We start from the raw sequence: 57,671 nt of genomic DNA on the forward strand, positions 1-57,671 counted from the left end.
TTGCCGCCGACACCTCGAGGTCCGCGGCAATCTCCTCCTGCGTCTTGCCTGCAGCGGTGAGCTCATCGGCACGGCGCAATTTGCGCACGATGTCTTCAGCAGAGTTGCGCTTTCGTCCAGCCATGTTTCTCCGTCGTCCTATCCGCCCAGTTCACGGGCAACAAGACTCTAAAACAAAATGGCCCCGTTCACCGGGGACACGCCACTCCTACCTCGTCGTATCCATAGGACAACGAAAGGATGCACGATGAAAATTGCAGTGGCAGGTGGAACGGGAACTGTCGGAACCCATGTCGTGAGGGTGGCTCGGATGCGGGGACACGAAATCGTCGTACTGTCGCGGGCAACCGGCGTCGACCTCCGCGACGGCAATGGCCTGTCCATCGCGCTCGAGGGTGTGGACGTCGTTGTAGACGTCTCATCCACGCAGACGATGTCGGCGAGAGGGTCCGTTTCATTTTTTCGATCTGTTACCGAGAACCTTCTCGCCACCGAGAAGTCAGTGGGCGTGGCGCACCACGTCACGTTGTCGATCGTCGGGATCGACGCCGCTCCCAAGGCGTACTACGCGGGTAAGGCCGCCCAGGAGAAGGCAGTGAGCGAAGGCTCTGTTCCCTGGACCATTCTGCGGTCCACGCAATTTCATGAATTCGCTTCGCAGATCTATGGCCAGCTCAAGGTTGGCCCGTTCGTGATCGTGCCGACGATGCGCTCGCAACCAGTCGCCGCGCGCGAGGTCGCTGAACGACTCGTCGACCTTGCCGAAGGAACACCGGAAGGACGGACACGAGATCTCGGTGGTCCGCGCGAGGAACGGATGGCCGACATGGTCCGCGGCTACGCGTCGGCGATCCACTCCCGCGTACGCATTGTCGAGTTGCCTGTGCCAGGCGCCTACGGAAGAGCACTGCGCAACGGATCGCTGCTGACCGAGGCGGATGCCGATCGTGGCGACCAGACATTCGCAGACTGGCTCGTCTGAACTCCCCCGCTGGATAACTCTTCGGGTGAAATCCGCGGAACTCCACTATTTCGGCCCGATCCAGGTCCATGATGTCGATCAAGACCATCATCGCTGCTGGTACCGAGAAAGCTGGTTTCGCTATGACGCAACCTGCAGAACGCCATACTGCGAAAGTCATCGGGGTAACTGTCGCCGCCGCCGTAGGCGGCTTCCTCTTCGGCTTCGACAGCTCCGTCGTCAACGGAGCAGTGGATTCGATCCAGGAGAACTTCGGATTGAGTTCGTTCGTGACGGGCTTTGCCGTCGCGATCGCACTGTTGGGATGCGCTGTCGGCGCATGGTTCGCGGGCCGGCTGGCGGACAGTTGGGGTCGCAAACGGGTCATGATGCTCGGATCCGCTCTGTTCACCATCTCATCGATCGGGTCGGGGTTCGCGTTCAGCATCCCCGATCTGATGCTCTGGCGCGTCCTCGGTGGCCTCGGAATCGGCATTGCATCGGTGATTGCCCCCGCATACATCTCTGAAATCGCTCCTGCTCGATATCGCGGTGGGCTGGCGTCGCTGCAGCAACTAGCGATCACCATCGGCATATTCGCTGCGCTCCTGTCGGATGCGGTGTTGCAGAACGCTGCTGGTGGGCCGTCCAACGACTTGTGGTTCGGTATGGAGGCATGGCGATGGATGTTCCTCGTCGGCGTTGTGCCCGCACTGGTCTACGGTTTCTTGGCCACGTTGATCCCGGAATCACCCCGCTACCTGGTAGGCAAGCACCTCGACGAAGAGGCTGCACGCATCCTCGGGGAGATCTCCGGCGAGGTGAATCCGGCCGAACGCGTCAAAGAAATCCGGCTGACGTTGAAAAAGGATGCGAAATCTTCGTTCTCGGATATTCGTGGGCCGAAGTTCGGATTGCAACCGATTGTGTGGGTCGGCATCACGATGGCCATACTGCAGCAATTCGTCGGTATCAATGCGATCTTCTACTACTCGACGACGCTGTGGAAGTCGGTGGGCTTCAGCGAGAATCAATCGTTCGTCACGTCCGTGATCACATCGATCATCAACGTGTCGATGACCTTCGTGGCCATCATATTCGTCGACCGGTTCGGACGAAAAAATCTGCTGCAGATCGGTTCGATCGGCATGTTCGTCGGTCTCGTGCTCGCTGCCGTGTCGTTCACACAGGCGGTGGGATCGGGAGACGACCTGACTCTTCCGAGTCCGTGGGGCCCAGTAGCGTTGGTCGGCGCGAACCTCTTCGTGATCTTTTTCGCCGCGACCTGGGGCCCGATCATGTGGGTCATGCTCGGCGAGATGTTCCCCAACAATATGCGGGCAGTCGCGCTCGGCGTGAGCACAGCTGCGAACTGGGTAGCAAACTTTGCCATCACCCTCGCATTCCCACCACTGACCGAGACGATCGGGCTCGGTTTCATCTATGCGTTCTTCGCGTTCTTCGCACTCGTCTCGTTCTTCTTCGTCAAGTTCAAGATCCGTGAGACGAAGGGCATGGAGCTCGAGGACATGATTCTCTAGCAGCATGACTCTCTAGCCGTCAGGAGGAAGTCCCATGCCGATGTTCGTCGTCGAGTATTCCTACACTCCCGAAACATCGTCCGGCCGAGACGATCACCGCACCGACCATCGTGCGTGGATCCAAGAAATGGTCCGCCGACACACCATTCGGTCTTCGGGGCCCTTGGCCGACCACAGTGGTGCCATGTTCATCGTCCAGTCCGTCGATGCGGACACCGTCGCCAGAATGTTCGCTCGCGACCCGTTTGCACGGGCCGGCCTCGTCGAGTCGGTTCGCATCGCCGAGTGGCATCCGACAGCGGGCGATGCGGCCCTACGTGAGGGGTCTGGCTGAGCATCCAATGCAAGCTACCGATCAGGTCTACAGCGCTTCGGCCCATCCGGCGATTCGCTTCGCGAGATCCCCCGACGTCAAACCGAGTTCACGATGGATCTGCTCGCGAGACGCATGATCCAAGAATCGCTGGGGCACGCCGACGTCCCGGCAGACCGTGTCGACGCCGACAGCGCGGATGGCAGCCGACACCGTCGATCCCACACCGCCATGAACGCCCGAGTCCTCCAGCGTCACGACGAGCTTGTAATCCTCCGCCATCTTCAGCAGCGGCTCCGGCACTGGCAGCACCCAACGCGGATCCACCACTGCCACCGCGAGGCCCTGCTCGGTCAAGATTTCTGCAGTCTCCAGAGCCAGTCCTGCGAAGACACCCACAGCAACAATCAGTACGTCGTGACCGCCGACGGTAGGCTCTGCCAGCACGTCGACAACTCCGTCGAGGCGTCGAATCGCAGGAATATCTTCCGTAACCGAGCCCTTGGGGAACCTCAATGCAGTGGGTCCGTCGTCGATTGCGAGCGCTTCGGCGAGCTCCTCGCGCAGAGATGCGCAGTCCCGCGGTGCGGCAACACGCATGCCGGGCACGATGCCCAGAAGCGACATGTCCCACATCCCATTGTGGCTCGCACCGTCGGCGCCGGTGACTCCCGCTCGGTCCAGCACTACCGTGACGGGAAGTTTGAGCAGCGCGACGTCCATCAGCAGTTGATCGAACGCACGGTTGAGAAACGTCGAATATATAGCGACGACCGGATGCAGACCCCCGAGTGCAAGACCTGCGGCAGACGTCATCGCGTGTTGCTCGGCGATCCCCACGTCGAACATCCGGTCCGGGTATTTTTCGCCGAACGCCGCAAGGCCGGTCGGTCCGGCCATCGCGGCGGTGATGGCGACGACATCCTCCCGCTCGGCAGCAAGATCGATGAGCTCCTGCGAGAAGACCGACGTCCAGTCCGGTGCCGCGATCGAGCGAGAGCGACCGGTCAGTGGATCGATCACACCGGTGGCGTGCATCTGGTCGGCAACATTGTTCTCGGCGTGCGCGTACCCCATACCCTTCCGAGTGACTGCGTGGACGATAACCGGGCCGCCGTATGCCTTGGCTCGGCGCAACGCGGATTCCAGGGCCAGCTCGTCATGGCCGTCGACCGGGCCTAGGTATTTGATACCGAGATCGGTGAACAGAACCTGAGGACTGAGGGCGTCTTTCACGCCCGCCTTCATTCCGTGCAACATCGCATACGCCGTCTTGCCGACCAGCGGAATATTCCGAACCATGCGTCGTCCGTTGTCGAGGATCCGCTCGTACCCCGGCTGCAACCGCAGTGCCGCAAGGTGCTCGGCGAGTCCGCCGATGGTCGGCGCATACGAACGACCGTTGTCGTTGACCACGATGACGACCGAGCGGTCTTTGCCTGCCGCGATATTGTTGAGCGCTTCCCAACACATCCCGCCGGTCAATGCTCCATCTCCAACGACGGCGACGACGTGGCGGTCCTTCTGATCGGTCAGTTCGAAGGCCTTGGCCAAGCCGTCCGCGTAGGACAACGACGCAGACGCGTGCGAGGACTCGACCCAGTCGTGCTCGCTCTCGGCCCGCGACGGGTAGCCCGACAGCCCGCCCTGCTTGCGTAGCGAATCGAACGAACTGGTGCGACCGGTGATCATCTTGTGCACGTATGCCTGATGGCCCGTGTCCCAGATGATGGGGTCGTGGGGAGACGAGAAGGTTCGGTGAACCGCAAGAGTCAGCTCGACGACACCGAGGTTGGGCCCCAAATGTCCGCCTGTAGCGGATACGGTCTCCACCAGGAAATCACGGATTTCTCCGGCTAGTTCTGTCACCTCGGACGGGGCCAGACGGCGCAGATCCTCAGGCGTCTGAACTCGAGCTAGGACACCCAACGAGATCGCTCCCTCCGGCCGGAAAATTTCGGTCTACCCTGCACATTTGTCATCGACACGAACACTCGATCAGCACAGTCTACGTAGACTGCCGTACTGCCCTCACGAACTTCGTGTCGGCTGGTCCATCAGCGCTACTCCTGACGACACTACTGCTGCGGTGCCGCGGTTCCCAACAACCGCGACGCGTCTCTGATCACACGAGAAACCTACGGCTGTTCACAGGAGAAAGCCGAGGTCGGCGCATAGGGTGACCTCCATGCCAACCGTCGTGGACAACATTCTCCGGCACGTGTTCGATATCTGTCGGGACAACACTGCAGGTGCCGTCGCCGACTACATACCGGAACTCGCGGCAGTGGCACCCGACGGATTCGGCATTGCTCTCGCGACGAGCGATGGATATGTCTACGAGGTCGGCGACACCTCGATACCTTTCACCATCCAGTCGATTTCGAAACCGTTCACCTATGGACTTGCCCTTGCGGACCGCGGCGAGGATGTCGTGGCGAGCAAGATCGACATCGAGCCCTCAGGTGAACCGTTCAACGAGATCAGCCTCGATCCGATCACCGAACGTCCCAGGAACCCGATGATCAACGCAGGCGCGATCACCTCTGCGTCGTTGGTTGCCGGGCGCACGATCGAAGAACGATTCGAGCGGATCCGCCAGTCCTACTCCCGGTACGCAGGGCGAGAACTGACGTTCAACCGAGCTGTCTACGAATCTGAGGCGCGAACGGGAAACCGCAACCGTGCGATCGGCTACATGCTACGAAGTTTCGACATCATCGAGAACGATCCGGACGCTGCCGTCGATCTGTACTTCCGTCAGTGTTCGATCGACGTCACCGCCGCCGATCTTGCCGTCATGGCTGCGACGATGGCCAACAACGGTGTCAACCCGCGCACGCGTGAGCGTGCGTTGTCCCCAGCACTGATCGAGCGGGTGCTGAGCGTGATGACGACGTGCGGGATGTACGACAGCGCGGGTGACTGGGTTGCACGAGTGGGCATGCCCGCCAAGAGCGGCGTCGGAGGAGGAATTGTGGCGGTGCTACCCGGACAGATGGGTATCGCGGTGTACTCGCCGCGCCTCGACAGTCACGGGAACAGTGTTCGAGGGGTCGACGCATGCCGCGAACTGTCCAGGAAGCTGGAATTGCATTTTCTGCACGTGACCCGGGCGTCACGATCTGCCATCCGCGGTCGATACACGGTTGCCGAAACACCGTCGCGAAAGCGACGCAGCGAGATCGAACAGGACGCGTTGGCACGGTTCGGCACTCGCGGTCGCATCTACGAGCTGCATGGCGATTTGCTGTTCTCCGGTGCGGAAACGGTGGTGCGCGAAATCGGAAACCTCGATGCGAATCTGGACGCGTTGATACTCGATGTTCGCGGCGTCGACGAGGTCAGTGCGATCGCCCGCAGCATGATCGATGAGCTGCGCACTCAGCTCGCCACAAACGGATGCCGTGCTTCCCTTGTTGATCCGCGAGGCGTGCTGGGGATGGTGTCGTCCAGCGTCGATCCCAGCGATCCGTCGGGGCGCGCGTTCGGCGATCTGGGCTCGGCGATCGGATGGGCCGAAGAGCTGATTCTCGACCGCTACTGCGTCGGGCCGAGGCAGCCTCCGAAAATCACCACTCGGGAGCATCCAGTGTTGAGCGGTCTCACCGACGAGCAGTTCGAGGAAATCGAACGGTTGATCGAGAGCAGACACTTCGCCCGGGGTGAGGTGATAGTGCGCAGCGGCGACGCCGCAATGGGCCTGTTTCTCGTGCTCGCCGGCGAAGTCAGCTCCACATACCAAGCTGCCGACGGGTCCCGTCATCGGATTTCGACGCTGTCCCCCGGTATGAGTTTCGGCGAGATGCCACTGCTCGCACAGACGAAGTTTCTCTTGGATTTCTGTGCGGACACCCCGCTCACCGTTGCCGTGATGACAACAACGGACTTCGAATCTTTGACCGAGACGGCCCCGCCGGTGAAGCTCGAATTGCTGAAGAACCTTGCGGCAGGCGCCTACCTGCAGATGAATACCGCAATCAAGTCGCTGGGACAGTTCGACGTCGGACGATGATTCGTCCGACGTCGAACTGCCTGAGCACCGTGCGCACGTCTAGGCCGCGAGAGTCACCATCGTGAGCACCTCGGTCGGCTGCGGTGATCCGCCTGTGGGTTCGAGCGAGAATGCGAAATTCGTCGCAGCACCCATACCGCCGATGACGGTTCCGTCGCCGCCTGCAAGCTGCTCGGCAGTGACCAGACCGACCGAACGTGGCGTCCCGTCGACGAACCACATCTGATAGTCCTTGCCCGCTGCGGGTGTTGCGACTCCGTCCAGCTTCACCAACGCCGAATCGGAGCCTCGGGAATACGAAACAGTGGCTGTTCCGCCGCCGGGAAAGTCTGCAGTGACTTCCTCGATGTCCGGCGCAGCAGCGATTTGTTCGGCTTGTGTAGGTGTCGGATCGTTGCCGATCACCTGCGTCGCAACCACCCCGCCGCCGACCAATACCACTACGGCTGCCGCGGCGGCCATCATCGCGGATCGCCATCGGTTGCTCTTGCGGTCGCGGTGTAGCGACATGCTGGAGACGTTCGACGCGGTCGAGGGCATCGGGGTCGAGGGCATCGGGGTCGCCTGCGCGACACCCGGTAGTTCCTGCAGAACTCGAGCTTTCATCTCGGCCGGTGCATCCACTGCATCGAATACCGACATCAGGGCCAGCGTCTCCTGGATCTCGCTGACGAGGATGTTGAACTGAACACGAGCCGTGTCGTCGACCGAGGCAAGATGTTGTTCGATCTCAGCTGTCTCAACCGAATCGACCGCATGGAGGGCATATACCTCCGCGACGTCCAGCAATCGCTGTCGTGATGCTTCACTCATGAAGGTGTCACCCCCAGACATGTCTTCAACTTGATCAGTCCGTCCCGTATGCGTGATTTGATGGTCGGAACGGCAACGCCTAGCCGTTCCGCCACTTCGCGGTATGTCCAACCGCTGTAATAAGCCATTCGTACCGATTCGCGTTGCGTATCGGTCAGTGTGTCCAAACACGCAATTACGGCATCCGACTCGAGTCGCTGCGTCACAGCTTCGAGTACCTCGTCGTGCTCGGGCGAATGACTGATCGCTCCGTAGGCAGCTTCACGATCTGTACCCGACTGCTCGGACCGAACCCGATCGACCGCTCGCCGATGGGCAAGCGTCATGATCCAGGCGAGAGGACTCCCCTGGTTCGGATCGTAGTTCGGAGCTGAGCGCCAGATCTGCAGGAAGACCTCCTGAGTGGTCTCCTCGCTGTAACCAGGGTCTCGGAGTACTCGTAGAACCATGCCGTAGACGCGGGCGCTCGTAGCGTCGTACAACTCGGCAAATGCGCGCTGATCGCCACCGGCGACCGCGGCCATCAGCCGACGAAGCCGCTCGGCCTCGTCCGCACGCAGATTTCGCAACTGTGCGCTGGGTACCGCGCACGCAGCGCCATCCGCGTCATCGGCTACCGACGGGTCGACTTCTGAATCTGGTGTGCCCTGATATGGCGAACCCGAGTTCTGGGGTGTGCTCACCGGGTCAAGGTCCCAACAGATTCGACTCTGATCACGTTCATTGATCAAGAGAGTAGTGCTCATGTAGCTCTCACACCGAAACCTCCGCGTTTTCCCGCCGCACAACATATTCGGTACACGCCCTGGAAAGGATGGCTGCGAGGCAAAATGAATTGCGTCTCGGGCGGAAATCGGACAATTTTAGGGAATTGGACACGTGCTGTCGATCGAGACGTTTGCCTGATCAAACGGCTCGGCGCCTCATCCGGCAATAGCAGCGCGGGCGCGGTGCCGCCGCACGGCATCCCGGTTGGAGCAGACGGTTCCGCAGTAGCGTTGACGGCCGGTGCGCGACACGTCGGCGAATACGGTGTCGCAGTCCTCGGCTGCGCAACGGCCGAGCCGTGACATGCCTCGGCCGGACAGATGCAGAGCGGTACCGACGCTCACCAGAGCACGCACCACCGATCCGAGTTCGATGTTGGGGTCACGGTAGTGCATGTGCCAACCATCGTCGGCGTGGTTGGTCAACCGCGGGTACGCCGACGCCCGAGCGAGCAGCCCGTTCAGGATCTGGGCCCGTCCTTCGTCGGTTTCGGCGTCGACGATGGCGACCCACTCGTCGAGAAACGCACGGGCATCCACCAGGTCCGCGTCCGTGGGAACACTATCGACGACCAGCCCCGCGTCGACGCACCGTCGGCCGAGTTCCTCGGCGGTGCGCGGCGGCGAGTTGAACAGATCCACGCCCAGCTGAACCGCATACGTTCCGTAAGGGTTGATGTGCATAAGACCATTACATCAGAGTAATGACCATGAGCACACACGAACACTCACACGGTTGGAACACGACCAGCCGACACAGCACGAGCGAAGGGACCATCAGCTACCAACACTGTGCGTGCGGATCTCAGCGCATCACCACCAATGCCACTCCCCACACCAGCGCCGTGGCTCATCGGACAACAATTGCTCATGTGGACTACCGCCGATGACAAGTGCCCGCGCTATCGGAGAACGCTGAGACTGCAGGTACGGCCGTGTCGAGCACGTGGCAGCCAGCTATTTCACGAACACGCCGATGCACTCCACATGATGACTCAGGGGAAAAGCATCGAACGCGCGAACGGATTCCAGTTCGAATCCCGCCTCGCGATAGAGGCTTGCGTCGCGCGCAAACGATGCTGGATCGCAACCGATGTGGACGATTCGACGCGGCTCGCGCGCGACCACAGCCGTCACGACGTCTTTCCCGGCACCCGAACGCGGTGGGTCGAGTATCACGACATCGGGCGACGGCAAGGACTCGATCACCCGCTCGACGCGGCCCGGTACGAACCGCACCTGCCCAACTCCGGTCAGCGCCGAAACGCCGTCCGACGACGCCCGCCGGGAGAACTCGACACTCACTACCTGGCCACGGGCACCGACGCCTCCTGCAAGTCCTGCGGCGAACACGCCGACACCGCCGTAGAGGTCCCATGCCACCGAGCCTGCCTCGACCCCTGAGCATTCCGTAACAACGTCGCTGTACACCTGCGCGGCCCCACGGTGCGCCTGCCAGAAGCCGGTGGCATCGAGTTCCCACTCGGTGCCGGATACGATTTCGTGCGCCCGCCCGCTTCCCATGACCGCTTTTTCGGTTCGCGGCTGTGCCGATGCTGCTCGCCGGGCGGAGGCACCCCGTCGCCCGGGCGAACGACGACCGGTTCGAGACACCGCGGCCGGGGCGATTTCGACTACGTGCCGCTCTCCTGAGCCGTCGACGGCAATCACCAGTTCTGCACCCGGCCGCCATCGCGCTTCGGCGATACCGTCGTAGACACCGGTCACGGCCTGCGGACACGCGGGTTCGGGGATGATGGTCGTGCTGCGATACCGGTGAAATCCCGCGCGTCCGGAATTGTCCACCGCCAGACGAATACGGCTTCGCCAGCCGGTGCCATCGCCGGAGAATGGTAGTTCCTCCACGACGACGTCACGCTCGATCCGTGCAATTCTGCGAAGTTGCTCGGCCACGACGTCGGCTTTCATGGCGCGGCCGGCCGCTACGGTTGCGTGGGAGTAGTCGCAACATCCCGACCCCCCGGGCCCGGACACCGGGCATACTGGCTCAACTCGGTCCGGTGACGCGGACACGATTTCGACGGCGTCGGCGCGGCAAAACGAACCGCCTCGATCTTCGGTGATTCGGGCGCGCACCACTTCCCCTGGCAATCCATGCCGCACGAAGACGACTCGTCCGTCGTGACGTGCCACACAAAATCCTCCGTGACCGGGCGCCCCGAGGGTGAGTTCGAAGGTTTTTCCGAACCAGCTCTCGGTCATCTCACCTACCCGACGGCGGTTCGTAGCCGCGTCGCGATGCACCGGGGGCATTCTCGCGGGTCTCGCGCTTCGCCTTCTCCGAAGAATGCAATTGCCACGGCACGCTGGTCACCATCACTCCGGGCTGAAAGAGCAATCGACTCTTGAGGCGCAGTGCACTCTGATTGTGCAGAATTTGCTCCCACCAGTGCCCTACGACGTATTCCGGGATGAAGACAGTCACCACGTCACGTGGCGAATCGCGCCGAACGCGTTTGACGTAGTCCAGGACAGGCTTGGTGATTTCGCGGTAGGGCGACTCGACGACCTTGAGAGGCACCGAAACGTCGCTGTGTTCCCATTCTCGGACGAGCGATCGGGTGTCCGCCTCGTCGACGTTGACCGTGATCGCCTCCAACGTGTCGGGCCGGCTGGCGCGCGCGTAGGCGAGCGCTCTCATCGTGGGCATGTGCAGCTTGGACACCAACACGATCGAATGTGTACGGCTCGGCAGAACTCCGTCCCATTCCTCGTTCTCGAGCTCGCGGGCGACCGTGTCGTAGTGCTTGCGGATCATGCGCATCAGAATGAAGATGGCGATCATCGCGACGATAGCGATCCAGGCTCCTGCCGCGAACTTGGTAATCAACACGATCACGAGCACGGTGGCGGTCATCGCCAGACCGACGCTGTTGACAATGCGCGAGCGGAACATTTGTCGACGTAAGTCCGGATCTTTCTCCTCGCGCAGCAATCGCGTCCAGTGTCGAAGCATGCCGGTCTGACTCAACGTGAACGAGACGAACACCCCGACGATGTAGAGCTGGATCAGCTTGGTCACCTCAGCGCCGAACACCACGACGAATGCTATTGCTGCGCCGGACAGGAACAGGATCCCGTTGCTGAACGCGAGCCGATCTCCGCGTGTGTGCAACTGGCGGGGCAGGTAACGATCCTGAGCCAGCACCGAGCCGAGCACCGGAAACCCGTTGAACGCAGTGTTCGCAGCGAGAACGAGGATAAGGGCAGTAACGATAGTGATGAAGAAGAACCCGATCGGGAACCCGGAGAACACCGTCTCGGCCAGCTGCGCGATCAGCGTTTTCTGCTGGTATCCAGCCGGCGCGCCGATCAGCTGTTCGGTCGGATCCATTGCGTACTTGATCCCTAGTTTCTGGGCCAAGATGATGATCCCCATCAGCAACGTGATGCCGATAGAGCCGAGCAGCAGCAGCGTGGTCGCGGCATTGCGTGACTTCGGCTTCTGGAATGCGGGCACACCATTGCTGATCGCTTCGACTCCGGTCAACGCGGCGCAGCCGGAGGAGAACGCCCGCGCGACCAGGAAGGCAAACGCAATGCCATACAGGTGCGAGTCCTCGGCTTTGAGTTCGAATCCAGCAGATTCGGCGTGCAGATCCTCCCCGAATGCATAGACCCGGAGCAAGCCCCACACCAACATCAGGACCATCCCGACCATGAAGGCGTAGGTGGGAATGGCGAATGCAGTGCCCGATTCTCGGATTCCGCGCAGGTTGACCGAGGTGATCAGCACAATTGCGACCACGGCGAAGAGCACCTTGTGATTCGCGACGATCGGCACGGCCGATCCGATGTTCGACGCTGCCGCCGAGATCGACACCGCAACGGTGAGTACGTAATCCACCAATAGGGCGCTGCCGACTGTCAGGCCTGCGGTCGGACCGAGATTCACAGTCGCGACTTCGTAGTCACCGCCGCCCGATGGGTAGGCGTGAACGTTTTGGCGGTAGCTCGCAACGACCACTGCCATCACGATGCAGACCGCCAACCCGATCCATGGCGTGAACGCAAGCGCCGAAATGCCTGCCACGGACAAGACGAGAAAAATCTCCTCCGGCGCGTAGGCAACCGAGGACATGGCATCCGATGCGAAGACGGGTAGTGCAATGCGCTTCGGTAGGAGTGTGTTCCCGAGCTTGTCGCTGCGGAACGGCCTACCGAGCACGAGCCGCTTGGCGGCGGTCGAAAGCTTGGACACAACGAAAGAGTAGGCCGTCCAATTCGAGACGGAACACCGGAGCGTGGAAACGCGCCGAACGAGTAACCGATGGCGGGCGATTTGCCCGACTTCTCGCCCGGACAGCGGATGCGAGTCGATTACTGTTCTCCGGCCCGATACCTTGGTGCAGGAACGTGCCGACCCGTTCCCTTGCACGCGATGAGACTCGAATGGAGCTGGACCTGTGTACGTAGTGGTGATGGGGTGTGGCCGAGTAGGCGCATCGCTGGCGGGTGCTTTGCAAAGGATCGGGCACGAAGTCGCAGTGATCGATCGTGACGAAAGCGCGTTTCTGAGGTTGGACCCGAAGTTCGACGGTCATCGAGTTGTCGGCATGGGTTTCGACCGCGATGTTCTGGTGAAGGCCGGAATCGAAAAAGCCGAAGCCTTCGCCGCGGTGTCCTCCGGAGACAATTCGAACATCATCGCTGCGCGCGTCGCACGCGAAACGTTCGGAGTCGAAAAAGTAGTCGCCCGCATCTACGACGCCAAACGCGCCGCTGTATACGAGCGACTCGGTATCCCCACGGTGGCGACCGTTCCATGGGCTACTGATCGCTTTCTTCACAATCTCCTGCGCGACGACCCCACGACGAAGTGGCGCGACCCATCCGGCAGTGTGGCGGTGGTGTTGCTCGACATCCACGGAGGGTGGATCGGCAAAAGGGTGTCGCTACTGGAGGAGTCGACCCATGCGCGCGTAGCGTTCGTCATCCGTTTTGGTACCGGTTTGCTCCCCGACAAGAAGACCGTCATCCAATCCGACGACGAAATTTATGTCGCAGCCGTGTCAGGCACGGTCGCCGAAGCCATCGCACTTGCCTCCAACCCACCACCGTCCGATGAATGAACAGCATCCGATGAATGAACTGAAAACCGGTATCGAAACGAACGGGAAATCATGAGAGTCGCAATCGCCGGCGCCGGTGCAGTCGGTAGATCCATTGCCCGCGAACTGATTCGCAGTGATCACTCGGTGATGCTGATCGAGCGAAAAGTGGACCACGTCGATCGGGATGCAATCCCCGAAGCCGACTGGATTCTCGCCGATGCGTGCGAGCTCACGCTTCTGGAGGCTTCCCACCTCGAGACCTACGACGTGGTGATCGCAGCGACCGGCGACGACAAGGCCAACCTGGTGCTGAGCTTGCTCGCGAAGACCGAATTCGGCGTCGACCGTGTGGTGGCACGCGTCAATGATCCGCGAAACGAATGGCTGTTCGACTCTTCATGGGGAGTGGACGTCGCGGTGTCGACACCGCGCATGCTCGCCTCCCTCGTCGAGGAAGCAGTGTCGGTCGGAGATCTTGTCCACCTCATGACGTTCCGAAAGGGACAGGCCAACCTGGTCGAGATCACACTCCCCGAGAACACTCCCCTCGCAGGCAAACCCGTCAAGAAGTTGTCGCTACCCAGAGATGCGGCGCTCGTGACGATTCTGCGCGGAGGGCGCGTCATCGTCCCTCAGCAAGACGACCCGCTGGAGGGCGGCGACGAGCTACTGTTCGTGGCATCCGTGGAGGTCGAAGGTGAACTCCGCGCTGCAGTAGGCCTGTCGTGACGTTCACCGGTGTCGGTCTTGCGAGCACGTTGATCCGGTCTGCATCGGGAGAGGCTCGAGGTCGACGTGTCCGACCGAATGTCGTTACGTGGTGAGCTTTCTCATAGAGCATCCCGAGTATCAGGATCTCGTGGCGTAACAGCACCGGCGTGGTCTTTCGAGGCTTCCTCGATGGCACTGTCGGCTCGGCGAACTGCCCAAAATGTCACCAACAGCGCGACGCCGGTGAGCGGCCAGCCCATACCGATACGAGCCGCTGCCAGCCATCCCGTCTGATCGGCGTCGTAGAGCTGTGATTGCACGACATAGCGTGCGCCGAACACTACTGCCCACGCTAGGGTCGCGATGTCGTAGGACCTCACGGCCCTGGGGACGGTTCGCCACGACGTGCCCTTGCTGTTGAGATAACCCCACGCGACACCGACCAGAGGCCACCGCGCGATCATCGAGATCACGAAGACCCCGGCGTATGCGAGTGAGGTGTAGATCCCGAACAGAAAATAGCCCTTGGCATCTCCGGTCCGGTACGCGATGAACGCACAGATTCCGACACCGAAGAATCCAGATATGGCCGGCTGAATAGGCGCCCGCTGTACAAGGCGCCACACCATCACCGCCAGCGCAACGCCCAGTGCTGACCAAATTGCTGCGGACAAGTTGAAGAAACTGTTTACAGGCACGAACGCTATTACCGGCAGCGTCGACGCCACGACACCACTCAGACCACCCATCTGCTCGAGAATGGTGGGCGCCACCTTCTCGGCCGATCGGTCTCCTGACGCATTGCGCTCTGCTGCACTGCTGTCTGTGGCATTGCGCTCTGCTGCACTGCTGTCTGTGGCACTGCTATCTGTGGCACTGCCGTCGCTATCGGTCACCTATCGAGGGTGCCACACCGAAGCGAATGCGAGATGGGTGCGTCAGGAATCGTCACGCAGTTCGTAGTACGGGTTGTAGACGATCTTGCGGCCGTTGCGTTCTCCGACGCGGCCGCGGATCAGAACTGTCTTCCCCGGCTCGATTCCCGGAATCTTTCTGCGGCCGATCCACACCAGTGTCACCGGATCGGTGCCGTCGAAGAACTCTGCTTCGATGTTGGCATTGGCGGCCTTCGAGCACGCCTCCACGCTGCGGAGACGACCCAACATGGTGACCTCGTCACCGCGCGAGCAGTCGCACGCGCGTTGAGCGCCGGATGCCTCCGACGATTCCGCCATTTCTTCGGCGTCGAGTTGATCGACGTCCTCGGTCAACTTTCGCGTGAGTTTGCGAAAATATCCTGCGGCAGCGGGTGCCATGGTGCGCTCCTGGAGCATTTACGACGGGTTTGCCACTAGTTCGGCGTGTACGAACGCCACTGTAGACCCGCTGATGCGGTGCGGCCAATCGCACCCGAGCCTCACGCGGGCACAATGCTCGGAATGAGTATTCGTTCGCCGCACGCAGTGGTTCTGCCAGGGACAGGATCGGACGCACGCTTCGCGGCCGACGCGTTCGAATCAGCGTTGACGGCTGCCAGAATCAGCATGCAGGCGGTGGAACCCGAACCGTCCGGTGTCGTTGCGGGGTACAAGCACGCACTGGACGCCGCCGCCCACGTGCATGGCCGAATCATTGTCGGAGGAATATCCATCGGAGCCGTTGTAGCGGTCGCCTGGGCGATCGAACATCCGGATCGGGTGACAGGCGTGTTGGCCGCGTTACCACCGTGGCTGGGAGACTCTCTGGACGCTCCGGCCGCGGCGAGCGCCAGAATCACAGCGCAGCAGTTGACCGAGGACGGCCTGGCCGCGGTGACCGAGGCGATGGCCGCGTCCACCCCCTCTTGGTTGGCCGCCGCCCTCCGTCGATCCTGGGCAGCTCAGTGGCCGAATCTACCGTCGGCACTGCTGGAGGCGGCCGCATATGCAGCTCCGGACGAACCGGCGCTACGCAGCCTCGGCGCCCCCACCGCGATCGTCGGATGCGTCGACGACCCGGTGCATCCGTTCGCCGTTGCCGAGCTATGGCAGCGTGCCGTTCCTCGCGCCACTCTCTCGACGGTCACTCTCGACGACATCGGAGCCGATCCATCGATCCTCGGCAACCTTGCGGTCGCAGACCTACTGTCGCTGATCGGCTGATCGGCTGATCTGGTTGCTGTTCAACCTCCGAGCTGCTGCATGGCCGACCCAGACGAACCGCGCCGCGGACCTTCGGTAGGCCCTGACGGCTGTACGGAAGCCGGCTGGGCAGGTGAAGGCTGGGCAGGTGAAGGCTGGGCAGGTGCGGGCGCTTGCTGATCGGTCGGCTGGGCCTGCTGCTCTTGTGCTGCTGCCAATTGAGCACTGAGAGCGGCAGGAAGCACCACCGGCAACGGCGTGCGAACCGGGTGCGGTTCCGATCCGCGGTCCACGACCGTCTGTGACAGAACATCCCGTGCGATCTTTACGAGCGGTGAGTCGTTGTTCACTGCTCCGGCGGGTCCGGCCAGCACACAGCGCACCATCCACCGGTATCCGTCGACGCCGATGAAGCGCAGGTCCGCGTTGGCTGTGACTCCATGCAGTTCACGGCCCCACGGCCCGGTCTCCACGCTTACCTCGGACTGGTCGCCTCGCAACGAACCTGCAAGGTCGGCAGCAACTTCACGCCATTGGCCGGGCGACTTCGGCGCCGCGTACGCCGCGATCGTGATGCGGCCGTACTGAGTGACCACGTGGACAGCTTGCGGCGCACCTGCCTGCGTCATCTCGACCTGGAGCTGACCCCCTTCGGGCAGAGGTACCAGAACCGAACCCAGGTCGAGTCGGGTCTCGGCGAGCGACTCGCGGTCATCGTCGAGTTCACTCAGGTCGAACGGGCCCAAGTCGGGGTCGGAGTCGGCCCCGTGGGGCCGGTCGGCCCTCGCTGACCCGGCGTCCGTATCGGTACCGGTCTCGTCACCGAAAAATCCACCGTCGTGGTCGTCGTGCTGCTCTGCAGACTTCTTGCGACGTCCGAACATGATCGTGTTCTCTTTCTCTCGGTCAGTGCGTGTGTGTCGGTGCCGACGTCAGGCTTGCGTGTCCGCCGCTGGAGCCGTACCCACCACTGCCCCTCGACGTATCGTCGAGTGCGTTCACTTCGACGAAGGTGACCAACTCGACTCGCTGAACCAGTAACTGCGCAATTCGATCGCCCCGAACCAACTCGATCGTCTCGCGCGGATCCAGGTTGATCAAGCACACTTTGATCTCACCTCGGTACCCGGCGTCGATAGTCCCGGGCGAGTTCACGATCGACAGGCCCGATCGTGCCGCCAGGCCCGATCGGGGATGTACGAGACCCACCGTGCCCATCGGCAGTGCAACCGCGATGCCTGTACCCACCACGATTCGTTCGCCCGGAGCAATCGATGCATCTGCCGTGATGTGCAGATCGACACCCGCGTCACCTTCGTGCGCACGGGTAGGCAACGGAAGATCAGGGTCGAGGCGTGTCACACGAACCGCCGGAGGTCCGGCTGCGCCGACAGCGGCGGCGTCCGTTGTACGTACTGCGTCGATTGAATGGTCGCTCACGTGCTCCGAGACTACGCTGCCTGCTCACACCGCCGGGTGTCCACGTCGCACCCCGACATGCCGGGCCTGTTGGGCGTGCAGCTACCCCTGGAGCCTGCTCCGCCTGCGGCTACCCATGGAGCCTGCTCCGCCTGCAGCTACTCTGGAGTACGTGCCACAGGACTCACACAACGACTTGGATCCCGCCACCACACCGAGCGAGGGCGATGAGCCGATCAACAACGCCGTCGTCTTCTCGGAAAAACTTTGGGTGCCCCTGTGGTGGTGGCCTGCTGGGCTCGCCATCGCCGCCCTTCTGGCCGCCGAGGTCCACATGGGTGCGCCGGGGTTGCGGGCCTGGCTGCCGTACCTGCTCCTGCTCCCTTTCCCGCTATGGGCTCTCTACTGGCTCAGTCGCATGATCGTCGAGGTCGACTGTGCGGAGGCGAGCGGCGGTGAGCTACGAGTCGGACGAGCACACCTACCCCTGTCTGTGATCTCGAATGCGGCCGTCATACCAGGGACAGCAAAAAGTGCGGCGTTGGGAAGGCAGCTGGATCCCCTTGCCTTCGTGCAACACCGCACCTGGGTCAAACAAATGGTTCTGATAGTTCTCGACGATCCCGACGACCCCACCCCCTATTGGCTGGTCAGCACGAAACGTCCCGAAGATCTGGTTGCGGCGCTGGCTCGGCCCACCCCCGGAGCTCGCAGCTAAAGCGAGCTCGGCCTCACGCAGCCGGTCCGCATCTTTACCGTTCGGGCTGCGATCACGAAACGAGCGCACACGAACGAGCGCTCACGAAATCAGCGCAGTCTCTCGCGAACAGCTCCCTCGCGAGCTGCCCAGTCTCACGCAGCGCAGTCTCGGCAGATGAGGACTCCGCTCGCGTCGCTCGCCAGACGGCTCCTGTGATGCACCAGGAAGCAGCTGGAACATGTGAACTCGTCGGCCTGCTTGGGGACCACTCGAACGGACAGCTCTTCTCCGGAAAGATCCGCGCCGGGGAGCTCGAAGGACTCGGCCGTGTCGGCCTCGTCCACGTCGACCACTGCAGACTGCGCCTCGTTGCGGCGCGCCTTCAGCTCCTCGAGCGAATCCTCTGAAACATCGTCGGATTCTGTTCTTCTCGGTGCGTCGTAGTCGGTTGCCATTATTTCCTCTAACCCCTCGTCTTCGTGCGTGTTTTACCGGTGGATAGCTGCCTCGTACTCGCCCTCGAAAGGACGTGAGGCTGCTAGGGAGGGCGCTGCGCTGTGCTCCCACCGTCTTCTTTGCTGGTCCAGCTCATGTATTCGACGGACAATAAGTTCAACGGACGATGATGCCTGGAGGTGCCCGAGAAACTACCCCGGTTCATGCCCGAAACATCAAGGTTGAAACCCGATCGATACCTCATCGTCCACTGTCGACCGCCGCGGATGTGTCTCTGTTCTGAAACCACCGGGGCCGCCAGACAATAGCCGAACCTTGAGACTTTGGCGAAACCGGACCACCCTTATGCCGTTGTTGATCTGACAATCCCGTTGAACAACACCGATGCCTGAGTCATTCCATACAGCTCGAGGGCGGTCCGGCCGTGTTCGAGCCAACAACACGACCAGTGGACGAGCGATGCCGGCACCGGGCCATCTACAGTGAGCGGACGCCGACGCTCCTAGCAGAGCATGGCTCGCGTCCCACCATGCCGAAGAAAGGCGTATCCGCACCGTGGTTTCTCTGATCACCGAAGGCTCATCGTTCGACGATCGCGGCAAGCCCTTTCGTCGCAGGCGTGCTCTCCCCATAGTGATCGTGCTGCTGGTTCTGGCTCTTCTCGGAGTGTTCACCTGGATTCGGGTGTTCACCGGAGGTGAAACGATGTCGGCCACAGTCGAGTGCAACGCACCGTCCACCACACCCGCGGCCGACGGCACGGTGCCTGCGCCGCTGGGCGACCGCATCGACGAATCGGATCTTCTCGACGTGGAGCCCGCTGCCCTCTCGGCGACGAAGGTACGTGTCTACAACGCGAACGGTGAACGGGGGCAGGCCGCGACCGTTGCGGCCGACCTCAGCGAATTCGGCTTCGCCAGCGCGCCGGACGTCCAGGTCGGCAACGATCCGGTCTACCTCGATCAAAACATGCAGTGCCAAGGCCAGATCCGGTTCGGCGCCACTGGCACCGCTGCGGCGAGCGCAGTATGGCTCGCTGCTCCGTGCATGGAATTGATCCAGGACGGTAGAGGCGACGACACCGTGGACCTGGCCCTCGGTACTTACTTCAAGGCCCTTCAACCCAACTCCGACGCCGAATCGGTGCTCCAGTCCCTTGCCGGTGTCACGCCGGGCGCTACTCCGGCAGCACTGGACATCGATCTCCTCGAAGCGGCCCGTACAGCTCGCTGCTGACGCACGCCTTGCCGGCGAGCCTCGTCCTCCTGTCGATAGTTCAGTCCGACTGTCGATCGTTCAGTCCGACTGTCGATCGTTCAGTCCGATGGAATCGGATCCATTGCGCCGACGGTCTGCAGTAGCTCCAGAAATTCGCGTTCGATTCCCGGTGCTACTGCAACTGTGACTGCCCCCTCGCCGCTGGACGACGTGGGAAGTGGAAGCACGACCGCGGCGCCGGCTTCCTCGGCGATCAACGAGCCCGCAGCCCAGTCCCACGGGCTCAGTCCATGTTCGAAGTGCGCGTCGACAGCACCCGAGGCGACCATGCACAGATCCAGTGCAGCGGATCCGATCCGTCTGATGTCCCGAATCAGCGGAAGAAGTTCCCCGATGATCCGCCCCTGCCCGGTACGGCGAAGCGCACCATAACCGAACCCTGTCGCCACCAACGCCAGTGAGACGTCCGCGACTGGGTTGCAGCTCAGTTTCCTTGTGCTGCCGTCGGATTCCGTTGCCGTGGCACCGCCGCCACGCAACGCGCTGTAGACGATGTCACGTGCTACATCGACCACGACTCCGGCAACGCTCACACCGTCCACCTGTGCGGCAACCGAGATGGCGTACGCAGGAATGCCGTAGAGAAAGTTGACGGTTCCGTCGATCGGGTCGAGAACCCAACGCACTCCGGCCGTGGATCCGGTCGAACCTCCGCCCTCCTCGCCGAGGATGGCGTCGCCGGGTCGCCGCTCGGCGAGAAGCCCCCGGAGCACCTCCTCGGTTTCGGTGTCGACGATGGTCACCGGGTCGGTAGGGGTGCTCTTGGTCGTCACTGCACTTCGGCCACCCTGGACGTCGGAAACGGCGTCGGGACCGAACACTTCGGGTCGTCGGACGCGCACGTGCGCCGCTGCTGCACGAGCCACATCCTCGGCGACCTCCAGCAGCGCACGGGACAGATTTCGGTGGAAATCCTCGGACGAAACTTGGGCGTCAACTCGTGGGTTCGGCACCGCACCATCGCATCACACGATGCGCCGCACACACCAGTCGGACAAAGTGTGTACATCTCATCGTCCACCGCATCCCGCGAAGGCGCATTAGTCTTTATCCATGACACAGGCAGGGTCCATGACACAGGCAGGCTCGGAATCGACCACGATCGATGCAGGACAACACCGCGGATTCGGCGTCGACGTGGGTGGCAGTGGAATCAAGGGTGGAATCGTCGACCTCCTCACCGGTGACCTCGTCGGCGACCGGTACAAGATCGAGACGCCTCAACCGTCCACTCCCGACGCGATTGCCGCCGTCGTCGCCGAGATCGTGACGCACTTCGAATGGACGGGTCCGGTGGGCGTGACGCTGCCTGCCGTCGTCACCAATGGGGTGGCGCGCTCGGCGGCCAACATCGACAAGTCCTGGATTGGGACGGATGCGAGAGCATTGTTCGCGGCGGCGATCGGGCACGAGAACATCACCGTCCTCAACGACGCCGATGCGGCGGGCGTCGCAGAGGATCGTTACGGCGGCGGCAAGGACAAGAGCGGAGTCGTGGTTCTCCTGACGTTCGGTACCGGTATCGGCTCCGCCGTTCTGCACGACGGCGTCCTGCTTCCGAATACCGAGTTCGGGCATCTGGAGGTGGGGGGCAAGGAAGCCGAGCACCGCGCCGCGTCGTCGGTGAAGGAGAACAAGGACCTGTCCTACCGGGAGTGGGCAAAAGAGGTGTCGACGGTTCTCGAGACACTCGAAGCGCTTTTGTGGCCCGATCTGTTCATCGCGGGCGGTGGAATCAGCCGCAAGAGTGACAAGTGGATTCCGCACCTGACCAATAGAACTCCAGTGGTGGCAGCCACATTGTTGAACACTGCGGGCATCGTCGGCGCTGCCCTCGCGGCCGACACAGCGGGCCAAACGGGCAAGGCTGGGTAACAAACTTCTCGGCGGTCGTTACAATGGTTGTTGCCGGTCTGCACGCCGGCACAATCGACAAGACCTCTCCGCCGGAAACCACTCTGGCGTGACGCCGCACGACACCGTCACGAAAGGGCGTACGTGGCAGCCACCGATATCCGTCAGACCGTAGATTCAGCAACAGAGTCTGCGTCCCCTGCACCTGCTGCGGAGGCACCGAACGACACGATCCGAGAGGTCGACGCAGCACCCGCAGCAAAGGTTGCCGCACCTGCCAAGAAGGCCGCGGCCAAAAAGGCACCGGCCAAGCGCGCGGCAGCGAAGAAAGCTCCCGCAAAGAAAGCTGCGGGCAAGAAGGCGACCGATTCCGGCTCCACCGCCGAAGGCGACGACAATGCTCCCGGCATCGACGAGATCGACGTCTCCGACGGTGACATCGCGGCAGCAGCGGGCGACGTCGTAGAGGTCGTCGCTGCGGGCGACGACACCGAAGAGGATGCAACTTCCGAGCCGACCGCCGAGGACAAGGCCTCCGGCGACTTCGTCTGGGACGAAGAGGAGTCCGAGGCCCTTCGTCAGGCACGCAAGGACGCCGAGCTCACCGCTTCGGCCGACTCGGTTCGCGCCTACCTCAAGCAAATCGGCAAGGTCGCACTTCTCAACGCTGAAGAAGAAGTCGAACTGGCCAAGCGCATCGAAGCCGGGCTTTTCGCCACGGAAAAGATGCGAGAGTTCGCGGAGAAGGGTGACAAACTGCCTGTCGCGGCTCGCCGTGATTTCACCTGGATCTGCCGCGACGGAAACCGCGCCAAAAATCACCTCCTCGAAGCCAACCTCCGCCTCGTCGTCTCGCTCGCGAAGCGCTACACCGGCCGCGGCATGGCCTTCCTCGATTTGATCCAGGAAGGCAATCTGGGTCTCATCCGCGCCGTCGAGAAGTTCGACTACACCAAGGGTTACAAGTTCTCGACGTATGCCACTTGGTGGATCCGTCAGGCGATCACCCGCGCGATGGCCGACCAGGCCCGTACCATCCGTATTCCGGTACACATGGTCGAGGTCATCAATAAGCTCGGTCGTATTCAGCGCGAACTTCTCCAGGATTTGGGCCGCGAGCCCACTCCCGAGGAGCTCGCGAAAGAAATGGACATCACGCCGGAGAAAGTTCTGGAGATCCAGCAGTACGCGCGTGAGCCGATTTCCTTGGACCAGACCATCGGCGACGAAGGCGACAGTCAGCTCGGAGACTTCATCGAAGACTCGGAAGCCGTCGTTGCAGTCGATGCCGTGTCGTTCACGTTGCTCCAGGATCAGCTTCAGTCGGTCCTCGAAACGCTTTCCGAGCGCGAAGCGGGAGTGGTTCGCCTCCGTTTCGGTCTCACCGACGGTCAGCCGCGCACACTCGACGAGATCGGTCAGGTCTACGGAGTGACACGCGAACGCATTCGTCAGATCGAGTCGAAGACGATGTCGAAACTTCGCCACCCGTCACGCTCACAGGTTCTCCGCGACTACCTCGACTAGATCGTCCCGGATTCGCACAACACGAGAAGCCGCTGCTCATCCTCCGAGGAGACAGCGGCTTCTCGCTTGTGGACTTCACGGCATGTGAAACATTCGGCGCCGGGGACGCCGGTGTTGGTTACAGCTCCGGAGACGAGAATTTTCCGTCTACGCCTGGGCGATACGGCACCACCGCTGAAACCGCGCACAGGGGAAGCGGCCCATACAGGTGAGGGAACAACATCGACTCGGGGTCCCCTGGCACTCCTGGCTCCCATCTGAGCGGCGCACCGAGCTGACGCGGATCGAGCACCAGCAGAAGTAAATCCGTTCGACCGGCGAACAACCGGTTGGCGGGGAGATGAATCTGCTTGGCCGAGGACAGGTGGACGAAACCGATGCTCTCGAAAGAGAGGGGTCTGACTTCACCGACTCTTCGAGCTGACTCCCACTCCCCGGCGGAGCAGATGTGCAGCAGTACGCCGTCATCTTCGTTCACTGCGGATTCATTCACGGCACAGCGCCTCTCGGACGTCGTTCGGGTCTCACCCGAGTGTGATCGATCGCGCCTCGACCTTTTCACGGCGGGGGTATCTCGTCGGACCCGTCGCTACGCGCTGCGTCTGCACGCGTACCGCTGCCACCCAGCACGACTGCCCCGACGACTGCGACGATCCCCGCCGCTTCGGCGAGTGTAGGCAGTTGGGTGAGCACGACGGCGCCGACGACGGTTGCGGTCGTCGGCAGTAGCGCGAGGAGCAGAGCGAATCGAGCGCGGCCGATTTTGGCGAGGACGATCTGATCCAGCACATAGGGAATCACGCTCGACATCAGGCCGACTCCGAGGCCGAGGATCCATACTCGCGGCTCCAAAAAGACGCTTGCATCCGCGCCCAACACCGGACCGAGCAGCAGCGGCGACAGGAGCAGTGCACCGGCCGCCATACCGACTGCTAGGTCGTCGATCCCATCGCCCGAGTCGGCGACGCGCTTACCCAACAGGATGTATGCCGCCCAGAGTGCCGCCGAGGCGAGCGCGAATCCCACTCCTGGCAGCCCGACCGAGCCCCCGTCGAACTGAGAGCCTGCGATGGCGAGAACGCCCGCGACGACGAGAACGAGAGCGCACACATCTCGGGGTCTGCGCGAGCCGAAGGCAGCCACCGTCACCGGGCCGAGGAACTCGATCGCGACGGCCGCACCCAGTGGGATTCGCGCGATTGCTTCGTAGAACATGACGTTCATTCCGACCGTTGCCAGCCCGAACAGTGTGGCAATCATCACTTTTCGGCCGGTCCAACGGCGCGAGTCGGTGCGACGAACCCACGGTCTGCGCCACAGGAGCAACACCATGCCCGCACCGAGTGCCCTCAACCATGCGACTGCCGCCGGATCGAGAATGTCGAAGAGGAAAATTCCGATCGCAGCACCGAGATATTGACAGAGCCCACCTGCGACGAACAGCGCGGGGATGCTCGCTCCCGGAAACGAGCCCATGCGGTCGACGCCCGCCGCTTCGGCCTTACCTCGTGCCACCGGTCGACTCTAGTCGGCCGTCTGCCCCTCGAACGAATCAGCTGTGAGCGAACAGCTTTTTGGATGCAGACCCGCTGCCAGCAGCTTTCCATAGCGTTCCATGTCAGTGACAACACAAAGACACACCCGCGGGAACAACGCATGACCGCCGAACGTCTGAAAGAGTGTACGGACCGCGCCATACCGACGCGGCGGACCGGCCCCAGGCAATCGGGTGACACCGAAACGCCAGTACGGAGGAGTCATGCCCGGAACATTGACCAGCCCACAGTTGACAGCTGCCGACCGGTGCGACCGGTGCGGTGCAGGGGCTCGCGCACGTGTAGTGCTCTCGACCGGAGGAGAGCTCCTCTTCTGCGGTCATCACGCCAAGGAGCACGAAGACCGATTGCGCGAAGTGAACGCAACGGTAGTGACCGAATCGGACTCCACGGTGTAACCGGCTCGCACGCGTAACGCTCGTAGAAGAGCGGGTGACCACTTCAGTGGTCACCCGCTCTTCTTTGATTCACGACTATTACGCCGTCACATTTTGCGCAGTTGAGTGATTCGTTCGCTCAGTTGATCGGTCGTCGCCATGGCCGTGGGAGGCCCACCGCAGACCCGTCGTAGATCGCCGTGAATGACACCGTGCGGCTTCCCGGTGCGGTGGTGGTACACCGCAACCAAACTATTCAGTTCACGGCGCAGAGTGGCCAGCTGGGCTGCTGTTGAGACTCGTTCGGAGGCTGCAGGCGCAGGGACGCTCGACGCGGCCACAGCTGGCTTCTCCAGCTGTTCCTGTTGACGCTGACGCAACAGATCCCGCATCTGCTTGGCGTCGAGCAGTCCCGGCAGGCCGAGATAGTCGGCTTCTTCGTCGCTGCCGGAGAAGGTCGCCGTCCCGAACGAGGAACCGTCGTAGATGACCTGATCCAGTTCCGCGTCGGCACCGAGCGAGGTGTAGGCCTTCTCCTCGTCGCCGAGCTCGTCCTTCTGCTTGTTGGCGTCGGCCAGCAGCTGGTCGTCGAGCCCGTCCGTTTCACGGTGAGGCTTTCCAAGAATGTGATCGCGCTGCGCTTCCAGCTGACTGGCGAGGTCCAACAGGACCGGCACGGACGGCAAGAACACGCTTGCCGTTTCCCCCGGGCGACGCGACCGCACGAAGCGACCGATCGCCTGGGCGAAGTACAAAGGTGTCGACGCACTCGTGGCGTAGACACCGACCGCCAGACGCGGAACGTCGACGCCCTCGGACACCATGCGGACAGCTACCATCCACTTTTGGTCACTTCTGCCGAATTCGGCAATACGGGACGACGAGGTCGGATCGTCGGACAACACGATGCACGGTGTCTCTCCGGTGATCACCTCGATCAACTTCGCGTATGCCCGTGCCACGGTCTGATCGGTCGCAATGACCAAGCCGCCGGCATCGGGCATTCCGCCGCTGCGAAGCTGACCCAGTCGAGTGTTGGCGGCATGCAGTACCGCAGGCATCCAGTCACCCTGCGGATCGAGGGCCGTACGCCACGCGCGCCCCGTCTGTTCCGCGCTCAGCGGCTCGCCCAGTCGGGCCGTGAACTCCTCACCTGCGTTGTCTCGCCATCGCGCTTCACCCGAATAGGCCAGAAAGACCACGGGACGGACGACACCGTCGGCGAGTGCTTCGGAGTAGCCGTACGAGTGGTCCGCGCGCGAGCGCATCAGACCTTCCTGGTCCGGCTCGTAGTTGACGAACGGAATCGGACTGTCGTCGCTACGGAATGGGGTACCGGTCAATGCAAGTCGACGGGTTGCGTCCGAGAATGCTTCTCGGATTCCCTCGCCCCAACTCTTGGCGTCACCGCCGTGGTGGATCTCGTCCAGGATGACCAGCGTCTTCCTGGATTCGGTGCGCACACGGTGCCGGAACGGGTGTGCCGCGATCTGGGCGTAGGTGACCACGACGCCGTGATAGTCGCTCGAGGTCTGTCCGGTCGAGTTCGAGAACCGCGAATCGAGCGCGATGCCTACTCTGGCGGCCGCTTCCGCCCACTGATGCTTGAGATGCTCGGTCGGTGCGACGACAGTCACCTGATCCACGGTGCGATGCGCCAATAACTCGGCGGCGACCCGAAGCGCAAACGTCGTCTTTCCCGCACCAGGAGTAGCGACCGCGAGAAAATCTTTGGGTGCTGCGACGAGGTATTTGGTCAGCGCCCGCCTCTGCCATGCGCGCAGCGGTGCTGCGGCCGCCGGGGCCGCGGGATCGTTCGTCGGGTGTGTGGTTTCGGTCATATCAGCGCTCACTGGCCGCCGGTTCCTGGCATCGATCGAATTCCTCGCGCTCTCGGTAGCCCTGCAGTGTCCGCCGTGGAGCCTATCGCTCCGCACCGACTGATTCCGCATCGCCGCGGGTGTGACTCTTCCGACCCCGAAACGACACGCCGACGGCCTGTCGGCGGGGCGGAACGAGCGCACTCACTCTCCGTCAGGAATGCTGGAGGGACCATGAGTGAATCCGCTGGCGAAACAGAGCGCGCCGGACAATTGTCCGCCCGCAGACCGTTCCGTCTCGCCGCCGTTGTGACGCTACGCACACTCAGCAAGGCGTGGGACGACTCGATCTTCAGCAAATCGGCAACCGCTGCTTTCTGGCAGACGCTCTCACTCCCACCACTTCTACTCGGCGTACTGGGCAGCCTCGGATTCGTGGCCGGCTGGTTCGGACCGAACACCATCGACATCATCGAGTCGAAGATCATCACCTTCAGCAACACTCTGTTCAGCAGCAGCGTTGTCGACGGCATCATCGAGCCCACCGTGCAGGACATCCTGCAGCAGGGTCGCGGCGAGATCGTGTCCGCAGGTTTCCTACTCTCACTATGGGCAGGGTCATCCGCGATCTCCACGTTCGTCGACTCGATCGTCGAAGCACACGGACAGCAGGACGCACGAAACCCGGTGTGGCAAAGAATATTCGCCCTGCTTCTGTACGTCGGTTTCCTCATCGTGGCGGTATTCGTGCTGCCGCTCGTCGCCCTCGGTCCTACCTACGTTCAGCGGTTACTCCCCGACTCGTGGTTCGAAATCGGCAGTGAACTGATCGACGTTCTCTACTACCCGGCCGTCGGATTGCTGCTCATCGTCGGGTTGACGACCCTCTACAAGGTGGCCCTTCACACCTCGTTGCCCTGGCACCGACTGCTCAGCGGCGCGTTGCTTGCCGGAGTGTTCTTCATGATCGCCAGTGCGGTGCTGCGCTTCTACCTGACGTGGATCACCGGCACCGGCTACACCTACGGTGCACTGGCAACGCCGATCGCGTTCTTGCTGTTCACGTTCTTCCTCGGATTCGCGGTGGTGCTCGGCGCAGAGTTCAACGCCACTATCCAAGAATTCTTCCCGGCACGTGCCACCAGAATCGAGCAAATGAAGGAGTGGCTGAGCGCGCAGGCGACCGACGAGGAATCCGGTCCGGTCTCCGCCGTTGCGTGGAGGCTCGCGACTGGTCCGATCCGGCTCTCGGCTGACCGCGCGAAGGCCGCGACGCCGCCTGAGGACCCTGCCGCACCGACAACCCAGGCTGCGGGTGTCCCGGCAACGACATCACCGGCAGCGGGGAAGACCGAGCAACCGCAGGCGAAACCCCAACCCCCGAAGGCAACCCCTGGCGGTCATTCGCCCTTTTTCAGACCTTCGTAGACCTTTTTGCAATCGGGGCATACCGGCGAACCTGGTTTCGCCGATTTCGTCACCGGGAACACCTCACCGCACAGGGCGACGACGTGCGTTCCCATGACCGCACTTTCGGCGATCTTGTTCTTCTTGACGTAGTGAAAGAACTTCGGCCTGTCGTCATCGGTGGTTTCATCCGGTGCGATATCGGGACGATCCTTCGTCTGAGTGCTCATGCTTCGAGATTATTCCGCACAGAGTGCCGAGTGACGAAATACATCGACGGATGCAATAGTCGTGACGTAGTGACACAGTGGAGTCATGACGAGAACTCCGGGGTTTTCCGGCTCTGCCGAGAGCGGCTCGGCCCGTCACCCTGCGTTGATCACCGAAGCACAGAGCTCGGTCGAGGAACAGCACAAGGCACGCGTCCGTAAGTACATGTTCATCATGTCCTTCCGCATCCCCGCATTGGTGCTGGCCGCGATCTCCTACAGCCTGTGGGCCAACCCATGGATCGCCATGGCGATTGTCGGAGTGTCCATTCCGCTGCCATGGATGGCGGTATTGATCGCGAACGACAGGCCGCCGCGCACACAGGACGAGATCAGCCGCTACGACGGGCGCCGCAGTGAACAGGCACCGATCGAGTCGCGTACTCACCATGTGATCGACGCCGCTGACGATTGACCGCACGCTCGACTGAGAGACTGGGTCGGTGACTGCGACCCTCCTTTCCGTCTGTCCACGCCTGCGCGAGGCATTCGTCCGGAACGACTACAACGCCGATGCTGTACTGAAGATGCTCGGTGACGATGCGCATGCAGCACTCGGTAGGAGTGAACCGGCGCCAGTGCGTCTCGCCTGCAAGGGGCAGGGGTCACCAGGCACCCTGGTCACGATGTTCCTGCTGGTGGACGACGTCGCCGAAGATCGAGCAGCAGCAGCGTTGCATCCACTACTCGTCATAGATGCCATCGATGCGGGACTCCTCGTGAGAGTCGGACGTGCCACCGTGCGCGCTGCACTCGACGTCAGGCCGCTCGACACCGGGGACGGCACCCGGTGGGTGATTTCCGACCTCGACGGCAGCATGCGCCCAGCCCCCACTGCCGAAGATCATGTACTGGGCGTCGGGCAGGCGTCGCTCTCGTTGTTACGCGGCACCCCGACGACCCCCGCCGACACCGTCCTCGACGTCGGCACAGGGTGCGGAGTTCAAGCGGTGCACGCTGCGGGTTACGGGCGCAGTGTGACCGCGACCGATATCAGCGAACGTTCGATGCTTCTGGCTGCTGCGACGACAGCGCTCAACCGGATGGACGTGGAACTGATTCAGGGTTCGTGGTTCGAACCGGTGGCCGGTAGAACATTCGACCGCATCGTGGCAAACCCTCCGTTCGTCGTCGGCCTCGGCGCCGTCAACCACAGCTATCGCGACTCGGGACTCGATCTCGACGGAGCCAGCAAGTTGATGATCGAGCAGGCACCGGCTCATCTGAAGCCAGGAGGAACCGCTGCCATTCTCGCGTCCTGGGTCCACGTGGACGGCGAGGATTGGCGAGCCAGAGTGGCGTCGTGGCTTCCCGATCATGGTGTGGACGCGTGGATCCTGCAGCGCGATGTCGCCGACCCGGCTCTGTACGTAGGAACGTGGATGCGCGACGGCGGCGTCGACCCGCGGGACGAGGCTGGAGCAGAACAGGCGACAGCGTGGCTGGAGCATTTCGCTGCAGCCGAGGTGAGGGGAATCGGTTTCGGCTTCGTCTACCTCAGAAGAACCGACTCCCCCACCGATGTGTTGGCAGAAGATCTCACGCAGGCCTTCGAGGATCCGCTCGGCAACGAGGCCATGGCGTACTTCGATCGCGTGGCGTGGTTGCGCGAGAACGACCCGGCCGAAACCGTCTATCTACTCGACGCGTCGACCGCGCTCGAACGCGTCTATCTTCCGGGCGACGAGGGCTGGTCGAGCGAGGTGACACGGGTGCACCGCGGTAACGGCCCGCACTGGCAGCACGAGATCGACGAACTGGGCGCGCTTCTCCTCGGCGCTATGCGCCCCGGCCGCCTCGTGCTCGCCGAACTCGTGCGAATCCTGGCAGCCGCGCACGACCTGGACGAGGACGCACTCTTGGACGCAGCAACCTTGTTGGTAGTCGGTTTGCAGCGGCACGGTCTGATACATCCAGCTGCAGTTCCCAGCTGAGTTCCTCCCCGAACCTTCTCAGCAACTTCTCAGGACAAGCAAGGGATAGAGCCTGGTCAGGCGGGTATCAGAGGGTGGAGCGCGGGAACTTTTCTTGTCCGCCCGGACGTTGAGCTCTATGAGACACCACCGATCAGGAGGCAAGTCATGACCAGCCCCAGCACCACGACCCGCCCGCGCCCCAGCGACGCCGACCTCGACGCCCAGAGTCCGGCCGCAGACCTCGTCCGCGTCTACCTCAACGGAATCGGCCGCACCGCGCTGCTGACCGCCGAAGAAGAAGTGGACCTCGCCAAGCGGATCGAAGCCGGGTTGTACGCGAAGAACGTGCTGGAGAACACCAAGCGCCTCACGGCGGTGAAGAAGCGCAACCTGGCCATCATCGTGCGCGACGGAAGTGCAGCCCGTAGCCACCTGCTGGAAGCGAACCTTCGCCTGGTCGTTTCGCTCGCCAAGCGATACACCGGTCGCGGGATGCCCCTCCTCGACCTGATCCAGGAAGGCAACCTCGGTTTGATCCGAGCGATGGAGAAATTCGACTACGCAAAGGGATTCAAGTTCTCGACCTACGCCACCTGGTGGATTCGTCAAGCGATCACGCGCGGCATGGCAGATCAGAGCCGCACGATCCGGCTACCTGTCCACCTTGTCGAGCAGGTCAACAAATTGGCTCGAATCAAGCGTGAGCTCCACCAGCAGCTCGGTCGCGAAGCCACCGATGAGGAACTGTCCAACGAATCCGGTATTCCCGCCGAGAAGATCGCCGACCTCCTAGACCACAGCCGTGACCCCGTTAGCCTCGACATGCCGGTGGGCAGCGACGAGGAAGCTCCCCTGGGCGACTTCATCGAGGACTCCGAAGCAACGTCGGCAGAGAACGCGGTCATCGCGGGACTTCTGCACAGCGATGTCAGGACGGTACTGGCCACGCTCGACGAGCGTGAGCAGCAAGTCATCCGCCTTCGCTATGGCTTGGACGACGGGCAGCCGAGGACTCTCGATCAGATCGGAAAGCTGTTCGGTCTGTCCCGTGAGCGTGTCCGCCAGATCGAGCGTGAGGTAATGGTCAAGCTCCGTCAGGGCGACCGCGCGGAGAAGCTGCGGTCCTACGCCAGCTGATCCCCCAAAACAGGTGAACCAGTAGCGATTCGCTCCTACTGAGTCACCCCATGCGGTGGCCGAGCCGGGCTTCCTCCCCCCTCTGGGAATCCGGTTCGGCTGCCGCTTGAAATTCTCCGGCCTATCTCGCGGACGGTGAATTGAAACGACGCTCACTACAACCGACGCTCACCTCAACCGACGAGGTCCCAAATCTTTGCGGCTGGGTTCGGGCCCGAGGCGCAACCGCGCATCGGTGATCTGGGCTCCGTGCGCGGACGCCAAAACAGGCTCGCATGCGAGTTCCCGGATTTCGGGGATCTCGTCGGCCATGGCCGACACTCGCTGTACGAGGTCGACCAATGCACTCTTGTTTACTGGAATGGCATTTCGGTACCCGGACAGTAACGGCGCCGCCTTGGGCGCATCGATCAATTGAACAGCCTCGTCCTCGGTCAACGGCAGGACGCGATACGCCCGGTCCCCCAGCAGATCCGAGATGACGCCTGCAAGCCCGAAGGACACCAGGGATCCGAACGATGGATCGTCCTGGACTCCAACCACGCAGCCGATGCCCTTTGCCGCCATTTTTTGAACGTGAAGAAGCGGTTCACCGGAATCGGCAGCCAGAGTTCGGTAGGCGAAACGTACGGCGTCGGCACCTGCGAGGTCCAGTCGAACACCGCCGAGGTCGGGCCGGTGCCGCCATTGCTCGCCGATAGCTTTGACTGCAACGGGATATCCCAATTCGATTGCGGCCGATACTGCTTCATCTTCATCGGTGACCGTTCGAAATTCGACAACGTCGATCCCATAGCACGCAAGCAGTTCGGCGGCCTCGAAGTCGGACAGCCATCGATCACTTTGGTGCGATGCCCAACTGCGCACCAGTGCCACTGCGCGTTCGGAGTCGATTCCGTTGGGCCGAACAGGCTGCGAAGCAGGCCGACTCCGCCATGCCGAATATCTCCACGCCTTTGCGAGTGCGGCGACCGCACGCTCGGGACTCGAATAGGAAGGCACTGATCCACGAATGGGTTGACCTTGGTCACCTCGGACAGCGAGTACATCCGGAATGCCCTCAGTAGCAAGGAATGTCGTCAGTACAGGCTTGTCGCCTCCGCGCACGGCATCACCGAGCGCCTTGGCGAAGGGTTCGACGGTCACTGCCACCGGTGGCACGAACACAACGATCACGGAATCGACGTCGGGTGCCGCGAGCGCACCGGACACCGCTGCCGCGAACTCGGCCGGCCCGGCCTGCGGACCGACGTCGATCGGCGAACCGGCGTGCAATCCTTCGGCCCGTGCCGCGTCGACAGCGAGCACACCGAGTGCAGTCGAGTTTCCTACTACCGCCACTCGGGGGCCTGCAGGAAGCGGCTGGTAGCCGAACAGAATCGCGCAATCGAAAAGCTGCGCAATGGTGTCCACCTGGATCACCCCTGCCTGCTCGAACAGTGCCTTGACGATCGTATCGTCGATGTCCGGTCCGGTCCGCAGTGCAGGCGGTACCGCACCGCGGCCGCTCTTCACAGCGACGATCGGCTTCGTACGCGCCACTCGTCGTGCAATTCGGGTGAACTTACGCGGGTTGCCGAAACTCTCGAGGTACAGCAGAACCACTTCGGTCGCCGGGTCCGAATCCCAGTACTGCAGAAGGTCGTTGCCCGAAACGTCCGCGCGGTTTCCTGCCGATACAAAGGTCGACAATCCCAGGCTGCGCTTGGCAGCCTGGTCGAGAATCGCGATACCGAGAGCGCCCGACTGGCAGAAGAACCCTACGTGTCCCGGCATCGGCAGATTCGGCGCAAGCGTCGCGTTCAATGCGAAAGCCGGATCGGTGTTCGCTACCCCGAGCGCATTGGGGCCGACGAGTCTCATGCCGTGTGCACGCGCGGCGTGCACCAACCGGCGCTCGCTCTCCTGGCCCGCTGCACCGGTCTCCCCGAACCCACCCGACACGACCACGAGCGCCTTGACCCCCTTCTCCAGGCAGGCGTCGAGCACCTCGTCGATCGCCTCGGCAGGTACGGCGGCGATGGCGAGATCGACCGGGTCGGGTATGTCGTGCACGGTTCGGTATGCCCGCACACCCCGCACCGATCGATGATCGGCGTTCACGGGATACACCGGGCCGGTGAAGCCACCGGCGAGCAGGTTGGCAAGAACTGCGTTGCCAACCTTGGAACTGTCGGTCGATGCACCGATCACGGCTACCGAAGTAGGACTGAGCACGTTTCGCACGCTGCGAGCCTCAGCGGCTCGTTCGCGTGAATTACGCACCGACAGAAGCGCTTCGCTCGGGTCGATCGCGAACTCCAAACGGAGGACGCCGCCTTCGAAGGTCCGGCTGACCTGATAGCCGGCCTCTCGAAACACAGTCACCATGTTGCGGTTTTCGGCGAGTACTTCCGCAACGAACATCGACACACCGTTTTCAGCAGCAGCACCGGCCAGGTGTTCGAGCAGAATGGGTCCGAGGCCGCGTCCTTGATGCTCGTCGGCCACGACGAACGCGACCTCGGCCGAGTTGCCGTCGCCCTCGGGAAGGCGTTCGTACCGCCCGACGGCGATGATGTCGTCGCCGAGAATTGCGACGAACGCGACGCGGCCATGATGGTCCACGGTCGTGAAGTTCAGTACGTCGCGTTGCGGCATCGTCGGATACGGACCGAAATATCGTAGATACCGTGTTCGTTCGGACAGTCGACCGTGAAATACGACGAGTGCGTCCGCGTCGGACGGCACGATCGGTCTCAGATGCACGACGCCGCCGTCGGATGCGAGTACGTCGGCCACCCAATGCTTGGGGAACGATGTCTCGGCCTTCTCCCGTTCGCGTTCCTTCGCGGTGAGTTCGGGCTCCACTGCTGGTCCTGGCTTCGCTGCTGGTCCTGGCTTCGCTGTCGGTTCAGTCACGAGGATCCTCCGGATCGAGCCCGAGCAGCGGGAAGCTGGCGCGCCTGGTTGCGATGATGGCCGAGTCGACGCGTTCGAGTGCGCGATCGGCAGCCTCCGACGAACCCTGGACGGCACCACCTGGTCCGTCCCAGGCAGGGAAGTCGACGTCGCCGCCGTCGCCCATGGACTGCGGCAGGTCGATGCTGGGGGCCATCTGACGGACGCGATCGCGCCACGTGTCCGGTAGCGGAGACAGTGGATCGATGTCGCGGCCGAGAGCAGCCGCGATCAAATAGGTCCATGCGCGGGGCACCACGCGAACGAGTCCATATCCACCTCCCCCTACTGCGAGCCAGCGGCCCTCTGCGTAGGTATCGGCCAGATCCCGCATGGCGAGGAAAGCTGCGTTCTGGCCGTCCACCGTCAGGGCGAGGTCGGCCAGTGGGTCTTCGCGATGACTGTCCACACCGCACTGGCTGACGATGATCTGGGGATGGAACGCTCCGATCGCACCCGGCACGATGGCGTGAAATGCTCGCAACCACAGTCGATCCCCGGTACCGGGGAGCAGTGGAATGTTGATTGCGCTGCCCTCGGCCGGACCGTTGCCCACTTCGCTCGACCACCCGGTGTTGGGCCACAGCGTCGCCGGGTGCTGATGCAGCGACACGGTGAGAACTCTCGGGTCGTCGATGAATGCCTGCTGCACGCCATCGCCATGGTGGGCATCGACGTCGATATAGGCGATGCGATCGAATCCGTTGTCCAGAAGCCACGAAATCGCTACTGCCGCATCGTTGTAGACACAGAAGCCCGATGCCCAGTCCGGCATTGCATGGTGCATGCCCCCGCCGATGCTGACAGCACGCCGCGCCCTCCCCGACGCGATCTCCCTGGCCGCGGTGAGCGATCCCCCCGTCAGCATCGCACTCGCCTCGTGCATGTGCCGGAAAACCGGGTTGTCTTCCGAGCCGAGGCCGTGCTCGACATCGTCGGGGTGGACGATTGCCAGCCCCTTCTCGGGCGCACGTTTGACGGCCTCGATGTACGCCGGGGTATGAATTCTGAGCAGTTCGACATCCGAGGCTGCAGTCGGCTCGACGAGTTCGACGCCGTCGAGAAGTCCGATCTGCGTGGCCAGCGACATCGTCAGGTCGAGACGAGTCGGATTCATCGGATGGTCGTCGCTCCATCGATACGCGAGATAGTCGGCGCTCCAGACGACGATGTCGTCGCCGACCACCGAGCTCGTCGACGGCGACTGCATCGCTTGTTCTGCCATGAGAGCCAACGCTACTTGTCCCGCCGGGACTGTGCGAGAGCCCTTCGGTGTTGCACTCGGTTACCGGTGGGTAAGGGCAACGGCACGCCTTGGAAGCGACCTGCAGCGCCAATATGCGCCGATCAACGGTAGAATCGGCGACGACGAAGGGGTTGAGTGTGAAGGATCTGGTCGACACCACGGAGATGTATCTCCGGACGATCTACGATTTGGAAGAAGAGGGCGTCGTGCCGTTGCGGGCACGTATCGCAGAACGACTGGAGCAGAGCGGTCCCACCGTCAGCCAGACAGTCGCCAGAATGGAACGGGACGGACTGTTGTCGGTTGCAGGCGACCGACATCTGGAGTTGACCGAGAAGGGACGCAGCTTAGCTGTCGCCGTCATGCGTAAGCACCGGTTGGCAGAGCGTCTGCTCGTCGATGTCATCGGCCTTCGGTGGGAGGATGTTCACGCTGAAGCGTGCCGCTGGGAGCATGTGATGAGCGAGGAAGTGGAACGCCGTCTCGTGGCTGTCTTGAACAACCCGACGACGTCTCCCTACGGCAACCCGATCCCTGGCTTGGAAGAGCTGGGTCTGGGTCAGCCGGCGCCGGCGCCGGAGGATCTCGTCCGGCTCACCGACCTGCCGCACGGCCAGACCACGCACGTCGTGGTTCGGCGACTGGCCGAGCACGTGCAGTCCGATCCCGAGGTTATCTCGCAATTGCGTGATGCAGGCGTTGTTCCTGATGCGCGCGTTACAGTCGAGGCGAAGCCTGGGACGGTCACCATCACCGTGCCAGGTCACGGCGGAATCGATATTTCGGAAGAGATGGCTCACGCCGTTCAGGTAAAGCAGGTCTAGCAACACCGACGCATCGGGTCGCGGGGCCTGCCCGCCGCCGAGCGGCCCGCACCCGATGAGGAGATCGACAAGTGAAGCTTTTGGTGACCGGCGGTGCCGGGTATGTCGGCAGCGTATGCGCCGCAGTTCTGGCCGAACGTGGCCACGAGGTCGTCGTCGTCGACAACCTGTCCACCGGCAACCTCGATGCGGTGCCGCCGGCAGCAACGTTCGTCGAGGGCGATATCAAAGATGTCGCGCACTCACTCCTCGACGGTGGTGGTTTCGACGGCGTCCTGCACTTCGCGGCGCAGTCTCTCGTCGGAGAGTCGGTGGTAGCGCCTGCCAAGTACTGGTCGGGCAACGTCGTCACGACGCTGTCATTGCTCGATGCGATGCGTGAGTCGGGGACGCCGCGGTTGGTATTCTCTTCCACGGCTGCAACCTACGGCGAGCCCGCCCAGACACCGATCACCGAGTCGATGCCCACTGCACCCACAAATCCTTACGGCGCAACCAAACTCGCGATCGATCATGCAATCACGTCCTATGCGGCAGCCTACGGCCTCGCCGCGACAAGCCTCCGCTACTTCAACGTGGCAGGGGCGTACCGTGAATTCGGCGAAAACCGGGTCGTGGAAACACATTTGATCCCGCTGGTGCTGCAGACTGCCCTCGGTCAGCGGGACAAGATCTCGGTCTTCGGCACGGATTGGCCGACGCCCGACGGCACCGCGGTTCGCGACTACATTCACGTTCTCGATCTGGCCGAGGCCCACATCCTCGCACTGGAATCGTCGGCGGCCGGAGCGCATCGAATCTACAACCTCGGCAGTGGCACAGGTTTCTCCGTCAAGGAGGTCATCGAAGCCTGCACGCGCGTGACACAATTACCGATCCACATCGAAAATGCACCACGGCGAGCAGGCGATCCCGTAGTACTCATCGCATCGAGTGAACGGGCCGTGGTCGATCTCGGCTGGACCCCGAAGTTCACGGACCTGGACGTGATCGTCTCGGACGCATGGACTTTCCTCAAAGACCTCGGCGATCGCTCGCACGCCGCGTCCTGAACTAGTCGATCCGCGGAGGTAGCCGAACTCCGCAGAGTTCGGCTACCTGATATCCGCTCAGTGCCACCTCTCGAATCATCTCCGGGGGCGCGCCCGCCTGAAGCGACCGCTCCAGAAGCTTCGCCAGCGAGTAGTTCGCATCGGCGTCGAGAGCGATGTCGATCGCGACCGACGCCAACGCGCCGTCACCCCGGGCGTAGGCGAAGAACCCCAGGAGTGTTGCCGGGCAAGCACGCTCGGACGCAGGTAACGTGCGCATCAGAAACATCCACAGCTGCTCGGCGATGTCTGCCATGTCGGTCAGTGCGATCGCGAGCAGACTGTCCCGCACCATGACGCTCCGCAGCGCCACGCCGAACTGCGCGGCGCGAGCAGGAAGCAGTTCGACGACGGCCGGACGCTCACGCGAGCGGGATGACCACCATTGAAGTTGCGCGACAACAGCTTCCACTCGAACTCGATCCGATCCAGAGTCCATCTCCGTTGCCACTGCGATGCATCTCTCGACATCGCCTGCCAGCTCATCATCGATCGGCTCCATGGCCTGCTCCAGCGCGGAGCGTGACTCATGGACCGTCCGGCCGTCGACCGCATAGGCCAGGGCAACCGACGAGATCGAAGGATCGGACAATGCCCCTTGCTGCGGCAGACCGGTCAACGATCGCCACAGCCCGCCGTCGACGATCGCTTGCGTGACGAACACCTGAGGCAGTCTGGTCCCCACGGCCCGCAGATTCTCGGTCAGTTGGGTTGCGAGGGCGCGGAATCGACGGTCCCCACCGTTGCCCTGCACCGGCGGAACCCAGCGGTCGTCGACGATCACGCCCAGCGCGGCGTCTTCACCGTTCTGTGCGCACACGGCAGCAAAGCGATCGATCACCTCGGTCATCTCCACCCCGATTGCAGGACTGAAGATCCGAATTGTGCCGTCGATATCGCCGCTACCGGGCGGCAGAATGAGGTCGTGCCGCATTATCGTGCCGATACTCGGAGTGCCGCTGCCTGTACTCCGGATACAGATCAAGATCAGCGATCGATGGGGAGCGAAACCCAGCAGCGCTGGAATCGCAACGAGCAAGTCACCGACGCCGGCGATGCACTCGGTGCTCGCAGCCGGGGGTCGGTTGTCGGAATGCGTTGTCATGAACCACATCGTGCTCATACCGGTGCACGCGAATAATCCCCGACCAGGGGCAGCAGAAACCCTGTGGACAACAGTGGAACCTGTGGACAAGCCCCAACGGCGGAGGTCCGCGGCCATCGACGACGTCGGGGGTGTGTGCTAGCCCGCCTTCACTTTCTGTACGGCAGCGGTGAACAACTCGTCGAGTGTCTCGGCATCGGGGGTGGCAGCGTCGAAAGACATGTGGGTGGCAGCGATCCGAACCCCTCCGACCTGCGCCATCAGGGTCAACATCGACTGCGTTACGGATTCGGTTCCTGTCCCTGAAGACACTGTCTGGCGTACCGCCAGGGTCTCGTCGGCATCGATAGGCGGTGCAGGAGTAATAGTGGAGCGGATTTTCGACGTCGCACCCGACTTGGTCGCTTCGACCTCTGCGCATTCAGTCAACTGGTCTTCACGGACCGACAACGGTTCGTCGACGGACGTCAGCTCGATCGAAATGGTGGCACGGTTCGCGTTGTCGGTCCCGACGATCAACGCCGCCGAGCCAGGAACGACGTCCTTCGGCTTGCAACCTGCCGGTGACACCTCGGCACCGGCGGGTATGCCGGTGAGATCAGGCGAGGCCTGCGCGATTGCCTGAGGCGGCAGAACGATTGCGTCGTACTTCCCGGGGAACGCGGACGGATCGATGAGCAGCGAATCGAGGTCCTCCGAACCGCTCGGAGCAGCCGTCGCGCTACCAGCAGCGGGCTCAGGAGTCCCCTGTACATCGCCGCCACTACAGGCCGTCAACGTCAACGCTGCTGCCGCTCCGATCGCGAGAAGAAGAGGTCGACGTCGTGGTTCGGAACGGCGCAGCACAGGGGTCCTCCAGTTGATGATCCGACTGATCGATGTCCGGTTCCACCTTCTCATCGGACTGTGGAACGCGGCGGTAGGCACGCCAGCGACCGTCAACTTCCCCGTTTGATCCATTCTTCGAGGTGCGGGGACTCCCCACCGATGCTGGTGCCATCACCGTGACCGGTGTTGACTCTCGTCTCCGCCGGCAGCACGAACAACCGATCCCGAATCGACCCGATGATCGTGGGGAAATCCGAGAACGAACGACCCGTTGCACCCGGCCCACCCGAGAACAAAGTGTCACCGGAAAACAGCTCCCCCGCCTCCGGCACGTACAAACACGTCGACCCCGGCGAATGCCCCGGGGTATGCAACGCCACAATTTCGGTGCCCGCAACCGAGATTCGCTGACCGTCTTCGAGCGATCCATGAGAGACCCCGGGATGGGTCTGCTCCCACAGCATCTCGTCGGCCGGATGCAGAAGCACCGGCGCATCGAGCGCCGACGACAACTCCGGAGCCACCGTGACGTGATCGTTGTGACCGTGCGTACACACGATCGCCCTCACCACCCGCCCTCCGACGGCGTCGATAATCGGCCGCGCCTCATGCGCGGCGTCGACGATCACCACCTCGTTGTCGTCACCGATCAACCAAATGTTGTTCTCGACGTCCCACTCACCACCATCGAGAGCGAACGTTCCCGAAGTAACGACTTTGTCGATACGGATACTCACAGCTCCACCACCGAACGCAGTACCTTGCCGTCGTGCATCGCGGCGAATGCAGCCTCGACGCCCTCGATGCCGATCCGCTCGGTCACGAACTTCTCGAGCGGCAACCGGCCCTGCTCGTACAAATCCACCAACAACGGGAAATCCCTCTCCGGCAAACAATCGCCGTACCACGACGACTTCAACGACCCACCACGGGAGAAGAAATCGATCAACGGCATCTCGAGCATCATCTCCGGCGTCGGGACACCGACCAGAACAACGGTTCCCGCCAGGTCCCGGGCGTAGAACGCCTGCTTCCACGTCTCCGGACGACCTACCGCATCGATCACCACATCCGCCCCGAAACCACCCGTCAACTCCTGGACGGCTTCCACTGCGTCGACCTCGGAGGCATCGACGGTATGTGTCGCTCCGAGATCCTTCGCCCACTCCAACTTCTTGCTGTCGCGATCGACTGCGATGATCGTCGTCGCACCCGCCAGAGCTGCACCCGCGATCGCAGCATTGCCGACACCGCCGCACCCGATGACTGCAACCGAATCACCACGCGAAACGTTGCCTGTGTTCATCGCCGCACCAAGACCGGCCATCACACCGCACCCCAGCAACCCCACCACAGCAGGATCGGACTGCGGGTTCACCTTCGTGCACTGGCCATCGTGGACGAGAGTCTTGTCCGCGAACGCGCCGATACCCAGGGCGGGCGAAAGTTCGGTGCCGTCTTCGAGAGTCATCTTCTTCGACGCGTTATGAGTATCGAAGCAGTACCAAGGCTTACCCCTCTTGCACGCCCGGCACTCCCCGCACACCGCGCGCCAGTTCAGCACCACGAAGTCGCCGACCTCGACGTGCGTGACCGCATCCCCGACCGTCTCCACAGTGCCCGCTGCCTCATGCCCGAGCAGGAACGGGAACTCGTCGTTGATCCCGCCTTCGCGGTAATGCAGATCGGTATGACACACCCCGCACGCGGCGATCTTCACCACCACATCGTTGGGACCCGGATCGGGAATGGTGATCGACTCGATCGACACCGGCTCGCCTTTGACCTTGGCAACGACGGCACGCACCTGCTGCGGCATTGTTTCCTCCACTCGTATCGACATATTTGTCTTCACACGAGACTTCCACAATCCATGCATCCGTAGTGACATTCGCACGCGAAGCACGGTCGGCTGTTCACGCGGTTGTGACCGGCGTGGCATACGAACTTCGCGCGGACGGGGTAACTATGAGCCATGTCTGTTGCGATGGAATACGACCTTGTTGTGATCGGGTCCGGCCCTGGCGGCCAGAAGGCGGCCATCGCGGCTGCGAAGCTGGGTAAACGTGTCGCGATCGTCGAGAAGGGAACGATGCTCGGCGGGGTGTGCGTCAACACCGGGACCATTCCGTCGAAGACGTTGCGTGAGGCCGTCCTGTACCTGACCGGAATGAATCAGCGCGAGCTGTACGGCGCGAGCTATCGAGTGAAGGCCAACATCACCATTGCCGACCTGCTCGCCCGAACCACCCATGTGATCGGCAAGGAAATCGAGGTGGTCCGCTCGCAACTGCTCCGCAACCGGATCGAACTCATCACCGGTACCGGTAAGTTTCTCGACGCGCACACGATCGTCATCGACGACGACCAGCGCGGGGAACAGATCACGGTCAAGGCCAAGAACGTTGTCATCGCGACAGGGACCGCACCTGCACGGCCCGCCGATGTCGAATTCGACGACTACCGCGTACTCGATTCCGACGGCATCCTGCATCTGGAGTTCATCCCGGCATCGATGGTGGTCGTGGGTGCGGGGGTGATTGGTATCGAGTACGCCTCGATGTTCGCCGCTCTGGGGACCAAGGTGACTGTGGTCGAGAAGCGCGAGACCATGCTCGACTTCTGCGACCGCGAGATCGTCGATTCGCTGCAGTTCCACCTACGAGACCTCGCGGTCACGTTTCGCTTCGGGGAAGCAGTCACCGCGGTGGATATCGGCCCGTCCGGAACCATCACCACGCTGGCCAGCGGCAAACGCATTCCCGCGGAGACCGTGATGTACTCGGCGGGAAGGCAAGGTCTGACCGAGTCGTTGGACCTCGATAACGCAGGCCTCGAAGCCGATGCGCGCGGGCGGATCTTCGTCGACGAGAGCTTCCAGACCAAGGTCGAACACATCTACGCGGTCGGCGACGTCATCGGCTTCCCAGCGCTCGCCGCGACGTCGATGGACCAGGGTCGCCTGGCGGCCTACCACGCATTCGGCGAGCCGAGCAAAGGACTGACGGACCTGCAGCCGATCGGTATCTATTCGATCCCCGAGGTGTCGTACGTCGGAGCGACCGAGGTGGAACTGACCAAGAACTCGATCCCCTACGAGGTCGGTGTATCCCGCTACCGCGAGCTTGCCCGCGGCCAGATCGCCGGAGACTCGTACGGGATGCTCAAACTCCTGGTCTCGACCGAGGACGCCACCCTCCTGGGCGTCCATATCTTCGGATCGGGTGCTACCGATCTCATCCACATCGGGCAGGCTGTAATGGGATGCGGCGGAACCGTCGAATACCTGGTCGATGCCGTATTCAACTATCCGACGCTGTCCGAGGCATACAAGGTGGCGGCCTTGGACGTCACCAACAAGATTCGGGCATTGAACAGCTTCTCGAACTGAGCGGGAATTAACCCGATGACCGGCGGTGTTGGCTCGTTGTAGGTATCGAGTTCAGATGAGTCTCGATGCGATCGGCCTTTTCGAGCGCGGGTATTCTGACTGCACGTCGGTTTCGGCTCGGTATCGCACGGTCTCCGCCACCGGGAATCGGTGCGATGGACGAATCAACGAAAGGGGTCCGGCATGAACGACAAGTCGAGTATGTACGAGCTGGAGTTTCCAGCGCCGCAGATGTCCTCCAGCGACGGCATCGGCCCCGTACTCGTGCACGGACTCGAAGGCTTCTCCGACGCCGGCCACGCCGTCCGTCTCGCGACGAAACATCTGCGCGAGACGCTGGAGACCGAACTGGTGGCGTCGTTCGACGTCGACGAACTGATCGACTACCGGTCCAGGCGCCCGACCATGACGTTCAAGTCGGACCACTTCTCCGACTACGACGCCCCGGAACTGAACCTCTATGCCGTCAAGGACAACTCCGGCACCCCGTTCCTCCTGCTCGCGGGAATGGAGCCGGATCTACGTTGGGAGAAGTTCAGCACCGCGGTTCGTCTGCTCGCCGAACAACTCGGAGTGCGCAGGACCATCGGTCTCGGCTCCATACCAATGGCGATTCCGCATACGCGCCCACTTGGTGTGACCGCGCACTCCTCCAACAAGGAGCTGGTTCCCGAGGATCAGAGTTGGTCCGGCGAACTGCAGGTGCCAGGCAGCGCATCGTCGCTGCTCGAATTGCGGATGGCGCAGCACGGACACGAGTCGATGGGCTTCTCCGTCCACGTGCCGCACTACCTTGCACAGACCGATTACCCAAGTGCAGCCGAGACCTTGCTCGAGAACGTCGGTGAAGCAGGCGGACTCGACCTTCCACTCGTCGCGCTCGGCCAAGCTGCGGCCCGCGTCCGCGAGCAGGTCGACGTGCACATCACCGGTAACGAGGAAGTGCAGTCGGTCGTCCACGCACTCGAACGGCAGTACGACACCTACGTGGCCGCGCAGGAACAACAGTCGACCCTCCTCGCGGGAGACGAAACTCTGCCCAGCGGGGACGAACTCGGCGCCGAATTCGAGAAGTTCTTGGCGGAGCAAGGCGGCTTCGGAACCGGCGAAGACGGCTCCGATGAAACAGAAACAGAAGATCCCACACCGGATCTGTAACGGCTGTGTACGCGTCACCGGGCGGTTGTGTGAAACTTCACACAACCGCCCGGTTCCTTTAGGGTCCCGCACAGATCTCGCGGCGACGAAACAAACCTGTAACTCTGATATCTCGCCGATCGCGCTCAGTCGTGCAAGAGTCAATGATGAACGTCGGATTCAGACGCCCCACGTGTAGGGAACCAGGAGGCGATATGAGCAACCCACGCGCCCGCAAGCTCAGGCCGGTTCCCGACGCCGAGCCACGGCTGATCTTCAGAACCGTGCACGGCTATCGGCGAGCATTCCGGATGGCGGGCGAGGGCCCAGTCCTACTGCTCATCCACGGTATCGGCGACAACTCCGAGACATGGAACGACGTCATCCCGCATCTCGCACAGAATTACACTGTCATCGCGCCGGATCTGCTCGGTCACGGCCGCTCGGACAAGCCTCGTGCGGACTACTCGGTAGCCGCATACGCGAACGGAATGCGCGATTTACTGTCGGTACTGGGGATCGAACATGTGACCGTGGTCGGCCATTCACTCGGCGGCGGCGTCGCAATGCAGTTCTCCTACCAGTTCCCTCACATGGTCGACCGTCTCGTTCTCGTCTCGTCGGGAGGCGTCACGAAGGACGTTCACCCGCTGCTTCGACTCGCCTCCCTCCCTTTGGCCAGCGAGTTCGTGAAGCTTCTCAGGCTCCCCGGCGCAATGCCCATGGTGAAATTGGCAGGGGCGATGATCGGCAAACTCAACGGCTCACCTCTGCGTCCGGGCGCACTTCTGCACGACACTCCGGATTTGGTCCGGGTACTGAGCGCACTTCCCGATCCCACCGCGTACGAGGCGTATCTGAGAACTCTGCGCGCCGTCGTAGATTGGCGCGGCCAGGTCGTCACCATGCTGGACCGCTGTTACCTGACCGAAAATCTGCCGGTGCTGCTCGTGTGGGGCGATGAGGACTCCGTCATACCCGTCAGCCACGCGCATCTGGCGCACTCCGCGATGCCAGGTTCGCACCTCTCCGTGTTCCGCAGGTCCGGGCATTTCCCGTTCCGCGACGACCCAATGCGTTTCCTTCACGTGTTGGAGGAGTTCTGCGCGTCCACCCCGACCCTCGATTTCGACGAGTCGCGTTGGAGACACCTGCTCATCACAGGCGTCGGCGAGGACATGATCACGGGCAACGCAACTACCCGCTTGGCAGTTCTCGGCGCGATGGGCTCGGACGAGCGCAGTGCTACATAAGCAATCAGCGCAGTTGTCAGGAACAGGCCGATGCTGCCTACCTGGCATTCGCCCCATAACCTTGTAGGCGTGCTCCTCTCCGAACTCGTCCCAGCGCCCACCACCGACGAGGCTCAGGACCCGGATACTCTGTTCGACATTTTCACGACATGGACATCCGAACGCGGACTGGCGTTGTATCCGGCCCAGGAAGAAGCTCTGATCGAGCTGGTGTCGGGCTCCAACGTCATCCTTGCCACACCCACGGGATCGGGAAAGTCGATGGTGGCGGTCGGTGCTCATTTCGCCGCCATGGCGGCCGGCAAGCGCACGTTCTACACCGCGCCGATCAAGGCACTCGTCAGCGAGAAGTTCTTCGCGCTGTGCGACATCTTCGGCGCACAGAACGTCGGGATGATGACCGGCGACGCATCGGTGAACTCGTCGGCTCCGATCGTCTGCGCGACCGCGGAGATCGTAGCGAACTTGGCACTGCGTCAGGGTGCGGACTCCGATATCGGCCAGGTCGTGATGGATGAGTTCCACTACTACTCCGAACCGGATCGCGGATGGGCCTGGCAGGTCCCGCTGATCGAACTGCCGAACGCACAGTTCCTCCTCATGTCCGCGACGCTGGGTGACGTTTCGTTCTTTCGCGACGACCTGACTCGCCGCACCGGGCGTCCGACGACCGTCGTATCGGGCACCGATCGCCCGGTCCCGCTGATGTTCTCGTACGTCACGACGCCGATCGGCGAAACTATCGAGGAGTTGGTGAACACCCATCTCGCCCCGGTGTACGTTGTTCATTTCACGCAGGCTTCGGCGCTGGAACGCGCGCAGGCACTGACGAGTGTGAACGTTGCGTCCAAACCGGAGAAGCAGGCGATCGCCGAAGCGATCGGTCAGTTCAGATTCACGACCGGATTCGGCAAGACGCTCTCGCGCCTCGTACGCCACGGTATCGGCGTACATCACGCGGGCATGCTGCCGAAATACCGCCGGCTCGTCGAGAAATTGGCACAGGACGGCTTGCTGAAGGTCATTTGTGGCACGGACACTCTCGGCGTCGGCATCAACGTTCCCATCAGGACAGTACTGTTCACCGGACTGACGAAGTACGACGGAATCCGCACCCGCAAGCTTCGAGCGCGAGAGTTTCACCAAATCGCAGGCCGCGCCGGCCGGGCCGGTTACGACACCCTGGGCACCGTCGTCGTCGAAGCCCCCGAGCACGACATCGAAAATGCCCGACTCGTCGCCAAAGCAGGCGACGATCCCAAGAAACTCAAGCGAGTCCAGCGCAAGAAAGCACCCGACGGGTTCGTCTCGTGGGGCGAGCCGACTTTCGAGCGAATTGTCGTCGCCAGCCCGGAGGCACTGGTGTCGAGGTTCTCGGTCAGCAACGCGATGCTTCTGAACGTCATTGCGCGGCCCGGGAACTGCTTCACCGCGATGCGGCATCTGCTGGAGGACAACCACGAGGCGCGGCCCGCGCAGCGAAAGCACATTTTGCGCGCGATCACCCTGTATCGGGGGCTCGTCGCTGCCGGGATCGTCGAGCAACTCCGTGAACCGGACGGCGACGGTCGCCATGCTCGGTTGACAATGGATCTGCAGCCCAACTTCGCATTGAATCAACCCCTCTCCCCTTTTGCCCTCGCCACGTTCGAACTCCTCGACGTCGAGTCGCCCACCCATGCCCTCGATGTGGTGTCCGTCATCGAGTCGACGCTGGACGATCCTCGCCAGATTCTGATGGCGCAGCAGCACGCGGCGCGAGGCGAGGCGGTCTCGCAGATGAAGGCGGACGGCATCGAATACGAGGAGCGCATGGAGCTGCTCGAAGAGGTGTCGTGGCCGAAACCTCTTGTCGAGCTCCTTGTTCCGGCGTTCGAGATCTACCGAGGTGGGCATCCGTGGCTCAACGAAGTTGCACTGTCGCCCAAGTCGGTGGTCCGCGACATGATCGAGCGTGCGATGACGTTCGCCGAACTGATCAGTCACGACAGTTTGACGCGGTCCGAGGGTCTCGTTCTTCGGTATCTCGCGGACGCGTACCGTGCACTGCGCCAAACGGTCCCGCCCGAAGCCCGCACCGAGGAGGTTCAGGACATCACCGAGTGGCTGGGTGAGCTGATTCGCCAGGTCGACTCGAGCTTGCTCGACGAATGGGAGAATCTCACGGACCCCGGCGAAGAGCCGGAGTCGAAGCCTGAGGCGTATGGCGGCGACACGCCGAGGCCCATTACGGCCAACCTTCGCGCGTTCCGAATCCTGGTCCGCAATGCCATGTTCAAGCGGATCGAGCTCGCCGCGGCACGGCGATGGAACGAGCTGGACGATCTCGACGACGGCCCGGACTGGGAGTCGGACTTGGAGCCCTACTTCGACGAGTACGGCGAGATCGGCACCGGCCCGTCTGCACGTGGCCCGGCGTTGTTCGAGCTGTCGGTAGGCCGGGATCAGACGTCGGTTCGCCAGATCATCGAGGATCCGGCGGGCGACCAAGGGTGGTCGGTAAACGCCGTCATTGATCTGGACGAGTCGAATGCGTTGGGCGAGATCGTCTTCGACGACGTGACCATCATCGCAGGCTGAGGCTCGGCGCCGATCAGACGCCCACAAGGCCCCCGACTCGGGCGATCAACTCGGCGACGGCCGCGTACTCGTCCGCTCGTGCACTCGACGACCGGTGAACCAGGCCCATCTTTCGCCCGGGCCGTGGCTGCGCGAATTCGACAATCCCCAACGCACCCTTGCCTGTTTCGACCGATACCGCGGACCGCGGGATCAGCGTAACTCCGAGACCACCGGCGACGCACTGCACGATCGTGGCGAGCGACGTCGCGCGCGTGTCCCCGGCAGGGTGTGCCGCGTTGACGGACCGGCAGAGGTCGATCGTCTGATCACGGAGGCAGTGGCCGTCATCGAGCAGAAGAATGGGGAGGGTCGCCAACGCCGACAACGGAAGGTCCGAGCGCCCATCGAGATCATGCCCTTCGGGGACCACGAGCAAGAACTCCTCTGTGTAGAGCGGCAACTCGACGAGACCCGGTTCTCCCGACGGCAGCGCGAGAACGGCGGCTTCGATCTCTCCCGCCCGCAGAGACGCCAGTAGACGTTCGGTCTGATCCTCCACGATGAACGGGGCCACATCGGGGAACTCGGCTCGCAGGGCAGGAAGCAGCGCCGGGAGGACGTAGGGCGCGACGGTCGGGATCAAACCGAGGCGGAGTGGGCCGGACAGCGAGCCCCCGAGTCCCGACGCGTCGGCCATGAAACCGTCGGCCGACTCGATCGTTGACCGCGCGCGATCGAGAAGCTGCGTTCCTGCCGTCGTCATCAAGACCTTTCGAGTGCTTCGCTCGACGAGCTTGACCCCGAGACCGTGTTCGAGCGACGCGAGCGCCTGTGACAATGTGGGCTGGCTTACATTCAACATCGATGCGGCACTGCCGAAATGGCGATGCTGGGCCACCGCGACGAACGCACGCAGCTGTGACAGTGTCGGTTGATAGCTTTGATCAGGCACGCCTATGAGTGTAGTGCTACCCATCACCTTTACCTTTCACGCCTACTTTGGCACACTCGTACTAGTCGGAGCCGCATCGCAGTTGCAGGCTCACTGTCTGTGTGACTCACATACCAACATCAGCGACTCACACCACCATCAGCGCGGGACGAAGCGCGCACGCACCACTACAGAGGAGGACCCTATGGCCCTGTTGACAATTGGCGACCAATTCCCGTCCTACAACCTCACCGGAGTGATCGGCGGTGACCTTTCGAAGGTCAACGCACAGCAGCCCGACGACTACTTCACCACTGTCACGAGCGACGACTACGCAGGCAAGTGGCGCATCGTGTTCTTCTGGCCGAAGGACTTCACCTTCGTGTGCCCCACCGAGATCGCGGCGTTCGGAAAGCTCGAGGAGGAGTTCGCCGATCGCGATGCCCAGGTTCTCGGCGCGTCGGTCGACAACGAGTTCGTGCACTTCCAGTGGCGTGCACAGCACGAGGACCTCAAAACCCTCCCCTTCCCGATCCTTTCCGACCTCAAGCGTGAACTTGCTTCTGCTGCAGGCGTTCTCAATTCCGACGGTGTCGCCGATCGCGCAACGTTCATCGTCGACCCCAACAACGAGATTCAGTTCGTCTCCGTCACAGCCGGCTCTGTCGGCCGTAACGTCGACGAGGTCCTCCGCGTTCTGGATGCACTGCAGTCCGACGAACTGTGCGCATGCAACTGGAAGAAGGGCGACCCGACCATCGACGCGGGCGAGCTTCTGACGGCGAGCGTCTGACATGAGCGTCGACAATCTCAAGAACGCTCTCCCCGAGTACGCCAAAGATCTCAAACTCAACCTGAGTTCCATCGCGCGGACGACGGTTCTGAACGAGCAGCAGCTGTGGGGCACACTCCTGGCTACTGCCGCCGCTACCAAGTCGGCGACGACGCTGAAAGAAATCGCCGAGGAGGCTGCGGACACACTGTCCGCCGAGGCCTACAACGCGGCCCTCGGTGCAGCGTCGATCATGGGCATGAACAACGTCTTCTACCGCACCAAAGGTTACCTGGATGGCCAATACGACGACCTGCGTGCAGGTTTGCGTATGAACATCATCGGTAACCCTGGCGTCGAGAAGGCCGACTTCGAACTGTGGTCTCTTGCAGTTTCGGCCGTCAACGGCTGTGGGCACTGCCTGGAGGCGCACGAAAAGACCCTTCGCGGCGAAGGTGTCGACCGTGAGGTCATCTTCGAATCGATCCGGGTCGCGTCCATCGTCGCAGGCGTCGGCCAGGCCATCGAGACCAGCCGCACGCTCGACGGAGTCACCGTCTGATCTGCTCACCCTCAGGAGAACGGCCCGCATACATTGGTATGGGGGCCGTTCTCATCGGTCCGGCCTGGCGGTAGGTTGGAGCCCATGAGCCTCGAAGTCGCAGTGGTACGGGTGTTCACCGACGACACCGGACAACACGGTAACGAACTCGGAATCGTCTGGGCCGATGCAGTTCCCACTCGGGACAGGCAGGCCCTCGCCACCGATCTCGGATTCAGCGAGACCATCTTCTACTCATCGGACGGTTCGACCCGCGCGAGTGCAACCATCTACACGCCGGCCGCCCCCTTGCCGTTCGCGGGCCATCCCACTGTCGGTCTGTCCTGGTGGCTTCGTGAACGCGGCACTCCGCTCGAGACCCTGTCGGTTCCAGCCGCCGATCTGGCCGTCCGCTACGACGCCGACCTCACGTGGATCCGCGCCAAGGCCGAGTGGGCCCCGGTATTCGACATCCACCCCGTAGCGTCAGTCGACGAAGTCGATGCCGCCGATCCATCATCTTTCACCGAGGGTCACCATTACGTGTGGGCGTGGACAGATCGCGATGCCGGTGCCATTCGATCGCGAATGTTCGCACCCGACATGGGAATCACCGAGGACGAGGCAACCGGGTCTGCTGCCGTTCGCATCAGCGCCGAACTGAGCCGCAGCCTGGCGATTCGGCAGGGATCAGGCTCACAGCTGTTCACCGGCTACAGCACCGAGTGGATCGAAGTCGGGGGCCGTACCGTCGGCGATCGCACCATCACGCTCTGAGCGCGATCACCCGTGCGCAGCCATCAACCCATGTGCACATCCCCGGCGTGCACATCCCCCGCGTGCACATCCCCCGCGGGCACGTCCACTGCGATCTCGTCGCCCAGGTGGACACCCTCCGCGAGGGGTAGCCGGTCACCGCTCCAAAAACTCCCTGGATCGAACCAGTTCGCCTTCTTGTTACCGATCAGCAAACCCATCGAGTCGTACGTCATGGCAACCACTTCCGCGCAATAGACAGTTTCCAAAGCAGCGCTCTTGTGCCCGCTTCTGCGAAAGCTCGGCACGCGGCCTTTGAACCATCGGCCCGCAAGCGTCGCCGTAGTCGGGAACGCCGTTCCGTCCATTCGCGCGATGGTGCGCATCAACGCATCCTCCTGCTCGCGAGTCACCGCCTCGCCCGCATTCGACCTGCCGAGCTGCCTGAGCCAGCAGCGCTGCTCGTACCTGTTCGTCCACTGCATCACCGCGGCGCGGAGATCATGCAGCTGAACACCGCGCTGAAAGTTACCGGTCCACATGTCCTGCAACGTTTTTCCTAGCTCGGCGTGCCACATCAGCGGAGGGAGATCGTCGACGACGACGGCCATTCCGACGTGATTGACCGGACTGTTCGTCAACGTCTGGATCGCACGATCAGCTGGAGAGTGGCCGCGGAAGATCCAGATGTCGCCGGTGCGAGTCGCATCCACCGCTGTGTTCAGATCGATTCGCGACTCTTTCATGTGACACAGCCTAGATCGTCGGGCAGTGTGACCGGCGACAAGTACGGTGTAGCGATGAAGCTGTGGAAGATCCTTGGGATGGCAGGCGTCGTCGGCGTGGCAGCTACCGGAGCTCTCGTCGTGAAGTCCGAGCGCACGAGACGGGCGTATGCGCCGGACGAAGTCCGGGATCAGCTGCACAATCGCTACGCCCGAGCAGGTGCGACTCCGCAGGTGGACGCTGCACCCGAGCGAACCCGGATGCAGCGACTCAAAGAACGATTCAGCCGAGCGCGCTGAGAATTCGGCCGGCGAGATCTTCCACCTCGGCGTCGGTCATCACGAACGACGGCGAGATCTGCATAGCACCCTGACCGGCAGCGCGGCCGGACACGCCGTGCCTACGCAACGTTCCGACTAAGGGAAGTGCTTCGGCCGGGTCGACAAGTTGCACCGCCGCTACCGCACCGAGGCCGCTACGAACCTCCTGTACACGCGGGTGCTCGGCGAGCGGCGCCAGGTGGGTGTGCAACGAGGTCTCGAGGCGAGCCGACTCCTGAAGTAGGTTTTCGCGCTCCATGATGTCGAGCGTCGCCATCGCCGCAGCAGCAGCTCCGGCGTGACCGCCGTAGGTGTAGCCGTGTCGCCACCAGACGCCGCCGGCGAAGAAGGGCTCGGCGACATGCGGGGCGATGAAGACGGCGCCCATCGGAACGTATCCCGACGTCAGTCCTTTGGCCGTGGTCATCAAGTCCGGCTGCAGGTCGAATTTGGTCGATGCGAACCAGGCTCCGCCGATCCTGCCGAATCCTGTGACGACCTCGTCGGCGACGAACAGGACGTCGTGGTCGCGGCATATCTGCCGAACTTCCTGTAGATAGCCCTCGGGGGGGAGGTATACCCCACCCGCACCGATGATCGGTTCGCAGAAGAAGGCAGCGATCTTCTCCGCACCCACCTCTTCGATGAGCGACAGCAGACTCTTCGCGTCGTCCCACGAAACGGTGCGAGCGTCCGCCATCAACGTGCCGTAGTTCTCGTGATTGACCGGGATGCCGGCCAACGAAGTACCCGCGACATGCATTCCGTGGTAGGCCTTCTGGCGTCCGACGATCATCGTCTTTCCAGGCTGGCCGACCTCGTGCCAGTACCGCCTGGCAAGCTTGGCTGCAGTATCGATCGAGTCCGACCCACCTGAGGTGAAGAAGACCTTGCTCCCTGCGACGGGCGCGATCTCACCGAGACGTTCCGCCAACGCCAGTGTCGTCTCCGGAACGAAGTCGCCGAAGTTCGAATAGTGGGCCAACGAACCCAGCTGGGCTGCAACGGCGTCGGCGATCTCGGTGCGGCCGTGGCCGACGTTGGTGAACCACAGACCGGCGGTGGCGTCGAGATACTTGTTGCCCTCGCGATCCCAGATATAGGCGCCCTCACCACGCGATACGACGAATGGGCCGTTCTTGGTCACGGCTCCCATATCGGCAAAACCGTGCCACAGCGCGGAATGAGTGGATTCGTACGTCGGCTCTGCAGAAGACATGACGCGAGCTTAGTCAAACAGCCGCAGAGGCGTCGGCCCCGTGTCGCCATCTGCCGCCAAGGCGTCCCACAGCGTTCACCGCGAGGGCCATGAGCACGAACGCCACGGTCAGTACGAGGACACCGATGATCATCGCCGGATATCCCTGAGCTCGAGGGTCGAGGAATGGATACGGGTACCAATCGACGATCGGACCACGGATCAGACTGTAGGCCCCGTAAACCAGCGGGAACGTCAGCCAGATCAGCGACTGCGATTCGGTGATTCGCGTCTTGGCAGGCACGAGAACCCAGTCGAGAAGAATCACCACCGGCATGATTCGGTGTACTACTTCGTTGGTCCAGTCGGCGGCGACACCGACGTCGATGTTCGACAGCAGTACGGCGTAGATGATGCCGGTGATGACCATGTACAGCGTCACCGCGCCCCGAAACAGTTGCCAGCTCCGACCGGTGGGATCGAGCAGTCCACCGACTCCCATCACCACCACGGTCATCACATTGCTGAGCACCGTGAAGTAACTGAAGTAGTTCACGACCGAAAAGCCCTCGGTATCGAGGCCCGCGAACAGAATCGTGCCGAGAGCACACGCCGTCAGGACACCGAATCCAACACGAAGTACGCGTAGCGCAACACTGGTGCGGTTCCGCGGGTCGACAGCCATGCCCGATCTTCGCACAACGACCGGCCGTTTCGATGCAGTCCGCGCCGCACCGTACGCAGCGCGGGCACTATCCTGGAAAACAGCATGTCTACTTCATCGTCAACCGAACTCCGCCGCGCGCTCACCTCACGCCTGCCCGAGACCACCCTGCGGGACGAGCATCGCCTTCGTCGCCGGCTCGATCGCGCACGGACGGCCGATGCATTGACCGCCGTCGAGCGCGACATCGCGCGCGCTGAGACGGTCGTGGCGAACCGTCGAGCCGCGCTGCCGCACATCGACTATCCCGAGATACTGCCGGTCAGCCAGCGGAAAGACGACATCGCAGCGGCAATCGCGGCGCACCAGGTCGTCATTGTCGCGGGTGAAACCGGATCCGGTAAAACAACACAGATCCCCAAGATCTGCCTCGAACTCGGTCGCGGAATACGCGGGTCGATCGGGCACACTCAGCCGCGTCGACTTGCGGCCAGAACTGTCGCAGAACGAATTGCCGAGGAAGTCGGTGAAACCATCGGCGAATCGGTCGGCTACAAAGTCAGGTTCACCGATCAGTCCTCGGACTCCACTCTCGTCAAATTGATGACCGACGGAATTCTGCTCGCAGAGATCCAGCGGGATCGGATGCTCCGACAGTACGACACCCTGATTATCGACGAGGCCCACGAACGCAGCCTCAACATCGACTTCATTCTGGGTTATCTCGCGCAGCTGCTCCCCCGTCGACCGGATCTGAAGGTGATTATCACCTCAGCGACGATCGATCCCGAACGGTTCGCAACACATTTTGCACGTGACGGCGTGGCAGCACCGATCATCGAGGTATCGGGGCGGACATTCCCAGTCGAAATGCGTTATCGCCCATTGAGCGTCGACGTCGGCGACACGAGGATCGACCTCGATCCGGTCGATGCAACTTGCGATGCCGTTGCGGAGCTGACGGCCGAGGGCGAAGGCGACATTCTGGTCTTCCTGTCCGGCGAGCGAGAGATCCGCGACACTGCGGACGCGCTGCGAGACAAGCAACTTCGCGGTACCGAGATCGTCCCCCTCTATGCTCGTCTGTCGGCAGCCGAACAGCATCGAGTGTTCTCCCAGCACACGGGCAGACGAGTGGTGTTGTCCACCAATGTCGCCGAGACGTCGTTGACGGTCCCGGGAATCCGTTACGTCGTGGACCCTGGCACAGCGCGGATCTCGCGCTACTCGCTACGAACGAAGGTTCAACGGCTCCCCATCGAACCCATTTCGCAGGCGTCGGCACGCCAGCGGGCCGGTCGATGCGGCCGTGTCGCGGACGGAATCTGCATCCGCCTGTATTCGGAGGAAGACTTCGACACACGCCCACAGTTCACCGAACCGGAAATTCTCCGAACCAACCTTGCTTCGGTCATCCTGCAGATGACCTCTCTCGGACTAGGCAAGATCGAGGCGTTCCCGTTCGTCGAACCGCCCGATCCGCGGAGTATTCGCGACGGCATCGGACTACTCGAAGAACTCGGCGCAGTGAAGCCCTCCACCACTGCAGGCGAATTCGAATTGACGGCCATCGGCCGCGAACTCGCTCAACTACCAGTCGATCCACGTATGGCCCGTATGCTGGTCGAGGCAAACGCCACCGGTGCGCTCGCTGATGCTCTGGTCGTCGTTTCCGCGCTGTCCATCCAGGACGTACGCGAACGCCCCGCCGAGCATCAGCAGGCAGCCGACGAGAAGCACGCGCGGTTCGCAGTAGAGAACTCCGATTTCCTCGCGTACATCGAAATGTGGAACTACCTGCGAGAGCAGCGAAACGAATTGTCCTCGAATCAGTTCCGCCGAATGTGCCGCAACGAATTCCTCCACTACCTACGAATCAGGGAGTGGCAGGACCTGCACGGGCAACTCCGGCAGATCACCCGAGGTCTCGGATGGACGGTCCCCGACGCCCCCAGCACTCCGGCTGCACTGCATCAGTCCCTGCTGTCAGGCCTGCTCTCGCACATTGGTCTGCGCGAGGGTGAGAAGCGGGAGTTTCTGGGTGCCCGCGGTACGCACTTCGCGGTGTTCCCCGGCTCCGGTCTGTTCAAGAAGCCACCGCGGTGGGTGATGGCAGCCGAACTCGTCGAGACCGGGCGACTCTGGGGACGTATGGCTGCCCGAATCGAACCCGAATGGGCCGAGCGGCTTGCGCCACACCTCGTCAAACGCACGTACTCGGAACCTCATTGGTCCACCAAACGGCAATCGGCAATGGCTTACGAACGTGTCACGCTCTACGGCATCCCGCTGGTTACCGGTCGGCAGACGAACTACCACACCATCGACCCCGAAGTATCCCGCGAGCTGTTCATCAGACACGCACTGGTACAGGGCGAATGGACGACTCAGCATCCGTTCTTCCACAAGAATCGCGAACTGCTAGAGGATGCCTCGGAACTCGAGAACAGAGCCAGGCGACGTGACATCGTCGTCGACGACGACGCATTGTTCGACTTCTACGACGCCCGTATCGGCGCAGAATCGGTGTCCGCGCGACACTTCGACACCTGGTGGAAGAAGGCTCGGCGCAGCACGCCCGACCTACTGGACTTCACGACTGCAACCGTCGTCAACCCGGGTGCAGCGTCGGTCCTCGGCGGCGACTACCCCGATGCATGGCGCCAAGGCGAGGTTCAGTTCCCCCTCACCTACCAGTTCGAGCCCGGTACTGCTGCCGACGGTGTCACTGCTCGGATACCGATCGCCTTGCTCGCCCAGGTACAACCGGTCGGCTTCGACTGGCTCGTTCCCGGTATGCGAGCCGAACTCGTCTCCACGTTGATCAAACTTCTCCCCAAAGCGCAACGGAGAAACGTAGTCCCGGCGCCGGACTTCGCGGCCGCAGCACTGACCTCGATGAAGCCTCGATCCGAGCCGGTGATCACGGCGTTGGCCAGCGAGCTGTCACGGCTCGGTTCCTGCCAAATCGACCCGAACGACTTCGACCTTGCCGGCCTCCCTCCGCACTTGCGGATGACTTTCGTTGCCGTCGACATCGATGGGAAGGTACTGGGCTCCGACAAAGACCTCACGGCATTGCGTCGAACATTAGCTCCCAGAGTGAACAAAGAGGTTGCCAGTGCGGTCGGCGGCGCTGAACGCGCGCCGACTTTAGCCTGGACTTCGTCGAGCCTCGGCACTATCGACGAGACCGTGACCAGCCAGGTCGGCGGACAGACCGTCACCGGTTACCCGGCGCTGGTTGCAGAAAACGGTGGTGTCGCAGTCCGAATCCTCAGCACGTCGGCGCAACAGCGGGCAGCCATGCGCGAGGGCACGCGGGCACTTCTTCTCGAATCCGCGCCGCGCGGC

53 protein-coding genes (1 of these 53 running past the window's edge) are annotated in these 57,671 nt (G+C 62.4%); 27 read left to right on the forward strand and 26 right to left on the reverse strand.

What is annotated here, in order from left to right; genetic code table 11:
- Window positions 1–247 precede the first annotated feature (247 nt).
- From QMK17_RS00005 to QMK17_RS00015, 3 genes are all read left to right on the forward strand, one after another.
- Window positions 248–982 carry an SDR family oxidoreductase gene (locus QMK17_RS00005; protein ID WP_283506305.1) on the forward strand — a complete coding sequence of 245 codons (735 nt, stop codon included), beginning with the start codon at window positions 248–250 and terminating at the stop codon, window positions 980–982.
- 71 nt (window positions 983–1,053) lie between these two features.
- Window positions 1,054–2,502 carry a sugar porter family MFS transporter gene (locus tag QMK17_RS00010; RefSeq protein WP_283506633.1) on the forward strand — a complete coding sequence of 483 codons (1,449 nt, stop codon included), beginning with the start codon at window positions 1,054–1,056 and terminating at the stop codon, window positions 2,500–2,502.
- A 34-nt stretch (window positions 2,503–2,536) separates the two neighbouring features.
- Window positions 2,537–2,836, forward strand: a complete 300-nt coding sequence (locus tag QMK17_RS00015; protein WP_283506306.1) for a YciI family protein — start codon at window positions 2,537–2,539, stop codon at window positions 2,834–2,836.
- A 27-nt stretch (window positions 2,837–2,863) separates the two neighbouring features.
- Here the strand turns inward: QMK17_RS00015 and dxs are convergent, their stop codons facing one another.
- Window positions 2,864–4,744 carry a 1-deoxy-D-xylulose-5-phosphate synthase gene (dxs, locus tag QMK17_RS00020; protein ID WP_283506307.1) on the reverse strand — a complete coding sequence of 627 codons (1,881 nt, stop codon included), beginning with the start codon at window positions 4,742–4,744 and terminating at the stop codon, window positions 2,864–2,866.
- Window positions 4,745–5,003: 259 nt separating this feature from the next.
- On the opposite strand from dxs, the gene glsA reads away from it, so the two are divergent.
- On the forward strand, window positions 5,004–6,830 hold the full coding sequence (gene glsA, locus QMK17_RS00025; protein ID WP_283506308.1) for a glutaminase A: 1,827 nt from the start codon (window positions 5,004–5,006) through the stop codon (window positions 6,828–6,830).
- A gap of 39 nt (window positions 6,831–6,869) precedes the next feature.
- Here the strand turns inward: glsA and QMK17_RS00030 are convergent, their stop codons facing one another.
- The 5 genes from QMK17_RS00030 to QMK17_RS00050 form a co-directional block, all read right to left on the reverse strand.
- On the reverse strand, window positions 6,870–7,643 hold the full coding sequence (locus QMK17_RS00030) for an anti-sigma factor (protein ID WP_283506309.1): 774 nt from the start codon (window positions 7,641–7,643) through the stop codon (window positions 6,870–6,872).
- Window positions 7,640–8,389, reverse strand: a complete 750-nt coding sequence (locus QMK17_RS00035; protein WP_283506310.1) for a sigma-70 family RNA polymerase sigma factor — start codon at window positions 8,387–8,389, stop codon at window positions 7,640–7,642. Before QMK17_RS00035 ends, QMK17_RS00030 begins: the two co-directional genes overlap by 4 nt.
- A gap of 177 nt (window positions 8,390–8,566) precedes the next feature.
- Window positions 8,567–9,094: a CGNR zinc finger domain-containing protein gene (locus QMK17_RS00040; RefSeq protein ID WP_283506311.1), complete on the reverse strand. Its 528-nt coding sequence runs from the start codon at window positions 9,092–9,094 to the stop codon at window positions 8,567–8,569.
- A 273-nt stretch (window positions 9,095–9,367) separates the two neighbouring features.
- Window positions 9,368–10,633, reverse strand: a complete 1,266-nt coding sequence (locus QMK17_RS00045; RefSeq protein ID WP_283506312.1) for a class I SAM-dependent RNA methyltransferase — start codon at window positions 10,631–10,633, stop codon at window positions 9,368–9,370.
- A 1-nt stretch (window position 10,634) separates the two neighbouring features.
- On the reverse strand, window positions 10,635–12,632 hold the full coding sequence (locus tag QMK17_RS00050; protein WP_283506313.1) for an APC family permease: 1,998 nt from the start codon (window positions 12,630–12,632) through the stop codon (window positions 10,635–10,637).
- A gap of 205 nt (window positions 12,633–12,837) precedes the next feature.
- Between QMK17_RS00050 and QMK17_RS00055 the strand changes: the two genes are divergently transcribed.
- Together QMK17_RS00055 and QMK17_RS00060 are read left to right on the forward strand one after the other, a co-directional pair.
- Window positions 12,838–13,503 carry a potassium channel family protein gene (locus tag QMK17_RS00055; protein WP_283506314.1) on the forward strand — a complete coding sequence of 222 codons (666 nt, stop codon included), beginning with the start codon at window positions 12,838–12,840 and terminating at the stop codon, window positions 13,501–13,503.
- Between the two features lie 51 nt (window positions 13,504–13,554).
- Window positions 13,555–14,214 (forward strand): potassium channel family protein, encoded by a 660-nt coding sequence (locus QMK17_RS00060; RefSeq protein ID WP_283506315.1) that lies wholly within the window; start codon window positions 13,555–13,557, stop codon window positions 14,212–14,214.
- A gap of 101 nt (window positions 14,215–14,315) precedes the next feature.
- Here the strand turns inward: QMK17_RS00060 and QMK17_RS00065 are convergent, their stop codons facing one another.
- Both QMK17_RS00065 and QMK17_RS00070 read right to left on the reverse strand, forming a co-directional pair.
- Window positions 14,316–14,945: a DUF3159 domain-containing protein gene (locus QMK17_RS00065; RefSeq protein ID WP_283506635.1), complete on the reverse strand. Its 630-nt coding sequence runs from the start codon at window positions 14,943–14,945 to the stop codon at window positions 14,316–14,318.
- A 189-nt stretch (window positions 14,946–15,134) separates the two neighbouring features.
- Complete coding sequence (locus tag QMK17_RS00070; RefSeq protein WP_283506316.1) at window positions 15,135–15,512, reverse strand: OB-fold nucleic acid binding domain-containing protein; 378 nt, start codon at window positions 15,510–15,512, stop codon at window positions 15,135–15,137.
- 123 nt (window positions 15,513–15,635) lie between these two features.
- On the opposite strand from QMK17_RS00070, the gene QMK17_RS00075 reads away from it, so the two are divergent.
- Complete coding sequence (locus QMK17_RS00075) at window positions 15,636–16,337, forward strand: alpha/beta fold hydrolase (protein ID WP_283506317.1); 702 nt, start codon at window positions 15,636–15,638, stop codon at window positions 16,335–16,337.
- Between the two features lie 20 nt (window positions 16,338–16,357).
- Here the strand turns inward: QMK17_RS00075 and QMK17_RS00080 are convergent, their stop codons facing one another.
- Together QMK17_RS00080 and dut are read right to left on the reverse strand one after the other, a co-directional pair.
- Window positions 16,358–17,200: a DUF3710 domain-containing protein gene (locus QMK17_RS00080; protein WP_283506318.1), complete on the reverse strand. Its 843-nt coding sequence runs from the start codon at window positions 17,198–17,200 to the stop codon at window positions 16,358–16,360.
- A gap of 22 nt (window positions 17,201–17,222) precedes the next feature.
- On the reverse strand, window positions 17,223–17,741 hold the full coding sequence (gene dut, locus QMK17_RS00085) for a dUTP diphosphatase (RefSeq protein ID WP_283506637.1): 519 nt from the start codon (window positions 17,739–17,741) through the stop codon (window positions 17,223–17,225).
- Between the two features lie 166 nt (window positions 17,742–17,907).
- Here dut and QMK17_RS00090 point away from each other — a divergent pair, with 166 nt between their 5' ends.
- The gene (locus QMK17_RS00090) at window positions 17,908–18,453 is read left to right on the forward strand and encodes a DUF3093 domain-containing protein (RefSeq protein ID WP_442972655.1); all 546 of its coding nucleotides are present in this window, start codon (window positions 17,908–17,910) and stop codon (window positions 18,451–18,453) included.
- 134 nt (window positions 18,454–18,587) lie between these two features.
- On the opposite strand, the gene QMK17_RS00095 is transcribed toward QMK17_RS00090, so the two are convergent.
- Window positions 18,588–18,890, reverse strand: coding sequence for a DUF4193 domain-containing protein (locus tag QMK17_RS00095; RefSeq protein WP_115960487.1), 303 nt, complete (start codon window positions 18,888–18,890; stop codon window positions 18,588–18,590).
- 556 nt (window positions 18,891–19,446) lie between these two features.
- Here QMK17_RS00095 and cei point away from each other — a divergent pair.
- Entirely contained in the window at window positions 19,447–20,127 is a 681-nt protein-coding gene (gene cei / locus QMK17_RS00100; protein ID WP_283506319.1) for an envelope integrity protein Cei, read from the forward strand.
- Between the two features lie 80 nt (window positions 20,128–20,207).
- On the opposite strand, the gene QMK17_RS00105 is transcribed toward cei, so the two are convergent.
- Complete coding sequence (locus QMK17_RS00105) at window positions 20,208–21,068, reverse strand: inositol monophosphatase family protein (RefSeq protein WP_283506641.1); 861 nt, start codon at window positions 21,066–21,068, stop codon at window positions 20,208–20,210.
- A 172-nt stretch (window positions 21,069–21,240) separates the two neighbouring features.
- On the opposite strand from QMK17_RS00105, the gene ppgK reads away from it, so the two are divergent.
- Both ppgK and QMK17_RS00115 read left to right on the forward strand, forming a co-directional pair.
- On the forward strand, window positions 21,241–22,044 hold the full coding sequence (gene ppgK, locus QMK17_RS00110) for a polyphosphate--glucose phosphotransferase (RefSeq protein WP_283506643.1): 804 nt from the start codon (window positions 21,241–21,243) through the stop codon (window positions 22,042–22,044).
- A gap of 123 nt (window positions 22,045–22,167) precedes the next feature.
- Window positions 22,168–23,550 carry an RNA polymerase sigma factor gene (locus QMK17_RS00115; protein WP_283506320.1) on the forward strand — a complete coding sequence of 461 codons (1,383 nt, stop codon included), beginning with the start codon at window positions 22,168–22,170 and terminating at the stop codon, window positions 23,548–23,550.
- 118 nt (window positions 23,551–23,668) lie between these two features.
- On the opposite strand, the gene QMK17_RS00120 is transcribed toward QMK17_RS00115, so the two are convergent.
- Both QMK17_RS00120 and QMK17_RS00125 read right to left on the reverse strand, forming a co-directional pair.
- The gene (locus QMK17_RS00120) at window positions 23,669–24,028 is read right to left on the reverse strand and encodes a DUF952 domain-containing protein (RefSeq protein WP_283506321.1); all 360 of its coding nucleotides are present in this window, start codon (window positions 24,026–24,028) and stop codon (window positions 23,669–23,671) included.
- An 80-nt stretch (window positions 24,029–24,108) separates the two neighbouring features.
- Window positions 24,109–25,065, reverse strand: a complete 957-nt coding sequence (locus QMK17_RS00125) for an EamA family transporter (RefSeq protein ID WP_283506322.1) — start codon at window positions 25,063–25,065, stop codon at window positions 24,109–24,111.
- A 244-nt stretch (window positions 25,066–25,309) separates the two neighbouring features.
- On the opposite strand from QMK17_RS00125, the gene QMK17_RS00130 reads away from it, so the two are divergent.
- Window positions 25,310–25,504: a DUF7455 domain-containing protein gene (locus tag QMK17_RS00130; RefSeq protein WP_283506323.1), complete on the forward strand. Its 195-nt coding sequence runs from the start codon at window positions 25,310–25,312 to the stop codon at window positions 25,502–25,504.
- Between the two features lie 86 nt (window positions 25,505–25,590).
- On the opposite strand, the gene QMK17_RS00135 is transcribed toward QMK17_RS00130, so the two are convergent.
- Complete coding sequence (locus tag QMK17_RS00135) at window positions 25,591–27,324, reverse strand: DEAD/DEAH box helicase (RefSeq protein WP_283506324.1); 1,734 nt, start codon at window positions 27,322–27,324, stop codon at window positions 25,591–25,593.
- A 213-nt stretch (window positions 27,325–27,537) separates the two neighbouring features.
- On the opposite strand from QMK17_RS00135, the gene QMK17_RS00140 reads away from it, so the two are divergent.
- Window positions 27,538–28,731 (forward strand): YihY/virulence factor BrkB family protein, encoded by a 1,194-nt coding sequence (locus QMK17_RS00140; RefSeq protein ID WP_283506325.1) that lies wholly within the window; start codon window positions 27,538–27,540, stop codon window positions 28,729–28,731.
- On the opposite strand, the gene QMK17_RS00145 is transcribed toward QMK17_RS00140, so the two are convergent.
- The gene (locus QMK17_RS00145; RefSeq protein WP_027496881.1) at window positions 28,704–28,940 is read right to left on the reverse strand and encodes a DUF3039 domain-containing protein; all 237 of its coding nucleotides are present in this window, start codon (window positions 28,938–28,940) and stop codon (window positions 28,704–28,706) included. The two genes, QMK17_RS00140 and QMK17_RS00145, sit on opposite strands and share 28 nt — an antisense overlap.
- Window positions 28,941–29,025: 85 nt before the next feature.
- Between QMK17_RS00145 and QMK17_RS00150 the strand changes: the two genes are divergently transcribed.
- The 3 genes from QMK17_RS00150 (at window position 29,026) to QMK17_RS00160 (ending at window position 32,032) form a co-directional block, all read left to right on the forward strand.
- Complete coding sequence (locus tag QMK17_RS00150) at window positions 29,026–29,394, forward strand: DUF3099 domain-containing protein (protein ID WP_283506326.1); 369 nt, start codon at window positions 29,026–29,028, stop codon at window positions 29,392–29,394.
- A 28-nt stretch (window positions 29,395–29,422) separates the two neighbouring features.
- On the forward strand, window positions 29,423–30,913 hold the full coding sequence (locus QMK17_RS00155; RefSeq protein WP_283506327.1) for a class I SAM-dependent methyltransferase: 1,491 nt from the start codon (window positions 29,423–29,425) through the stop codon (window positions 30,911–30,913).
- Between the two features lie 147 nt (window positions 30,914–31,060).
- Window positions 31,061–32,032, forward strand: a complete 972-nt coding sequence (locus QMK17_RS00160) for a sigma-70 family RNA polymerase sigma factor (RefSeq protein WP_283506328.1) — start codon at window positions 31,061–31,063, stop codon at window positions 32,030–32,032.
- Window positions 32,033–32,200: 168 nt separating this feature from the next.
- Here the strand turns inward: QMK17_RS00160 and QMK17_RS00165 are convergent, their stop codons facing one another.
- Entirely contained in the window at window positions 32,201–34,882 is a 2,682-nt protein-coding gene (locus QMK17_RS00165; protein ID WP_283506645.1) for a bifunctional acetate--CoA ligase family protein/GNAT family N-acetyltransferase, read from the reverse strand.
- Window positions 34,883–34,925: 43 nt separating this feature from the next.
- Complete coding sequence (locus QMK17_RS00170) at window positions 34,926–36,197, reverse strand: acetoin utilization protein AcuC (RefSeq protein ID WP_283506329.1); 1,272 nt, start codon at window positions 36,195–36,197, stop codon at window positions 34,926–34,928.
- A gap of 158 nt (window positions 36,198–36,355) precedes the next feature.
- Between QMK17_RS00170 and QMK17_RS00175 the strand changes: the two genes are divergently transcribed.
- Both QMK17_RS00175 and galE read left to right on the forward strand, forming a co-directional pair.
- On the forward strand, window positions 36,356–37,042 hold the full coding sequence (locus tag QMK17_RS00175; RefSeq protein ID WP_283506330.1) for a metal-dependent transcriptional regulator: 687 nt from the start codon (window positions 36,356–36,358) through the stop codon (window positions 37,040–37,042).
- A 71-nt stretch (window positions 37,043–37,113) separates the two neighbouring features.
- Window positions 37,114–38,094, forward strand: a complete 981-nt coding sequence (gene galE / locus QMK17_RS00180) for a UDP-glucose 4-epimerase GalE (protein ID WP_283506331.1) — start codon at window positions 37,114–37,116, stop codon at window positions 38,092–38,094.
- 1 nt (window position 38,095) lies between these two features.
- Here the strand turns inward: galE and QMK17_RS00185 are convergent, their stop codons facing one another.
- From QMK17_RS00185 to QMK17_RS00200, 4 genes are all read right to left on the reverse strand, one after another.
- Complete coding sequence (locus QMK17_RS00185; protein WP_283506332.1) at window positions 38,096–39,238, reverse strand: DUF4192 domain-containing protein; 1,143 nt, start codon at window positions 39,236–39,238, stop codon at window positions 38,096–38,098.
- A 138-nt stretch (window positions 39,239–39,376) separates the two neighbouring features.
- Complete coding sequence (locus tag QMK17_RS00190) at window positions 39,377–40,021, reverse strand: sensor domain-containing protein (protein WP_283506647.1); 645 nt, start codon at window positions 40,019–40,021, stop codon at window positions 39,377–39,379.
- Between the two features lie 155 nt (window positions 40,022–40,176).
- Window positions 40,177–40,803: an MBL fold metallo-hydrolase gene (locus tag QMK17_RS00195; RefSeq protein WP_283506333.1), complete on the reverse strand. Its 627-nt coding sequence runs from the start codon at window positions 40,801–40,803 to the stop codon at window positions 40,177–40,179.
- Complete coding sequence (locus QMK17_RS00200; RefSeq protein ID WP_283506334.1) at window positions 40,800–41,885, reverse strand: S-(hydroxymethyl)mycothiol dehydrogenase; 1,086 nt, start codon at window positions 41,883–41,885, stop codon at window positions 40,800–40,802. The genes QMK17_RS00195 and QMK17_RS00200 overlap by 4 nt, the downstream gene beginning before the upstream one ends.
- Before the next feature lie 156 nt (window positions 41,886–42,041).
- On the opposite strand from QMK17_RS00200, the gene sthA reads away from it, so the two are divergent.
- From sthA to QMK17_RS00220, 4 genes are all read left to right on the forward strand, one after another.
- A complete protein-coding gene (gene sthA / locus QMK17_RS00205; protein ID WP_283506335.1) occupies window positions 42,042–43,457 on the forward strand; it encodes a Si-specific NAD(P)(+) transhydrogenase in 1,416 nt (471 codons plus the stop codon).
- Between the two features lie 183 nt (window positions 43,458–43,640).
- On the forward strand, window positions 43,641–44,615 hold the full coding sequence (locus QMK17_RS00210; protein ID WP_283506336.1) for a proteasome assembly chaperone family protein: 975 nt from the start codon (window positions 43,641–43,643) through the stop codon (window positions 44,613–44,615).
- Between the two features lie 194 nt (window positions 44,616–44,809).
- A complete protein-coding gene (locus QMK17_RS00215; RefSeq protein WP_283506337.1) occupies window positions 44,810–45,847 on the forward strand; it encodes an alpha/beta fold hydrolase in 1,038 nt (345 codons plus the stop codon).
- Window positions 45,848–45,916: 69 nt separating this feature from the next.
- Window positions 45,917–48,427, forward strand: coding sequence for a DEAD/DEAH box helicase (locus tag QMK17_RS00220; RefSeq protein ID WP_283506338.1), 2,511 nt, complete (start codon window positions 45,917–45,919; stop codon window positions 48,425–48,427).
- Window positions 48,428–48,440: 13 nt separating this feature from the next.
- On the opposite strand, the gene QMK17_RS00225 is transcribed toward QMK17_RS00220, so the two are convergent.
- Window positions 48,441–49,361 (reverse strand): LysR substrate-binding domain-containing protein, encoded by a 921-nt coding sequence (locus QMK17_RS00225; RefSeq protein ID WP_283506339.1) that lies wholly within the window; start codon window positions 49,359–49,361, stop codon window positions 48,441–48,443.
- A 184-nt stretch (window positions 49,362–49,545) separates the two neighbouring features.
- On the opposite strand from QMK17_RS00225, the gene QMK17_RS00230 reads away from it, so the two are divergent.
- From QMK17_RS00230 to QMK17_RS00240, 3 genes are all read left to right on the forward strand, one after another.
- Window positions 49,546–50,133: a peroxiredoxin gene (locus tag QMK17_RS00230; RefSeq protein ID WP_283506340.1), complete on the forward strand. Its 588-nt coding sequence runs from the start codon at window positions 49,546–49,548 to the stop codon at window positions 50,131–50,133.
- Between the two features lies 1 nt (window position 50,134).
- Window positions 50,135–50,674: a carboxymuconolactone decarboxylase family protein gene (locus QMK17_RS00235; protein ID WP_283506341.1), complete on the forward strand. Its 540-nt coding sequence runs from the start codon at window positions 50,135–50,137 to the stop codon at window positions 50,672–50,674.
- 84 nt (window positions 50,675–50,758) lie between these two features.
- Window positions 50,759–51,430, forward strand: a complete 672-nt coding sequence (locus QMK17_RS00240; protein WP_283506342.1) for a PhzF family phenazine biosynthesis protein — start codon at window positions 50,759–50,761, stop codon at window positions 51,428–51,430.
- Window positions 51,431–51,453: 23 nt separating this feature from the next.
- Here the strand turns inward: QMK17_RS00240 and QMK17_RS00245 are convergent, their stop codons facing one another.
- Window positions 51,454–52,155 (reverse strand): hypothetical protein, encoded by a 702-nt coding sequence (locus QMK17_RS00245; RefSeq protein WP_283506343.1) that lies wholly within the window; start codon window positions 52,153–52,155, stop codon window positions 51,454–51,456.
- A 54-nt stretch (window positions 52,156–52,209) separates the two neighbouring features.
- On the opposite strand from QMK17_RS00245, the gene QMK17_RS00250 reads away from it, so the two are divergent.
- Complete coding sequence (locus QMK17_RS00250; RefSeq protein ID WP_283506344.1) at window positions 52,210–52,434, forward strand: hypothetical protein; 225 nt, start codon at window positions 52,210–52,212, stop codon at window positions 52,432–52,434.
- Here the strand turns inward: QMK17_RS00250 and QMK17_RS00255 are convergent.
- Window positions 52,418–53,674 carry an aminotransferase family protein gene (locus QMK17_RS00255; RefSeq protein WP_283506345.1) on the reverse strand — a complete coding sequence of 419 codons (1,257 nt, stop codon included), beginning with the start codon at window positions 53,672–53,674 and terminating at the stop codon, window positions 52,418–52,420. The two genes, QMK17_RS00250 and QMK17_RS00255, sit on opposite strands and share 17 nt — an antisense overlap.
- A 13-nt stretch (window positions 53,675–53,687) precedes the next feature.
- Window positions 53,688–54,338 (reverse strand): Pr6Pr family membrane protein, encoded by a 651-nt coding sequence (locus QMK17_RS00260; protein WP_283506346.1) that lies wholly within the window; start codon window positions 54,336–54,338, stop codon window positions 53,688–53,690.
- 84 nt (window positions 54,339–54,422) lie between these two features.
- Here QMK17_RS00260 and hrpA point away from each other — a divergent pair, with 84 nt between their 5' ends.
- Window positions 54,423–57,671, forward strand: partial view of an ATP-dependent RNA helicase HrpA gene (gene hrpA / locus QMK17_RS00265; protein ID WP_283506347.1) — the 5' portion only. 651 nt of this gene lie beyond the right edge of the window; the window shows 3,249 of its 3,900 coding nt (coding positions 1–3,249); its start codon is at window positions 54,423–54,425; the stop codon falls past the right edge of the window.

The organism is Rhodococcus sp. G-MC3 (assembly GCF_030063335.1).
GTDB lineage: Bacteria > Actinomycetota > Actinomycetes > Mycobacteriales > Mycobacteriaceae > Rhodococcoides.

Coding starts and splice junctions, on each gene's coding strand:
- QMK17_RS00065 (WP_283506635.1), bottom strand. CDS start 14,945: ATGGGTGGTCTGAGTGGTGTCGTGGCGTCGACGCTGCCGGTAATAGCG.
- sthA (WP_283506335.1), top strand. CDS start 42,042: ATGTCTGTTGCGATGGAATACGACCTTGTTGTGATCGGGTCCGGCCCT.
- ppgK (WP_283506643.1), top strand. CDS start 21,241: ATGACACAGGCAGGCTCGGAATCGACCACGATCGATGCAGGACAACAC.
- QMK17_RS00060 (WP_283506315.1), top strand. CDS start 13,555: ATGAGAGTCGCAATCGCCGGCGCCGGTGCAGTCGGTAGATCCATTGCC.
- QMK17_RS00075 (WP_283506317.1), top strand. CDS start 15,636: ATGAGTATTCGTTCGCCGCACGCAGTGGTTCTGCCAGGGACAGGATCG.
- QMK17_RS00185 (WP_283506332.1), bottom strand. CDS start 39,238: ATGACAACGCATTCCGACAACCGACCCCCGGCTGCGAGCACCGAGTGC.
- QMK17_RS00035 (WP_283506310.1), bottom strand. CDS start 8,389: ATGAGCACTACTCTCTTGATCAATGAACGTGATCAGAGTCGAATCTGT.
- QMK17_RS00010 (WP_283506633.1), top strand. CDS start 1,054: ATGTCGATCAAGACCATCATCGCTGCTGGTACCGAGAAAGCTGGTTTC.
- QMK17_RS00250 (WP_283506344.1), top strand. CDS start 52,210: ATGAAGCTGTGGAAGATCCTTGGGATGGCAGGCGTCGTCGGCGTGGCA.
- QMK17_RS00215 (WP_283506337.1), top strand. CDS start 44,810: ATGAGCAACCCACGCGCCCGCAAGCTCAGGCCGGTTCCCGACGCCGAG.
- QMK17_RS00210 (WP_283506336.1), top strand. CDS start 43,641: ATGAACGACAAGTCGAGTATGTACGAGCTGGAGTTTCCAGCGCCGCAG.
- QMK17_RS00200 (WP_283506334.1), bottom strand. CDS start 41,885: ATGCCGCAGCAGGTGCGTGCCGTCGTTGCCAAGGTCAAAGGCGAGCCG.
- QMK17_RS00245 (WP_283506343.1), bottom strand. CDS start 52,155: ATGAAAGAGTCGCGAATCGATCTGAACACAGCGGTGGATGCGACTCGC.
- QMK17_RS00240 (WP_283506342.1), top strand. CDS start 50,759: ATGAGCCTCGAAGTCGCAGTGGTACGGGTGTTCACCGACGACACCGGA.
- QMK17_RS00040 (WP_283506311.1), bottom strand. CDS start 9,094: ATGCACATCAACCCTTACGGAACGTATGCGGTTCAGCTGGGCGTGGAT.
- QMK17_RS00255 (WP_283506345.1), bottom strand. CDS start 53,674: ATGTCTTCTGCAGAGCCGACGTACGAATCCACTCATTCCGCGCTGTGG.
- QMK17_RS00145 (WP_027496881.1), bottom strand. CDS start 28,940: ATGAGCACTCAGACGAAGGATCGTCCCGATATCGCACCGGATGAAACC.
- QMK17_RS00030 (WP_283506309.1), bottom strand. CDS start 7,643: ATGAGTGAAGCATCACGACAGCGATTGCTGGACGTCGCGGAGGTATAT.
- QMK17_RS00230 (WP_283506340.1), top strand. CDS start 49,546: ATGGCCCTGTTGACAATTGGCGACCAATTCCCGTCCTACAACCTCACC.
- QMK17_RS00160 (WP_283506328.1), top strand. CDS start 31,061: ATGACCAGCCCCAGCACCACGACCCGCCCGCGCCCCAGCGACGCCGAC.
- QMK17_RS00070 (WP_283506316.1), bottom strand. CDS start 15,512: ATGGCACCCGCTGCCGCAGGATATTTTCGCAAACTCACGCGAAAGTTG.
- QMK17_RS00130 (WP_283506323.1), top strand. CDS start 25,310: ATGCCCGGAACATTGACCAGCCCACAGTTGACAGCTGCCGACCGGTGC.
- QMK17_RS00005 (WP_283506305.1), top strand. CDS start 248: ATGAAAATTGCAGTGGCAGGTGGAACGGGAACTGTCGGAACCCATGTC.
- QMK17_RS00170 (WP_283506329.1), bottom strand. CDS start 36,197: ATGGCAGAACAAGCGATGCAGTCGCCGTCGACGAGCTCGGTGGTCGGC.
- QMK17_RS00150 (WP_283506326.1), top strand. CDS start 29,026: ATGACGAGAACTCCGGGGTTTTCCGGCTCTGCCGAGAGCGGCTCGGCC.
- QMK17_RS00135 (WP_283506324.1), bottom strand. CDS start 27,324: ATGACCGAAACCACACACCCGACGAACGATCCCGCGGCCCCGGCGGCC.
- QMK17_RS00015 (WP_283506306.1), top strand. CDS start 2,537: ATGCCGATGTTCGTCGTCGAGTATTCCTACACTCCCGAAACATCGTCC.
- glsA (WP_283506308.1), top strand. CDS start 5,004: ATGCCAACCGTCGTGGACAACATTCTCCGGCACGTGTTCGATATCTGT.
- QMK17_RS00080 (WP_283506318.1), bottom strand. CDS start 17,200: ATGTTCGGACGTCGCAAGAAGTCTGCAGAGCAGCACGACGACCACGAC.
- QMK17_RS00045 (WP_283506312.1), bottom strand. CDS start 10,633: ATGACCGAGAGCTGGTTCGGAAAAACCTTCGAACTCACCCTCGGGGCG.
- QMK17_RS00140 (WP_283506325.1), top strand. CDS start 27,538: ATGAGTGAATCCGCTGGCGAAACAGAGCGCGCCGGACAATTGTCCGCC.
- QMK17_RS00235 (WP_283506341.1), top strand. CDS start 50,135: ATGAGCGTCGACAATCTCAAGAACGCTCTCCCCGAGTACGCCAAAGAT.
- QMK17_RS00095 (WP_115960487.1), bottom strand. CDS start 18,890: ATGGCAACCGACTACGACGCACCGAGAAGAACAGAATCCGACGATGTT.
- QMK17_RS00260 (WP_283506346.1), bottom strand. CDS start 54,338: ATGGCTGTCGACCCGCGGAACCGCACCAGTGTTGCGCTACGCGTACTT.